General features: G+C 37.4%; 49 protein-coding genes, 1 tRNA gene and 9 pseudogenes (1 of these 59 running past the window's edge). 46 read left to right on the top strand and 13 right to left on the bottom strand.

Features of this window, described 5'->3' with window-relative positions; genetic code table 11:
- From JCM1039_RS08930 to hpt, 9 genes are all read left to right on the top strand, one after another.
- Positions 1–625: the 3' portion of a patatin-like phospholipase family protein gene (locus JCM1039_RS08930; RefSeq protein ID WP_025015495.1), read on the top strand. 224 nt of this gene lie to the left of the window's left edge; 625 of the gene's 849 nt are visible here — the last part of the coding sequence; the start codon falls outside the window, past its left edge; it ends in the stop codon at positions 623–625.
- Positions 626–1,182: 557 nt separating this feature from the next.
- A complete protein-coding gene (locus tag JCM1039_RS08925) occupies positions 1,183–3,063 on the top strand; it encodes a PTS sugar transporter subunit IIBC (protein WP_025015494.1) in 1,881 nt (626 codons plus the stop codon).
- Positions 3,064–3,123: 60 nt separating this feature from the next.
- Positions 3,124–3,933, top strand: coding sequence for a MurR/RpiR family transcriptional regulator (locus JCM1039_RS08920; protein ID WP_025015493.1), 810 nt, complete (start codon positions 3,124–3,126; stop codon positions 3,931–3,933).
- Positions 3,920–4,417: a hypothetical protein gene (locus tag JCM1039_RS08915; RefSeq protein WP_025015492.1), complete on the top strand. Its 498-nt coding sequence runs from the start codon at positions 3,920–3,922 to the stop codon at positions 4,415–4,417. Before JCM1039_RS08920 ends, JCM1039_RS08915 begins: the two co-directional genes overlap by 14 nt.
- A 20-nt stretch (positions 4,418–4,437) precedes the next feature.
- The gene (locus JCM1039_RS08910) at positions 4,438–4,923 is read left to right on the top strand and encodes a PTS sugar transporter subunit IIA (protein ID WP_025015491.1); all 486 of its coding nucleotides are present in this window, start codon (positions 4,438–4,440) and stop codon (positions 4,921–4,923) included.
- Between the two features lie 142 nt (positions 4,924–5,065).
- Entirely contained in the window at positions 5,066–5,326 is a 261-nt protein-coding gene (locus tag JCM1039_RS08905) for a hypothetical protein (RefSeq protein WP_025015490.1), read from the top strand.
- A 37-nt stretch (positions 5,327–5,363) separates the two neighbouring features.
- Entirely contained in the window at positions 5,364–6,020 is a 657-nt protein-coding gene (locus tag JCM1039_RS08900) for a nitroreductase (protein ID WP_025015489.1), read from the top strand.
- A gap of 88 nt (positions 6,021–6,108) precedes the next feature.
- On the top strand, positions 6,109–7,470 hold the full coding sequence (locus JCM1039_RS08895; RefSeq protein WP_025015488.1) for a hemolysin family protein: 1,362 nt from the start codon (positions 6,109–6,111) through the stop codon (positions 7,468–7,470).
- Positions 7,471–7,574: 104 nt separating this feature from the next.
- Complete coding sequence (gene hpt / locus JCM1039_RS08890; protein ID WP_025015487.1) at positions 7,575–8,144, top strand: hypoxanthine phosphoribosyltransferase; 570 nt, start codon at positions 7,575–7,577, stop codon at positions 8,142–8,144.
- A gap of 59 nt (positions 8,145–8,203) precedes the next feature.
- Here hpt and JCM1039_RS11410 read toward each other — a convergent pair whose 3' ends face one another.
- Complete coding sequence (locus tag JCM1039_RS11410) at positions 8,204–9,496, bottom strand: APC family permease (RefSeq protein WP_034533182.1); 1,293 nt, start codon at positions 9,494–9,496, stop codon at positions 8,204–8,206.
- A 116-nt stretch (positions 9,497–9,612) separates the two neighbouring features.
- Here JCM1039_RS11410 and JCM1039_RS08880 point away from each other — a divergent pair, with 116 nt between their 5' ends.
- The 4 genes from JCM1039_RS08880 (at position 9,613) to JCM1039_RS08865 (ending at position 13,011) form a co-directional block, all read left to right on the top strand.
- On the top strand, positions 9,613–10,320 hold the full coding sequence (locus JCM1039_RS08880) for a GH25 family lysozyme (protein WP_025015486.1): 708 nt from the start codon (positions 9,613–9,615) through the stop codon (positions 10,318–10,320).
- A complete protein-coding gene (locus tag JCM1039_RS08875) occupies positions 10,320–11,561 on the top strand; it encodes a DEAD/DEAH box helicase (protein WP_025015485.1) in 1,242 nt (413 codons plus the stop codon). Before JCM1039_RS08880 ends, JCM1039_RS08875 begins: the two co-directional genes overlap by 1 nt.
- A complete protein-coding gene (locus JCM1039_RS08870) occupies positions 11,558–12,886 on the top strand; it encodes a PTS sugar transporter subunit IIC (RefSeq protein WP_025015484.1) in 1,329 nt (442 codons plus the stop codon). The genes JCM1039_RS08875 and JCM1039_RS08870 overlap by 4 nt, the downstream gene beginning before the upstream one ends.
- A gap of 52 nt (positions 12,887–12,938) precedes the next feature.
- Positions 12,939–13,011: transfer RNA gene (locus JCM1039_RS08865), tRNA-Arg, on the top strand.
- 40 nt (positions 13,012–13,051) lie between these two features.
- On the opposite strand, the gene JCM1039_RS12060 is transcribed toward JCM1039_RS08865, so the two are convergent.
- On the bottom strand, positions 13,052–13,240 hold the full coding sequence (locus tag JCM1039_RS12060) for a hypothetical protein (RefSeq protein WP_081775155.1): 189 nt from the start codon (positions 13,238–13,240) through the stop codon (positions 13,052–13,054).
- A 115-nt stretch (positions 13,241–13,355) separates the two neighbouring features.
- Between JCM1039_RS12060 and wecB the strand changes: the two genes are divergently transcribed.
- Complete coding sequence (gene wecB, locus JCM1039_RS08860; protein WP_025015483.1) at positions 13,356–14,498, top strand: non-hydrolyzing UDP-N-acetylglucosamine 2-epimerase; 1,143 nt, start codon at positions 13,356–13,358, stop codon at positions 14,496–14,498.
- Between the two features lie 16 nt (positions 14,499–14,514).
- On the opposite strand, the pseudogene JCM1039_RS11405 reads toward wecB, so the two are convergent.
- A pseudogene (locus tag JCM1039_RS11405) lies at positions 14,515–15,035 on the bottom strand (GtrA family protein).
- Positions 15,028–15,474: a flavodoxin domain-containing protein gene (locus JCM1039_RS08850; RefSeq protein ID WP_025015482.1), complete on the bottom strand. Its 447-nt coding sequence runs from the start codon at positions 15,472–15,474 to the stop codon at positions 15,028–15,030. Before JCM1039_RS08850 ends, JCM1039_RS11405 begins: the two are co-directional and overlap by 8 nt.
- Before the next feature lie 135 nt (positions 15,475–15,609).
- Here JCM1039_RS08850 and map point away from each other — a divergent pair, with 135 nt between their 5' ends.
- The 6 genes from map (at position 15,610) to JCM1039_RS08820 (ending at position 21,981) form a co-directional block, all read left to right on the top strand.
- On the top strand, positions 15,610–16,437 hold the full coding sequence (map, locus tag JCM1039_RS08845) for a type I methionyl aminopeptidase (protein ID WP_025015481.1): 828 nt from the start codon (positions 15,610–15,612) through the stop codon (positions 16,435–16,437).
- A gap of 9 nt (positions 16,438–16,446) precedes the next feature.
- On the top strand, positions 16,447–17,382 hold the full coding sequence (locus JCM1039_RS08840) for a YihY/virulence factor BrkB family protein (RefSeq protein ID WP_025015480.1): 936 nt from the start codon (positions 16,447–16,449) through the stop codon (positions 17,380–17,382).
- Positions 17,383–17,430: 48 nt separating this feature from the next.
- Entirely contained in the window at positions 17,431–18,330 is a 900-nt protein-coding gene (gene galU, locus JCM1039_RS08835; protein WP_025015479.1) for a UTP--glucose-1-phosphate uridylyltransferase GalU, read from the top strand.
- A 115-nt stretch (positions 18,331–18,445) separates the two neighbouring features.
- Positions 18,446–19,606 carry a thiolase family protein gene (locus JCM1039_RS08830; protein WP_025015478.1) on the top strand — a complete coding sequence of 387 codons (1,161 nt, stop codon included), beginning with the start codon at positions 18,446–18,448 and terminating at the stop codon, positions 19,604–19,606.
- Positions 19,606–20,817: a hydroxymethylglutaryl-CoA reductase, degradative gene (locus JCM1039_RS08825; RefSeq protein ID WP_025015477.1), complete on the top strand. Its 1,212-nt coding sequence runs from the start codon at positions 19,606–19,608 to the stop codon at positions 20,815–20,817. Before JCM1039_RS08830 ends, JCM1039_RS08825 begins: the two co-directional genes overlap by 1 nt.
- Positions 20,818–21,981 carry a hydroxymethylglutaryl-CoA synthase gene (locus JCM1039_RS08820; protein ID WP_025015476.1) on the top strand — a complete coding sequence of 388 codons (1,164 nt, stop codon included), beginning with the start codon at positions 20,818–20,820 and terminating at the stop codon, positions 21,979–21,981.
- Between the two features lie 43 nt (positions 21,982–22,024).
- Here the strand turns inward: JCM1039_RS08820 and JCM1039_RS08815 are convergent, their stop codons facing one another.
- Positions 22,025–22,309, bottom strand: a complete 285-nt coding sequence (locus JCM1039_RS08815) for a hypothetical protein (RefSeq protein ID WP_025015475.1) — start codon at positions 22,307–22,309, stop codon at positions 22,025–22,027.
- Positions 22,310–22,390: 81 nt separating this feature from the next.
- Here JCM1039_RS08815 and JCM1039_RS12970 point away from each other — a divergent pair.
- Positions 22,391–23,311, top strand: a pseudogene (locus JCM1039_RS12970) (alpha/beta hydrolase).
- A gap of 437 nt (positions 23,312–23,748) precedes the next feature.
- Here the strand turns inward: JCM1039_RS12970 and rlmD are convergent.
- Positions 23,749–25,128, bottom strand: a complete 1,380-nt coding sequence (gene rlmD, locus JCM1039_RS08805; RefSeq protein WP_025015474.1) for a 23S rRNA (uracil(1939)-C(5))-methyltransferase RlmD — start codon at positions 25,126–25,128, stop codon at positions 23,749–23,751.
- Between the two features lie 126 nt (positions 25,129–25,254).
- On the opposite strand from rlmD, the gene recX reads away from it, so the two are divergent.
- Both recX and JCM1039_RS08795 read left to right on the top strand, forming a co-directional pair.
- A complete protein-coding gene (gene recX, locus JCM1039_RS08800) occupies positions 25,255–26,067 on the top strand; it encodes a recombination regulator RecX (protein ID WP_025015473.1) in 813 nt (270 codons plus the stop codon).
- Positions 26,068–26,079: 12 nt separating this feature from the next.
- On the top strand, positions 26,080–26,562 hold the full coding sequence (locus tag JCM1039_RS08795; protein ID WP_025015472.1) for a hypothetical protein: 483 nt from the start codon (positions 26,080–26,082) through the stop codon (positions 26,560–26,562).
- 2 nt (positions 26,563–26,564) lie between these two features.
- Here JCM1039_RS08795 and JCM1039_RS08790 read toward each other — a convergent pair whose 3' ends face one another.
- Complete coding sequence (locus JCM1039_RS08790) at positions 26,565–27,026, bottom strand: hypothetical protein (RefSeq protein WP_025015471.1); 462 nt, start codon at positions 27,024–27,026, stop codon at positions 26,565–26,567.
- Positions 27,027–27,130: 104 nt separating this feature from the next.
- Between JCM1039_RS08790 and JCM1039_RS11395 the strand changes: the two are divergent.
- Together JCM1039_RS11395 and JCM1039_RS08780 are read left to right on the top strand one after the other, a co-directional pair.
- A pseudogene (locus tag JCM1039_RS11395) lies at positions 27,131–27,998 on the top strand (hemolysin family protein).
- Complete coding sequence (locus JCM1039_RS08780; RefSeq protein ID WP_025015470.1) at positions 27,998–29,569, top strand: peptide chain release factor 3; 1,572 nt, start codon at positions 27,998–28,000, stop codon at positions 29,567–29,569. Before JCM1039_RS11395 ends, JCM1039_RS08780 begins: the two are co-directional and overlap by 1 nt.
- 64 nt (positions 29,570–29,633) lie before the next feature.
- Here the strand turns inward: JCM1039_RS08780 and JCM1039_RS11390 are convergent.
- Positions 29,634–29,914, bottom strand: a pseudogene (locus JCM1039_RS11390) (DUF1827 family protein).
- Positions 29,915–30,082: 168 nt separating this feature from the next.
- Positions 30,083–32,265 (bottom strand): annotated as a pseudogene (locus tag JCM1039_RS11385) (ATP-dependent Clp protease ATP-binding subunit).
- Positions 32,266–32,455: 190 nt separating this feature from the next.
- Here JCM1039_RS11385 and ykzS point away from each other — a divergent pair.
- The 6 genes from ykzS (at position 32,456) to JCM1039_RS08740 (ending at position 37,153) form a co-directional block, all read left to right on the top strand.
- A complete protein-coding gene (gene ykzS, locus JCM1039_RS08765; protein WP_025015469.1) occupies positions 32,456–32,638 on the top strand; it encodes a protein YkzS in 183 nt (60 codons plus the stop codon).
- 113 nt (positions 32,639–32,751) lie between these two features.
- Entirely contained in the window at positions 32,752–33,018 is a 267-nt protein-coding gene (locus JCM1039_RS08760; protein ID WP_005718606.1) for a phosphocarrier protein HPr, read from the top strand.
- On the top strand, positions 33,018–34,751 hold the full coding sequence (gene ptsP / locus JCM1039_RS08755; RefSeq protein WP_025015468.1) for a phosphoenolpyruvate--protein phosphotransferase: 1,734 nt from the start codon (positions 33,018–33,020) through the stop codon (positions 34,749–34,751). The genes JCM1039_RS08760 and ptsP overlap by 1 nt, the downstream gene beginning before the upstream one ends.
- Before the next feature lie 234 nt (positions 34,752–34,985).
- Positions 34,986–35,384, top strand: a complete 399-nt coding sequence (gene spxA, locus JCM1039_RS08750) for a transcriptional regulator SpxA (RefSeq protein WP_013641647.1) — start codon at positions 34,986–34,988, stop codon at positions 35,382–35,384.
- A 94-nt stretch (positions 35,385–35,478) separates the two neighbouring features.
- Positions 35,479–36,216: an adaptor protein MecA gene (locus tag JCM1039_RS08745; RefSeq protein ID WP_025015467.1), complete on the top strand. Its 738-nt coding sequence runs from the start codon at positions 35,479–35,481 to the stop codon at positions 36,214–36,216.
- A gap of 76 nt (positions 36,217–36,292) precedes the next feature.
- Positions 36,293–37,153, top strand: coding sequence for a competence protein CoiA (locus tag JCM1039_RS08740; protein WP_025015466.1), 861 nt, complete (start codon positions 36,293–36,295; stop codon positions 37,151–37,153).
- On the opposite strand, the gene JCM1039_RS08735 is transcribed toward JCM1039_RS08740, so the two are convergent.
- Together JCM1039_RS08735 and JCM1039_RS08730 are read right to left on the bottom strand one after the other, a co-directional pair.
- Entirely contained in the window at positions 37,150–37,767 is a 618-nt protein-coding gene (locus JCM1039_RS08735) for a DsbA family protein (protein ID WP_025015465.1), read from the bottom strand. The two genes, JCM1039_RS08740 and JCM1039_RS08735, sit on opposite strands and share 4 nt — an antisense overlap.
- 86 nt (positions 37,768–37,853) lie before the next feature.
- A complete protein-coding gene (locus JCM1039_RS08730) occupies positions 37,854–38,462 on the bottom strand; it encodes a CYTH domain-containing protein (RefSeq protein ID WP_025015464.1) in 609 nt (202 codons plus the stop codon).
- 73 nt (positions 38,463–38,535) lie between these two features.
- On the opposite strand from JCM1039_RS08730, the pseudogene yjbM reads away from it, so the two are divergent.
- From yjbM to JCM1039_RS12965, 4 genes and pseudogenes are all read left to right on the top strand, one after another.
- Positions 38,536–39,167: pseudogene (gene yjbM, locus JCM1039_RS11380) on the top strand (GTP diphosphokinase).
- Positions 39,164–39,964 (top strand): NAD kinase, encoded by an 801-nt coding sequence (locus JCM1039_RS08720; protein ID WP_025015463.1) that lies wholly within the window; start codon positions 39,164–39,166, stop codon positions 39,962–39,964. The pseudogene yjbM and the gene JCM1039_RS08720 overlap by 4 nt, the downstream one beginning before the upstream one ends.
- On the top strand, positions 39,957–40,862 hold the full coding sequence (locus JCM1039_RS08715) for an RluA family pseudouridine synthase (RefSeq protein ID WP_025015462.1): 906 nt from the start codon (positions 39,957–39,959) through the stop codon (positions 40,860–40,862). Before JCM1039_RS08720 ends, JCM1039_RS08715 begins: the two co-directional genes overlap by 8 nt.
- 104 nt (positions 40,863–40,966) lie before the next feature.
- A pseudogene (locus tag JCM1039_RS12965) lies at positions 40,967–42,740 on the top strand (oleate hydratase).
- A 37-nt stretch (positions 42,741–42,777) separates the two neighbouring features.
- Here JCM1039_RS12965 and JCM1039_RS08705 read toward each other — a convergent pair.
- On the bottom strand, positions 42,778–43,470 hold the full coding sequence (locus tag JCM1039_RS08705; RefSeq protein WP_025015461.1) for a TVP38/TMEM64 family protein: 693 nt from the start codon (positions 43,468–43,470) through the stop codon (positions 42,778–42,780).
- A 92-nt stretch (positions 43,471–43,562) separates the two neighbouring features.
- The gene (locus JCM1039_RS08700; RefSeq protein ID WP_025015460.1) at positions 43,563–44,591 is read right to left on the bottom strand and encodes a lactonase family protein; all 1,029 of its coding nucleotides are present in this window, start codon (positions 44,589–44,591) and stop codon (positions 43,563–43,565) included.
- A gap of 150 nt (positions 44,592–44,741) precedes the next feature.
- Here JCM1039_RS08700 and JCM1039_RS08695 point away from each other — a divergent pair, with 150 nt between their 5' ends.
- The 11 genes and pseudogenes from JCM1039_RS08695 (at position 44,742) to pgsA (ending at position 57,582) form a co-directional block, all read left to right on the top strand.
- On the top strand, positions 44,742–47,498 hold the full coding sequence (locus tag JCM1039_RS08695; protein WP_025015459.1) for a cation-translocating P-type ATPase: 2,757 nt from the start codon (positions 44,742–44,744) through the stop codon (positions 47,496–47,498).
- Between the two features lie 80 nt (positions 47,499–47,578).
- A complete protein-coding gene (locus JCM1039_RS08690) occupies positions 47,579–47,959 on the top strand; it encodes a PTS glucitol/sorbitol transporter subunit IIA (protein ID WP_013437460.1) in 381 nt (126 codons plus the stop codon).
- A 16-nt stretch (positions 47,960–47,975) separates the two neighbouring features.
- Positions 47,976–49,178, top strand: a complete 1,203-nt coding sequence (locus JCM1039_RS08685) for an AI-2E family transporter (protein WP_025015458.1) — start codon at positions 47,976–47,978, stop codon at positions 49,176–49,178.
- A 51-nt stretch (positions 49,179–49,229) separates the two neighbouring features.
- Complete coding sequence (locus tag JCM1039_RS08680; protein ID WP_025015457.1) at positions 49,230–49,790, top strand: tRNA (cytidine(34)-2'-O)-methyltransferase; 561 nt, start codon at positions 49,230–49,232, stop codon at positions 49,788–49,790.
- Positions 49,790–50,179: a DUF1149 family protein gene (locus tag JCM1039_RS08675; RefSeq protein ID WP_025015456.1), complete on the top strand. Its 390-nt coding sequence runs from the start codon at positions 49,790–49,792 to the stop codon at positions 50,177–50,179. Before JCM1039_RS08680 ends, JCM1039_RS08675 begins: the two co-directional genes overlap by 1 nt.
- 20 nt (positions 50,180–50,199) lie before the next feature.
- Positions 50,200–52,634: pseudogene (locus JCM1039_RS11370) on the top strand (FtsK/SpoIIIE family DNA translocase).
- Positions 52,621–53,835, top strand: a complete 1,215-nt coding sequence (locus tag JCM1039_RS08665) for a M16 family metallopeptidase (RefSeq protein WP_025015455.1) — start codon at positions 52,621–52,623, stop codon at positions 53,833–53,835. The pseudogene JCM1039_RS11370 and the gene JCM1039_RS08665 overlap by 14 nt, the downstream one beginning before the upstream one ends.
- On the top strand, positions 53,832–55,082 hold the full coding sequence (locus tag JCM1039_RS08660; protein ID WP_025015454.1) for a M16 family metallopeptidase: 1,251 nt from the start codon (positions 53,832–53,834) through the stop codon (positions 55,080–55,082). The genes JCM1039_RS08665 and JCM1039_RS08660 overlap by 4 nt, the downstream gene beginning before the upstream one ends.
- A gap of 6 nt (positions 55,083–55,088) precedes the next feature.
- Positions 55,089–55,816 (top strand): annotated as a pseudogene (gene ymfI, locus JCM1039_RS11365) (elongation factor P 5-aminopentanone reductase).
- Between the two features lie 67 nt (positions 55,817–55,883).
- Entirely contained in the window at positions 55,884–56,999 is a 1,116-nt protein-coding gene (locus JCM1039_RS08650; protein WP_025015453.1) for a helix-turn-helix domain-containing protein, read from the top strand.
- Between the two features lie 22 nt (positions 57,000–57,021).
- Complete coding sequence (pgsA, locus tag JCM1039_RS08645) at positions 57,022–57,582, top strand: CDP-diacylglycerol--glycerol-3-phosphate 3-phosphatidyltransferase (protein WP_025015452.1); 561 nt, start codon at positions 57,022–57,024, stop codon at positions 57,580–57,582.
- The last annotated feature ends 89 nt before the right edge of the window (positions 57,583–57,671 follow it).

Below are 57,671 nucleotides of genomic sequence, written 5' to 3'. Positions count from 1 at the left end.
TAGATCAGGAAATTTATATGCGGAAAATTTTTGCTTCCATATTATTCCTGAAAAGCTAGATGTTTTTGATAAGAAAACGTTTATGGCAAATCCGATGGAGTTTTGGTGCGTGGCTACTGATGCGGCAACGGGTGAGCCTGTTTATCATAAGTTGAGGGATGCTGGCTACGTTGATTTGGAATGGATTAGAGCATCGTCTTCAATTCCATTTTTTGCCCATCCTGTCGCAATTAAAGGTCATTACTATTTTGATGGCGGTGTTTCAGACTCAGTTCCATATGATTTTTTGGTGAAAAATAATTTTGATAAAAAGGTTGTCATTACAACGCAACCTAAGGAATATCGCAAGAAGCAGAGCAAGCTGTTTCCAATTGAAAAAGTTATTTTGCGTGAATATCCTGCTGTTTTGAAGAAATTGGCGACTAGAGCAGAGGACTATAATGCCGTTCTAGACGAGATACAGCGAGATGAGGATAATGGTGAAACTTTTGTAATTAGACCGCCATATCCGCTTAATATCGGCACTGTCGAGTCTGATAAAGATGAGATCAAGTGTGTGTATGAAGTTGGGTGTGAAGAAGGAAAAAAGATTTTGCCAGGATTGGTGGAATATTTGAAAGATTAATATTTTGAATGAAATTATAAGTAAAAAACGAGTGTGAAAGTGATTCGCACTCGTTTCTTTTGTTTCAGAAAAGCCGAAATATTTTGCATTTATTTTTATGTATATTTATAGCTTATGTGCATAGCATATTTCTTAACAGAGAAAATTCGTATGTAAAGCAATTTGTTAAACATAGGCTATTAAAGGGTTAAATGGCTCTGAAAAAATCGGTCTAGATAGATCAAAGCACTGAAAAATATTTCAGCAAATGAAATAATCCGGTAATACCATGAAACACTAAGTCAGCATTTGTAAAAACGCTTACATAAGGAAGAAACTATGGTATAAATAAAATGTAAGCTAGCTACGAGAGATAGAGCAAGATCTAAATTTGATATCACTTAGGTTTCTATCTCGATCGATTTATTCGAGGAGTAATACTTATGAGCTATTTCATAAGTAGATGTTAGTTGTTTTCGAGCACCTTCCAACTAACTGGATTTAATGAAATAAGATATAGGTGTAAGCGCAAGAATCAGTTAATTTATTTAATTTCTTTCTTTGAGAGGTAAATTATTATGATGCAAAAGATTCAGCGGTTTGGGGCCGCTATGTTCGTCCCAGTTATGCTGTTCTCGTTTGCGGGTATTGTCGTAGCTTTAGGTAGTTTGTTCAATAACCCGACTCTGTTTGGTTCAATTGCCAATCCGGGAACTACATGGAACTCAGTTTGGGACACAATTTCAGCTGGTGGTTGGACAGTCTTCAACCAAGAAGGTATTTTGTTTACTGTAGGTTTGCCAATCGGTTTAGCCAACAAGGCTAGAGGTAGAGCAGCCATGGAAGCAGTTATCGCTTACTTGACTTACAACTACTTCATCGGTGCAATGCTTACCCACTGGGGTGCAGCATTTGGTATTCCTAACTTTGACAAGATTCAAATTGTTGCTAACGCTACTAACCACGGTTTAACTAACATTGCTGGTATCAAGACTCTTGACACTAGTATCTTAGGTGCCTTGGTTGTTGCTTTGATCGTTGTATGGCTACACAACAAGTACTTTGACAAGAAGTTGCCAGACTGGCTTGGTACTTTCCAAGGTTCAACTTATGTCTACGCTTTAGCATTCTTCGTAATGATTCCCTTAGCACTCATTACCTGCTGGGGCTGGCCAAAAGTTCAAATGGGTATCACCAGCATGCAACACTTCATCGTAGATAGTGGATTTATCGGTGTTTGGATTTACCAATTCTTGAACCGTGTATTGATTCCTACTGGTCTTCACCACTTGGTATACATTCCATTCCAATTCGGTCCAGCCGTTGTTGCCGGCGGTTTGCAACCATACTGGTTGAAACACCTTGCTGAATACGCTGCAAGTACTAAACCACTTTCACAAATTGCTTCAGTTGAAGGATTCCAACTTTACGGTAACGAAAAGGTATTCTTAGTACCATTTATCTGTCTTGCCTTCTACGCAACTGCTAAGAAGAACAAGAAGAAGCAAACTTCAGCTTTGCTTATCCCAGCTGCTTTGACCTCAGTATTAGCTGGTATTACTGAACCTATTGACTTTACTTACTTGTTCGCAGCTCCTGTACTTTGGGTAATTTACTCAGTATTGTCAGCTACTATGAACACTGTAATGTGGGCCTTGGGTTTAAGAGGTTTCATGTCAGACGGTGCCATTGGTATCGCATCAATGAACTGGTTGCCACTTTGGGAACACCACTGGCAAACATATGTAATGCAATTTATCGTTGGTATTATCTTCGGTATCGTTACTTACTTCGTATTCAAGATCATGATTGAAAAGTTCAACTACATCACTCCAGGTCGTGAAGCTGATGACGAAGACGTTAAACTTATCAACAAGAAAGAATACAAGCAAAAGATGGCTGCTAAGGCAGCAGGTAAGGATGCAAACGATCCTTACATCGCAAGAGCTACTGCATACCTTGACTTATTAGGTGGTGCTTCAAACATTACTGAATTGTCATCATGTGCTACTAGATTACGTGTATCTGTTGCTGATCCAAGCAAGGTTGCTCCAGACTCACAATTTAAGGCTAACAAGGCTGTTAACGTTGTTCACCACGGTAAAGCATTACAAGTTATTGTGGGTCTTGACGTTCCTCAAGTTTTGGACGAAATGACTCAATTGATGCAACAAAGCGGCAGTGACGCTAAGGTTTCAACTGAACAAGATAATCCATACATTGAGAGAGCTACAGGTATCGTTGACCTTCTTGGTGGTGGCGAAAACATTAAGGATGTAATTGCTTGCTCAACTAGAGTAAGAACTCACGTCTTTGACACTAAGAAAGTTGCTCCAGATTCTGAATTCAAGAAGATCGCAGATTCATACGAAGTTCAACACAAGGACAATAACGAAATTGACATTGTTGTTGGATTGGATGCCGATCAAGTTGTTGATCAGATGAAACAATTATTATAACTGTAAGCGCTTGTGGTATTATTAATATATAAATTATATATTGATAAGGACACAGCAATTATGGCAAATTTAAGATCAATGGTCTATGACAGTAATACTAAACTGAATGACTCTGAAAAACAGATCATTCAGTACGTATTAAATAATCCAAAAGACTGTAGCAAATTAAGTCTAGCCAAGTTAGCTAAAAAGCTATATGTATCCGAATCAGCGATATTTCGTTTATGTAAAAAGCTTGGCTTGAGTGGTTACAGTGAACTGAAATTTGATTTGGTGGAACTCGCCGAGTCGAATCAAAAGCCAGTCAAAATTGAAAACAATTTTGCAAAAGAGCTTAGCAAGGTAAATGTAGATGTATTAAAGTATTTCAAACAACGAGACTTTAATAGTTTGTACCGTGATTTAGATAATGCTAATACTATCTACATTTATTCTACTGGTTGGCAGCAGGAATTAATTGCACAATATCTAGCTCATGAACTGTTTGTAGTGGGCAAGAATGCGACGGTCATGCCGTCTGCTCTTGATGAGTTAAAAGCAGCAAGCCGTTTTGCTAAAAAAGGCGACGTCTTATTCATCATCTCTTTCACGGGTGATAATGCCACGATTAATGAAGAGATTACTAAGTTGGAATTAGTGAATGATAAGTTTAAATATGTTTCCTTCACTAATATGATGCAAAACAAATTAGCTTCACTTGTTCAGCACAATATTTACTTTCCAGCAATCGCTTTTACTGACGACGCTGATTTTAAGAGTGGCAAGGTTGCTTTTACTCCTGCTTACTATCTGATTGACTTGCTTATTAGTGAATATGTAGCTTGGCAACAAAACCAAGGAGAGGATGTTGAGATTAATGTGGGCAATTAGCAAGCAAAAAGTGGAAAACTTTTTCGGCCGAATGACACAGAGCATGCATTTGGATGCCAAGAAAATTATTAGCTGGTATTCATACATACTTTTCATTGCTCCATTATTATTCTGGGCATTGATAGCGATGCGCAGTGGAGCTTCGAGAGAACCGATTCAGTCGATTATTATGAAGCAGCCGGCCGTCGCAATTGGTACAATCATTGCGATTGTAGACTTTGTGTTAGGTTACTACTTACTGTTAAATAAAAAGAAGTTCATGGTTAACCGCCAGACTTATCGCTTCTTTATGGTAAGTCAGTTAATTGGACAAATTGTTGTCGGCAACTTGCTTTGTGCAATTTTAGCTGTCTTGGGAATGTACAAGGCAACTGCTTTGAAGAAGACGCAAGATAATGTAAATCCTGTAATTATAGCTATTTCAATTGTATCAGCTGTATTACTTGCATGCTGTCTTGTGTTGATATTGTTACTTGAATTTTAGAAATCCAGAGGTTATAAATTATGTTTAATTTCTTTAAGAAAAAGAATAAAGGTTTGGAAGTAGACGCAGTAGTTGACGGTACAGTAATGCCAATTACTGATGTAGATGATGACGTCTTTTCAACAAAGATGTTGGGTGATGGTTTTGCTATTAAGCCAACTGATACTCACATTTATGCACCAGTTGCCGGTACTATTTCTACGCTTTTCCCAACCAAACACGCCATTGGTATTAAGACTGACAAAGGATTAGAAATTTTGATTCACTTGGGTCTTGATACTGTTGAATTAAAAGGTGCTCCGTTTACAGTAGACGTTAAACAAGGCGATAAGGTAGAGAAGGGCCAACCTTTAGCAACCATGGATTTCAAGCAAATTACAGATAAGGGCTATGATGATAGCTGTATCGTTGTTTACACCAACATGGATATGGTTAAATCAGTTACTCCTGTTGAAAAGGGTACAGTTGAACATTCCCAAAAAGTACAAACTGTTGAATTTAATTAGTCACTTCCCCCCTCTCTTATATAGAACTTTTTATAGGGCTAATTAAAAAGATAGTTGAAAAGCTTAGCTTCTTAATGGAAGCTGAGCTTTTTTTTGGTATTTTTTGTTAAGATATATATAGTAAGAAAGCGAGGGCTAGTAGATGAAAAAATATCGTCCAAATACTAAGGCAATTATTGTAGGAATAATATTTATGCTGGCAGGAATTACTTGTTGGGTTATTAAAGCTTCATTTATTCCTAATGGTGCTGTATTCTTATTTCCAATAGGATTGCTATTAATTTGTATTGGCGGATTGACGATGACTATTACTGCTTTTATTGCAATGCGTAAAAATGACGTGGCAATGAGTGCTTTTTTGAAAAAGCAAGAGCAAGAGAGAAAAGAAGCAGAGAAAAAGTAAAATTGTCGAGTATGTTTTTAAAAGGAATTGGTGGAAAATGAATTTTAAAGAAGTTTTTCAAAATGAACATGTAACACGGAAATTTACCAACAGAAAAGTTCCAGAAAAAGCAATTGCTGAAATCATTGAACAAGCACAGCAATCTCCATCATTGCTTAATTCTCAACCTTGGCGAGCATATGTCTTGATGGGGGATGCTTTAGCTAAGTTTAAGAAAGCTTCAGCTGAAAATGTTGATAATAAAGTTAAACCAAATGAAGACTTTGCTTCAATGCTTTCACTTGACTGGGATACTTTCCCAAGCAGCAACATGGCAACTATGGGTGCTTCACAAAGTTTCTTCTTTAGAAATAAGTTGAACTTGTTTACTGAAGCTAATAAGAATATGTTTAATGCTCCAGCAATCATCTTTTTGACTATTCCAAGAAATTCACCAGCCTGGTCAGTATTTGACTTGGGAATTTTTGCACAAAGCATTATGCTCTTGGCTGTTAACCGTGGTTTAGGCATTATGCCAGCTCACTCAATGGTGTCATATCCTGATTTGGTAAGAAAATATACGGGTATTCCAGAAGATGAATATGTAGGAATGGCAATTGCTGTAGGTTACATTGATCGAAATGCAGAAATCAATGATCCTGTCTTCATTCCAAAGAGAGTACCATTCAGTAAAATTTATAAGGTAACTAAGTAGTTGTGACTTGTGTAAAACTGAACTATTTTAAGCAATAAATGGTAAAATAGGTTTTAGTAAATAATTTGTAAAAAAAGGTGATAATGCTTTGAGTCCAGCTCAAATAGTAACTAATTTAGTTGCAACTTTATTGATTTTTATTGTTGCTTCTTTCTTTGTTGCCGCAGAGTTTGCTTTGGTACAAACTAGACCTAGTCAGCTTGAAGATATGCTGGCCCAAGGTCAAGGCAATAAGAAGAAATTGCAACGTGCACTTCATATGACGCACAATTTAAATGAATATCTGTCAACCACCCAGGTTGGTACTACTCTTGTTGGTGTAGTATTGGGTTGGTTCTCTGCAGACACGTTTGCGGTAATTTTGGAAGATCTATTCCATTTAGCTCCAATGAGTGAATCACTCATTAAATCAGTTAGTGCCATTTTAGGTGTGATTTTGTTAACCTACTTGGAAGTTGTATTAACAGAAGTCGTACCTAAGAATATTGCCATTGATAAACCTGTAGGTATGATGATGTTGATCGTAACGCCACTTCATATCTTCCACACAATCGTTTATCCATTTGTATGGCTACTTAATACTAGTTCCAATGGTATTTTGAAGTTGATGGGCTTTCAACCGGCTGACGAAGAAAATGAAGTATATTCACAATCTGAAATCATCAAGTTGTCACGTAACGCTGTGCATGGTGGTTCTCTTGATAAAGAAGACCTTACCTACATGGAGCGTGCCTTTGAATTAAATGACAAGATCGCTAAAGACATCATGACTGATAGAACGAGATTGTCAGTACTTGATTCAACCGATACGATTGCTTATGCCTTGAAAAAGTACCTAAAAGAAGGTTACAGCCGTTTTCCAGTTGTACGCGATAATGATAAGGATGACGTTGTAGGTTACGTCTATGCTTATGATATCGTCCAACAGAGCCAAATTGATGCCAAGGTTCCTGTAACAAGAATCATTAGAACTATCATTACTGTGCCTGAATCAATGCCTATTCAAGATATCTTGCACTTAATGATTTCTAAGCACACACCAATTGTTTTGGTGGTTGATGAATACGGTGGTACCAGTGGTATCGTAACGGATAAGGATATTTACGAAGAGCTCTTCGGTTCTGTTAAAGACGAAATTGATGATGTTTCTGATGACTACATCATCAAGGATAAAGAGGGCAACGTTCATGTTTCCGGTAAAACTACTTTGTATGACTTTGAGCGTTACTTCCACACTGATTTGAAGGCCTTCCAAGATAGCGACATCATTACTATTGGTGGTTACATGATGGAACATTATCCTAACTTGAAGAAGGGCGAATCAGTTGAACTTGAAGGCTACAAGTTCATGCTTGATAGCATTGAGCAAGGATTCATGCGTTGGTTTATTGTTGAGCCAATTAAGAAGAATAATAAAGCTGATTCCGATCAATCTAAGGCAGAAAAATAACGAATATTCAGTGAAAGCGTCGATTTTGACGCTTTTTTTGTTTAAAGATGTTATAATTTCAATTATCAGATTAGTTAAATATATAGGATTGAAGGGTAGATTAAATGGTTAAAGGCGACAATATTAACGATATTATTGATCACAAGTTATTTTCTGAAGAAGATATTCATGAAATGTGCGTACGACTTGGCAAGCAATTAACTGAAGACTATGCTGGCAAGAAGCCATTGGTTGTCGGTGCACTTAAAGGCGCAATTTATTTCTTAACAGACTTAACTAGACAAATGGATGTTGCACACCAATTGGACTTCTTGGATGTGTCTAGCTATGGTGATGGCTTTGAATCAACTGGTAAGATCAAGGTTGTAACTGACTTAGCAGCTGATGTTAAAGATCGTGACGTATTAATTATTGAAGATATTGTTGATACTGGTCTTACTTTAAAGTTCATGAAGGACCTTATTAAGGGCCGTGGCGCTAAGAGCGTAAAGTGTTGTGCAATGCTTAATAAGGAAGCTCGTAGAAATGTTGATGTCGACGTTGACTACTACGGTTCAAAGGTTGGTAACGAATTTGTAGTTGGTTACGGTTTGGACTTTTTGAACATGTACCGTAATCTTCCTTACGTTGGTGTATTGAAGCCTGAAGTTATCCAAAAATACGTTAACAAGTAGTAATAAAAAAGAGTATAAGAAAACTATCGCAGATTTGCGATAGTTTTTTAGTTGTTATTCTATTTTTGTTTGTAGTAATAAATTGGTAAACCAATTAAAGTTAAGCCAATACCAATGAGTGATAATACGAACTGATTAATGATCGTTGATACAACGATAAAGATACCACCTAATATTGAAATTATTGGAATGATTGGATACCACGGCACTTTAAATGGACGAGTGAGCTCTGGTTCACGCTTGCGCAAGATAATCACAGCAATTGAGAGCATGGTGTTGAAGGTCCACATGACGAAAACTAACATGTCAGTTAAGACTGTGAAGTTGCCTAAAAGAATCATGATAATGGCAATTGCATCTACGATTAAAGCACCAAAGACTGGCACACCAGTGTGAATGTTGGCTTTACCAATCTTTTCGGAGAATGGCAATAAATTATCTTGAGCCAAGATGTAAGGGGTTCTCATACCTGTGAGCATGAAGGCATTAACAGCACCATAAACCGAAATCAAGATGCCGACTGTGACAAGTTTCCCACCGAACTGACCAAATAGTTTCATAGATGCTTGAAAGGCAGCGTCATTGTTGTTGACCAGTTGATTAATTGGTAAAACCGTTAAGAAAGTATAATTGATTAAAATATAGATCAAGGTAATAGCGGATAAACCAAAAATAATTGCTCTTGAAAGATCACGTTCTGGATTTTTAACTTCATTAGCTAAGTTGGTTACAACAATCCAGCCTTCGAAAGCAAACAAGGCGGAAAGAAGACCTTGACTGATCGCACCTGAAAATGATTTGCCAGCTCCAACTGTTAATGGCAAAAGCGGAGCAGCAATCTTGTTTTGGTTAAACATCCCCCAAATGATAATTAAAATAATAGGAATGATCTTCAAAACGGTGATAACAGATTGCATTTTGCTAGAAAACTTAGTTCCGATTAGGTTGATGCCTAACAAGAATAGTACTAACAGAATCGCCACTACATTAGCATATTTTGCTTGAATGCCAAATAAAGAGACAAACTGTACACCGAAAATCGAACTCAGCGCCCCGATCTGGGCGGGAAAATAAACGATCATCTGCGCCCAGCCAAATAAAAAGCCCCAGACGCGTCCATAAGTATAATCTAAATATTTAATCGCACCATTAATTTTTAAACTCGCTGCAATTTCTGAAATGGTTAAGCCAGAAGCAATCGAAATAATACCGGCTAATACCCAAACAAAGATTGTCGTAGAACTACTGCCTGTTTGCGCAGTAATGATACCGATCTTGAAGAAAACGCCGGCTCCAATTACAGAACCAACCACGGTTGCCAAAGCTTGGCCAAAAGAAATTTGTCTTTTCATATACTTCACCTTCGTCAAAAATATATATCTTAAATATTTTAGCATATCTATGTTACAAGTATTGGTGTGATGAATGGGTTCGGGTAAAATAATAGCAGGGGGGAAAGAAAAGATATATGGGAAGATATCATCATAAATATACTTTGCCAGCAATTATAACTTTACTGTTATTAGCGATTGCATTTCTTTTAATTGGCTTTTTTAATTTTAAAAGACAAACCACTCTTCCGCCGAATTCTAACTCGAGTGCAATTGGGATTCAGCTTAACCAAGATGTTGACTATGTGGATTTGCATAAATTGCAGGCGAACGGTATTTCCTTCGTTTATTTAAAATCAACGCAAGGCAGATCATACTTTGATGAAAATTATCTATCCTATCGTGATCAGATTTTGGGAACCAAGCTTGCTTTTGGCAGTATGATTCTATATAGTAATGAATCGACGCCCTTGCAGCATTACCGCTACTTTTTTGAAAAAGTGGGCGATAACACGGGCAGCCTACCAATCCTGCTTGAGCCAGCCGCAACTAGCCGCAGCAAGCGCTATTTAACGTCGATGGCACGATTTGCCAGCATGCTTGAGCAACGTAAAAAAGAAGTAATTGTTGACGTGGATTATAAGTATCATAAGTATTTCACGCCGCAAACAAAATTTATGTCAGTAGATGGGAAAGCGCCAGATAAATTAAAGTATTCGTTTTGGCGTTATACTATCAACGGACGCGTCAATAACGTCACAGGTCTAGAAAAAGGCGTTACAATGTATGCGTATAACGGAACCGTTGGTCAATATAGACAAAAGTATGGACAGTTAACACAATAATGTATCAAGAAGAAATAAAACAAATATTAATTAAACAACATAAAGATAAGCCAACTTTGATTCAAAAAGAAACTTACGACGCCATTAGAAATGGTGCTTCTTTGGTTGGTTTAGCCAAAACTGGGACTGGTAAGACATTAGCTTATGCACTTCCTAGTTTGGAAAGAGCACAAAAAGGCAATGCCAATAGCATAGTAATTATTGCGCCAACAACAGAGCTTGCAGTGCAGATTCGTCATGCCATTAATCCATTTATACACGCATTAGGATTAAAAGGTGCAAGTTTAGTGGGTGCCGGTAATCGTAAGCGTCAAGAAGACAATCTTAAGAAAAAGCATCCAGAAGTAATTGTCGCTACACCAGGAAGATTTTTTGATTTCTTTTCTAGCGGTAGAATTAAGTTGGGTCAAATCAAGACATTGATTATTGATGAAGCTGACGATATTTTGGAATTTACTAAACTAGAATTATTATCTTCATTAGGACAAAATTTAGGACCTGACAGCCAAGTATTGTTGTTTGGTGCTACAGATTCCGAAATTACTAGGGATGCAGAAGAGATCTTCAACCGTCATTTCCTTTTAGTTGACGTTAGAAATGAACAAAAGTCAGCAACTAAGCATTACTTCTTGCAAGTTGATAATCAACACAAGATTGAATTCTTGCAAAGAATGACTAAGTTGGATCATTTTAAGGGGATTTTGTTCTTCGATTCAAACAAGACAATGATGCGTTTTGCTGGAATATTTGGTCATACTAAAACTAAGTTTGAACTTTTATCTAATGAATTTGGTAAGCAAAAGCGTGAACAAGCTTTGCAAGATTTGGCTTCCGGTAAAACTAAATTACTTTTGGCAACTGATTTAGCTGCGCGTGGTTTGGATATTCCTGATCTTACTTATGTTATTAACTATGAAATTCCAAGTGAGACTAATACGTATTTGCACCGAGCCGGACGTACTGGCCGAATGAATGCGGAAGGTTATGTCGTAACATTAGGCGATGATCATGACTTTAGAGATCTGAAAAAGCTTTTAGCAGATCAAATCAAGTTAGAAAGAGTCTACTTTGCTGGCTACCATTTGACTACTAATAAGCCTAAGGATAAGAAGCAAAAATATGAAGAAAAATCAAAGTCAGTTAATGCTAACGAGGTAGTTAAAAATAAGAAAAAGAAAGGTAAAAAGAAGCGCAATAAAAATAAGGGTTACCACCCACATTACTTGAAGGTGAATAAATGAGTCGGTTAGTGAAGTGGCTAGAAGATTATGTATTGCCGATAGCTAGCAGATTAGGACAGGTAAGATGGCTGGTGGCATTGAGGGATGCCTTTATTTCTCTGATGCCAATTACTATTGCCGGTTCACTGGCAGTATTAATTAAAAGCTTAATTACGGCTGCCAAAGTTCATCTAGGCTGGAATACATTCGCTTTTGCAATGCAGCCGCTAGTTTCAATTAGTGACTTAGTGTGGCGCGGCACTTTCTCACTGTATGCCTGCTTCTTTGCGCTAGCATTAGGTTATCAATTAGCTAAAAACTTTGAAGGTAATCGTTTAGCTGCAGCGATTGTTTCGCTTTCGTCTTTTTCATTGAGTATTGCCAATTATGCCAAGATTAGATTTCATGGTGAGAGTGTAGTAGTCAAAAATGCTTTTGATATCAGTCAGTTTTCAACGACTGGATTATTTACGGCAATTTTATTTGGGTCAATTGGCTTTTTAATTTATTATGCTTGTTATAAAGCTAGATTTATGCTTCATTTGTCCACAAATATGCCTCATGCAGAACAGGCTGCCTTTGATTCACTGATACCAGCAATGGTTGCTGTTTTTAGCGTGGGCGGGATCAATTATCTTTTCCAAGCAGTAACACATGATTATTTTGGCGATTGGCTGTTAACTACTATTCAAATGCCACTAGTAAAATGGGGCCAAGGTTTCGGTACCGTTTTATTAGTTACCTTGCTGGTACAAGTATTTTGGTTCTTTGGAATCAATGGCTTGGGCGTTTTATCCCCAATCCTTGATTCTATTTGGTTGACCGCACAAAATGGCAACATCACAGCTGCAACTAGTGGAAAAGTTCCGCCCTACGTTTGGGTAAGAGGATCATTTAATGTATTTGCCTGGTTTGGTGGTGCCGGTGGTACCTTGATGTTAATCGTCGCAATCTTAGTATTTTCAAAGCGAAGTGATTATCGTACGATTGCCAAGATTGCTTTGGCACCGGGCATCTTTAATATTGGTGAACCAATTTTACTAGGACTTCCTGTAGTGCTTAATCCGGTTTACTTAATTCCATTTTTGTTAACACCTGTTGTAAATGTAGCATTTTCATATTGGGTTAGCGTGATGGGACTAGTTAATCCTGTACAGGTAGCAGTGCCAAGCATTATGCCACCGATTATTGGACCGTTTTTGGCGTGTAATTATGACTGGCGTGCGATAATTTTAAGCATTGTGGATATGTTGATTGCATTCGCTATTTGGAGTCCATTTGTAATTGCGGCAGATAAAATCGCGGATACCAACAATCCTAAGACGTTCTTTACCACACAATTTTAGTAAAAAAGATTAACTAATTACCTAATTTCTGGTAAAGTTAATCTTGTGTTTTGGCCCCGTAGTTCATCTGGATAGAACAATGGTCTCCTAAACCGTAGAGGTGAGTTCGAATCTCACCGGGGTCATAGAAAAAAAGCCATCTGATTTTTTCAGATGACTTTTCGTTTAGCCCATTGGATTGAGCATAATGAAAGTAATTAGTCCCCAAACTAGGAAGACACAAATGAGTGCTGTATAAAGCAGTCTTCTTCTTGTTTTAGGTGGCTTAGATTTGTCTAAACCGAAGACTAAACAGAAACAACCGATGATGATCACAAAAGCGGTTGTAATTAAAACTAATAAACCTGTATTCATAAATAAATATACCCGACTTTCTTTAGTAACATATTAATTAAAGCATATTGTATAAATGGGGTGCAAGATAGTCCTAAATCAGTTATAGTAAGATTAGGTTTTCGGAGGATTTTTTATGCAAAAAATTAAGGTAATGACTGTTTTTGGCACGCGTCCAGAAGCAATTAAAATGGCACCACTTGTTTTGAAATTAAAAAAAGACGACCGCTTCGAAGAGGTGACCGTTGTTAGTGCACAGCACCGTGAAATGCTTGATCAAGTGCTTGAAATTTTTAAGATTAAGCCTGATTATGACTTCAATATCATGCATAAGAATCAGACTTTAGAAGAAATTACTTCTAAGGTAATGATTGATTTGTCTAAGGTAATTAAAGAAGAAAAGCCGGACATTGTTTTGGTTCATGGTGATACGACAACAAGCTTTGCGGCGGCTCTTGCGACATTTTACCAACAAACGATTTTGGGTCACGTGGAAGCAGGGCTGAGAACTTGGAATAAGTATTCGCCATATCCTGAAGAGATGAACCGTCAAATGACTGACGATTTAACTGACTTGTATTTTGCTCCAACTGAATTGTCAAAGAACAACTTGCTTAAAGAAAATCACAAAGCAGATAATATTTTTGTAACTGGTAACACTGCAATCGATGCTTTGAAACAAACTGTCCAAAAGGATTATCATCACGCAGTAATGGATGACATTACGCCAGGCAATAAAGTGATTTTGGTTACCATGCACCGACGTGAAAATCAGGGTGAACCAATGCGCCGCGTCTTCAAAGTGATGCGTCAAGTAATCGATTCACATCCTGATGTGGAAATTATTTATCCAGTACACTTGTCGCCAAGAGTGCAACAAGTAGCTAACGAAGTATTAGGCGGCGATCCGCGCATTCACTTGATTGAACCGCTTGATGTTGTTGACTTCCATAACTTGGCTAAACGCAGTTACTTTATCATGACTGATTCAGGCGGCGTACAAGAAGAAGCGCCTAGTCTTGGTAAGCCAGTGCTTGTATTGCGTGACACAACTGAACGTCCAGAAGGTGTGAAAGCTGGTACTTTGAAGCTGGTTGGGACTGAAGTAGATAAAGTAAGAGAAAGTATGCTTGAACTTCTTGAAAATAAAGAAGCATATGACAAGATGGCTAACGCCAAGAACCCATACGGTGATGGTTATGCTAGTGATCGCATCATGGATGACATTTACTACTACTTCCATAAAGACGAAGTAGCTAAGCCAGCAGATTTTGAATAGAAAAAAGAAGCAGTTTTTACTGCTTCTTTTTTGCTTTTTGTTCTTGAATGCGCCTTTTTGCACGTTCAATCATAGTATGTTCTTGTTTTTGAAAGACAGATCTAGTAGTTAGATAATTGAAAATTCCGACTAAAACTTGGTCAATAATTTTAACCAAGAGGCATTTAAGTGAAGCCAGGACAAACCAACCAACATGATTAAGGTATCGGGAATTAAACTGATTACTCTGTAAGTAAAAAAAACAATTAGCTTGTGCCAGGTACTGTGTTCATGATCTACGTTATTAATAAAAACGGCTTTTTGGTTAAAGTAAAACGAAGCCAAGTTGGAAATGATGAACGCAATGGTGTTGGAAATCACCATTACGTTGTGCCACCAAGAGTGTAGAACCATGAAGACTACAGTATTGATCAGCGCAGCTACAAAGCCAAAAATCGTGTAGACCCATAAATTGCGGTGCCTTTTGATTAGCTTTTGTCCTAATTTGCGAATCTGAGCTTGATCACCAATAGTAACTTCTTTTTTACTTTTAGTCATTTAATTTATCGGCCATTTCTTTTGCAGCTTGATCGATTAAATCGATCGCATCGTCATCAGGTGCATTTTCAATAGTAACAGGCTTAGTAATTTCTGTAGCATGACAAGCATTGAATGCTTTTTCGTAATCGAATACATTCTCACAGAAATGTTCACCATAAGTCTTGTCACCTGATCCCATTACTGCAAAATATTTACCGGTAAGATCAAGCTTCTTTAATTCTTCGTAAAAGTCGGCAATTTCGTCAGTCATTACACCTTCACCGTAAGTATAGGTGATGAAAATACAAAGGTCGCTATCTAAATAATCGCTTGCATCAGTAAAGCCCACATCGCTTGTTTCAACATCAAAGCCATAATCTTGTAGATCTTCTTCTAAAATATCTGCCATGTCTTCATCGTTACCAGTCATGCTGGCGTAGACAATTCTTGCTTTCATGATTTTTCATACCTTTCACTGCGTTATACGACATCTTATTATACATGAAACTAGTCGTTTTTAGCTAAACTTTTAAAAATCTTCATTAAAACGTTATAATAAAAGAGAGTATATTTTTTTAAAGGAGAAATAATTTTGATTACAATTAAATCAATTCGTGAACTTAAAGGGATGCAAGCTTCAGGCCATCTTCTTGCTACAATGTTTGAAGGCTTGCGCGACGTTATCAAGCCAGGTATTTCTACTTGGGACATTGAAGAATGGTGCCAAAAGTATGTTAAATCAAAGGGTGGTCGCTTATCTGAACAAGGTTTTGAAGGCTATAAATACGGCACTTGTATTTCAGTTAACGATGAAATTGCTCACCAAACACCTAGAAAAGATAGAATCTTGAACGAAGGCGATATCGTTAAGGTTGACGTAACTTGCAACTTAAACGGATACGAAACTGACTCATGTACTACTTACCCAGTAGGTAAAATTTCAGACGCTGATAAGAAGTTAATCGAAGTAACTAAGAAGGCTATGTACCTCGGTATTGATCAAGCCGTTTTAGGTAACCGAATTGGTGATATTGGTGCCGCAATTCAACACTGGGTTGAAGATGAAAACCACTATGGTGATGTTCGCGAATTAGTTGGTCATGGTATCCAACCATCTATCCACGAAGATCCAGAAGTTCCACACTGGGGTAAAGCAGGTCACGGTTTACGTCTTCGTGAAGGTATGACTATCACTTGTGAACCAATGGTTGAAGCAGGTGGCGATTGGCATATTGACCAAAGAACTGTTAATGACCCTAACGACGATTGGGTTTACTACGCAACTCCAGATGGTTCAAACGCAGCTCAATTTGAACACACCTTTGCTATTACCAAAGATGGTCCTAAGATTTTGACTTTGCAACGTCCATACGATGGTTTAGAAAAGTACATTCCTCACTTTGACGAAATGGACGATTAGGTTTTATGAATGAAAAATAAGAATCGACTCGATTCCAAGCTGGGCCAATTTTTTCTTATTTTACGTACTATTTTGTCTCAAGGCGAAATTCTGGATAGTTCGATCGTAATTGCCTATTATGTCTTGTTTTCGATCTTTCCGATCATCATTATTATCGGAAACGTTTTGCCGTTATTTCATATTGATACGGCACCGATTGCTAAATATCTTGATTTTGTATTTCCAGACCAGATATCAAAATACATTATGCCGATTGTCAATTCGCTCCTTAAAACAACTTCAACCGGATATATGTCTTTTGGTATTGTGATTGCTATTTGGTCGTTTTCCAATTTAGTTAATGCGATTCGGTTAGGTGAAAATAGACTGTATGGCGTGCGTCAAATTGAACTTCAACTTTCGATAGTTAATTTCATTTGGACCAGAATGATTACGATAGCTTTTACGACCCTAATGATAATTATCTTTACAGGCGCGACTTTAGCATTGGTTTTTGGACAGCAGTTATTGCATTTCCTGACTCCAATTTTTCAGTTGCCTGTAAAAGAGATAGATAAAATTTTTAGTTATCGTTATCCAGTTGTACTTTTGATGATGATCTTGGCTATTTATTACCTTAACTATGTATTACCGAATATTAAGTTGAAAAAAAGGGTAATTTGGCCAGGGGTGATTGTAACGGTTATTGGCTGGCTAGCACTTTCGTTTTTGTTTAGCTTTTATTTGCATAATTTTCCGATTACTTGGGAAAACTACGGTATCATTGGTACCTTTATTATCTTTATGCTGTGGCTGAACATAGCGGCGATTTTATTCCTTTTTGGCGTGGGAGTGAACGCAGCGATCGTGCGCAATCGTGTAGGAGAATTGGAATATTCTGCTGGTAGGGTAGCAAGTTATATTCAAGATAAAAGAAGAAAAACAAAAGTAGCTGAAGACCAATAAATTTGCTATGATAATTGCATAAATATAGAAAGTAGAAAGTGTATTTGTATGAAAGTAAGAAAAGCTGTTATTCCGGCAGCAGGCTTAGGTACTCGATTCTTACCTGCTACTAAAGCTTTACCTAAGGAAATGTTGCCAATTGTTGATAAGCCAACAATTCAATTTATCGTTGAAGAGGCTAAGAAATCTGGTATTGAGGATATTTTGATCGTTATCGGCAAAAACAAGCGCCCTATTGAAGATCACTTTGACTCTAACCCAGAACTTGAACAAGATTTGGCTGAAAAGGGTAAAGACGAGCTTTTGAAATTAACTCAAGGCATTACTAATCTTGGCGTTAATTTGTACTACACTAGACAACCACATCCTGCTGGCTTAGGTGATGCTATTTACCGTGCGCGCAGTTTTGTAGGGGATGAACCATTCGTCGTTATGTTAGGTGACGACTTGATGGATGATAAAACGCCACTTACTAAGCAACTGATTGACCGTTACAATAAGACTCATGCATCAACAATTGCCGTTATGCCAGTACCACACAAAGATGTTTCAAAATATGGTGTAATTGAACCAGAAAATGAAATTATGCCAGGTTTGATCAATGTTAAGTCATTCATTGAAAAGCCAGACATTGATAAGGCACCTAGTGATTATGCAATTATTGGTCGTTATCTTCTTACACCAGAAATTTTTGATATTTTAGCTCATCAAAAACCTGGTCGTGGTGGCGAAATCCAATTGACTGATGCCATCGATACTATGAACAAGACGCAAAGAGTTTTTGCTCATGTATTTAAGGGTGAACGTCACGATGTTGGTAACAAGGAGGGCTACCTTGAAACTTCAATTGAATATGGTTTGAAGCACCCTGAAATTAAGGAACAACTTCGTGCTTATATTCAACGCTTAGGCAAGCAATTTGAAGCTGAAGATAAAGCCAAAAAGTAAATGATCTTTAAAGATTCTGACAGACTACACGAAAGCGTAGTCTTTTTATGTATTCTTAATAATTTTTTGTTATGAACATATTTATCGAATTTTACATGATGGAGAGAATAAATAAGTGAAGGATATATATATTGTTGCAGCCAAAAGAACACCTTTTGGCAAGTATCGTGGCTTTTTTAAGGATACTTCCGCAATTGAGTTGGGGGTAATGGCACTAAAGGGAACTTTAAAAGCAGGAAATATTAATCCGCAAGATGTTCAAGCTCTTTTTATGGGTAATGTTTTAGGTACAGGTCTTGGTGAAAACACGGCCCGTCAAGTTGCTCTTAACTCAGGGATGAAACAAGAATCAGCTGCAGTTACAATCAATGAAGTTTGTGGTTCAAGTTTAAAGGCAGTTCGTTTGGCACAAGGCCAAATGGAAATGGGCGACTTGGACTTGGTAGCTGTTGGCGGAAGCGAAAGTATGACACGTGCACCGTACTTTGTTAAAAAAGAATACAAGGCTGATCCAGCAGATCATCTGACCAGTACGATGATCAATGATGGTTTGATGGACGCCTTTTCTGGTAAACATATGGGAATTACCGCTGAAAATGTAGCAGAGAGATACCACGTTTCTCGCAGAGAAATGGATGAATTCAGCTTACGTTCACATAAGTTAGCAACGGAAGCAACTAAATCTGGCTTTTTAAAAAATGAAATTTTAAAGATCGAACTTAATGGTCAAACTTTAGATCATGATGAACCAATTCGTTCTGATACTAGTCTTGAAGCTTTGAGCAACTTAAAACCAGTTTTCAAAGAAGATGGTCAAGTAACAGCAGGTAATTCATCTCCATTAACTGATGGAGCAAGTATGCTGGTGCTTGCTACTAAAGAAAAGATGGAAGAATTACATTTGACTCCAATTGCTAAATTAGGTGCATTTGCGGAAGCCGGCTTTGATCCAGCTTACATGGGCTACACGCCATACTATGCTGTTAAAAAGTTGTTAGCTAAGACTGGCCGTAAGATTGATGACTACGACATCATTGAATTAAACGAAGCTTTTGCGGCTCAAAGCGTTGCTGTGGCAAGAGATTTACACATTCCAATGGATAAATTGAATGTTATGGGTGGTGCCATTGCGTTAGGCCATCCACTTGGTGCAACAGGTACTCGTTTAGTGGCTTCCGCAATTAGTGGATTGAAAAATAGAGATGGCAAGAGAGCTTTGGTTACTTTGTGTATTGGTGGCGGCCAAGCAATTGCCTATGAAATCGAGAACGCATAATGAGGTTTTATCAATTACAGCCTGAAGAGCGTAGAAGAATCTTACGGGCTGAAGGGATTAAATTAGAAGACATTGATGATCAAGTATTAAAACGTTTAGATGAGTTAAGCGAAAATGTGATTGGTCAATTGCGTTTGCCTTTGGGTGTAGTTCAGAACTTATTGGTTAATGGACAAAAATACATGGTACCAATGGCAACAGAAGAGCCATCTGTGGTGGCCGCTGCCAATCATGGTGCTAGCATTTTTGCTAAAAATGGCGGTGTAAAAGCTGTTAGTCATAGAGATGGAATCTATGGTCAAATTGTTTTAAAGGTTGATGAACAATTTTCTTTAGCTGATTTAGAAGAAAAATTTCCTGAATTGATCGATTTAGCTAATCAAAAGTTTACTAGTTTAGTCGGTCATGGTGGCGGAACTCGTTCTATTTCGGCTAAACAAAACGGTAATTTGGTTTATCTCAAAGTTTTAGTTGATCCGGCTGAAGCGATGGGGGCTAATAAGACTAACTCAATTCTGGAATTTTTGAGTGCCAAGTTAGAACAATTTGATCATGTTGAAGAAAAGCTTTTTGCTATTTTATCTAATTATCCTAGCCAATTAACTAAGACTGAGGTAAAGATTGATCCAATTGCCATTGGTGGTGAAAAAGTTGCTCAGCGTATCGTATTGCTTAGTCAGATTGGCTATGACGATTCATATCGTGCGGTAACTAACAACAAGGGCATTATGAATGGTGTCGATGCAGTTTTAATCGCTACAGGCAATGACTATCGCGCAATCGAAAATGCTACTGCAGTCTTGGCAAATCGGGATGGTCAATATCGTAGTTTATCAAAATGGACAATGGAAGATGATAAATTAGTCGGTGAGTTGACCTTGCCAATGGCGATTGGCGTTGTAGGTGGTTCAATTAAAGCGCGTCGCGATGTCCAGCAAAGCTTTTCAATTTTAGGCAAAAACATTACTAGTCAAACTTTAGGCGAAATTATTACTAGTATTGGTTTAGCAAATAATTTAGCAGCGTTGTTGGCTATTTCGACTGTTGGCATTCAAGCTGGACATATGAAATTGCAAGCGCGCAATGTAGTAGCTGAGCTTGATGCAACTGAAGAAGAGAAAAAGACTGTTTTGAATAAAATGATAGAAGAAAAGAATTATTCAGAAAGTCATGCGAAGGATATTTTGGAGAAATTAAGAGAGGAAAAATAAATGCAAGTAGGTATTGATAAAATCGGACTTTTTACGCCAAATAAATATGTAGATATGGTTGATTTAGCACATGCAAGAAACCAAGATCCTAACAAATTTTTGATTGGTATTGGTCAAAGTGAAATGAGCGTTGCAGATCAAACCCAAGACGCAGTTTCTATGGGAATTAACGCAACAATGCGTTATATTGACCGTATTGATAAGGATAAAGTCGGTTTGCTTGTCTTTGGTACAGAAAGCAGTATCGATCAATCTAAGTCTGCTTCTTTGTTTGTTAAAACTGCACTTAATTTAAAGCCGGAAGTTAGAACTTTTGAAGTTAAAGAAGCTTGCTTTGGTTTAACTGCTGCTTTAATGATTGCACGCGACTTTGTTAGAGTTCACCCTAATCAAACAGCAATTGTTATCAGTAGTGATATTGCTCGTTACGGCGTTGGCACTCCAGGAGAAGTTACCCAAGGTGCCGGCAGTATCAGTATGTTGATCAAGGCTGATCCAAGTATTCTTGCATTGAACGATGGTCACAGCGCCTACAGTGAAGATATCAATGACTTTTGGCGTCCAAACTTCTCACGTGTAGCTATGGTTGAAGGAAAATATTCTACTCAAGTTTACTTAGACTTCTTTACTAAGACTTTTAACGATTACAAGAAGCAAAAGAACCTCAAGACTAGTGATTTTGACGCGATTACTTATCACATGCCATTTACTAAGATGGCTCTTAAGGCAAATAGAATTGCAGTAGAAGGTCAAGATGAAGAAACTACTAAAAAGTTAGAAAGTAGTTTTGAAGCCGCTAAACAATTATCTCGTCGTATTGGTAATGCTTATACTGCTTCTTTATACATTAGTTTGCTTAGCTTGCTCGAAAATGATGACTTGTCAGCAGGTTCATTAGTTGGACTATTTTCATATGGTTCAGGAGCCATGGGTGAATTTTACAGTGGTAATTTGGTTGAAGGCTATGAAAAAGAGATCGATAAAGCCAAAGATATGGCATTACTTGATCGTCGTAAGAAATTGACTATTCCTGAATATGAAGACGTCTTCAATACAGCATTGGAAGATCCAGAAGATGGCAAAGAATTAGTCAGTGATGATAAAAAGGGCACTTGGTACTTTGCTGGTACTAAGAACTATGTACGCCAATATAAAGAAAAGTAATAAATAAGCAAAAAGAACCTAGTTTAGCTAGGTCCTTTTTTGTTTAGAGTAAAATTGCTTTGCGTTCATCTTCAACTATTTGCAGGCCAAAAAGAGGATACTCTTGGTTATTTACTATGGCGATAAGGGGGATGCCACGACCATGCATTTTACCTACTAATTTGACTATCTTTTTCTTAGTCAAAGCTTTTGAGCCTGGATAAAGCAGGCATTTTTCTCCAGCTAAGGTTAATTTGCCCCAAGGCATAGTCTTACCAGCAATTTTTAAATGAAAACTTGTATTGATATTAAGGTCATCAATTAATTGTAATAAGTCTGTTAATCTCATTTTCTCGTGTAATAAAAGTAATAATATTCTTATTACTAATTATAAAATAAAGTACGTTAGTTTAACTAGGAAGTGCTCAGTATGAAGAAAAAGCTATTATTAACATCACTTCTAGCAGCAGGTGCAGGAATATTTGCTGCAGGTGACTACTTCTTTAAAATTGCAATGACGCCTTATAAGAAAGAACCAGATTCTAAAAAGTTGTCAGGCAAAGATTCACTTTACCCTGATAAAGTTTGTTTCAGAGATTTCCCTAAAGAAAAATGGAATCTTGAGACTAAAAACGGCTTAAAACTATTTGCTCAATACTTAAATCATGACTCAGATAAAACCGCTATTCTGTTGCACGGTTCTATGAGTGATAGCGACAGTATGGGCGGTTTTGCCAAAATGTTCTATGACTTTGGCTATAATGTTCTTCTTCCTGATGCACGAGCTCACGGCAGAAGTGCAGGCAAATATATCGGTTATGGCTGGGTAGGAAAAAGAAGACATTCGTAATTGGATTAACCAAGTAATTGCTAAAAATGGAGAAAATAGCAAGACTATTGTGATGGGCCAAAGTATGGGTGGTGCACCACTATGATGGTCAGCGGCATGGAGCTGCCTAGCCAGGTTAAAGCTTTTATTGAAGACTGTGGTTATTCGACCCTTAAAGAAGAAATAAGATATCAAGCTGGCAATTTGGTTAATTTGAATAAATTTGCAAGTATTCCATTGGGTGAGATTATTAGCAGAATCAATAAAGTGAAAAATGGCTTTTTCTTAGAGCAAGCTTCTTCAATTAAGCAATTAAAAAAGAATACTAGATCATTTTTGTTTATTCATAGTGGAAAAGATCATTTTGTTCCAACTGAAATAGTTTATCAAAATTATGCCGTAACTGATGTGCCAAAAGAAATATGGGTTGCGTCTTTAGCAGGTCATGCTTTGTCTTATCCAATGTATAAGAATAAGTATCGTAAGCGAGTTAAGGCATTTTTTGATAAATATAGGCTCTAATTATTGCAAGCGGTTACACAACCGGATATAATGAATGGTGTGGAAGAGGTAGAAATTAAAGTTAACAAAATGTAAAATGAACAATAAGTTTTTATCTCCAGAATTGTATTATTATTGGAAACTTGAAAGATTCTCTATATGTAGAGGTGTCAGCCATAAATCACTTAATTAAACGCTATTTATTAATTGTCAGTGGCTGTTCGCAGAAAACTCCAATTCATTAAAAAGTTACGTTTTATGTAAAGACCCGAACAAGTGAATGTTAATATTGGTTGCGATAGCCATTGTTTAACACAAATCAAACAACTGAAAATCGTGACTATCAATTGATGAGCTACCTCATCCACTTGAAATTGCGGCTGCAAAGAGACAGGATTGTCCGTCAGCTGCTTTTTTTATACGCAAAAAAGCCCAGTCGTTTGACTAGGCTAATTTAATTATTTACGTAATACTAATTTAGCAATGGCTTCACAGCGAGGAGTTTGTGGTAACATATCAACGTTTTGAATCAAACGAACATCATATGCTTCGCTAAGTAAAACTAAGTCTTGAGCTAGAGTTGATGGGTTACATGAAATGTAAACGAAGGTTTCAGGTTTAACGCGTAAGATAGTCTTAATCAAACTCTTAGCTAAACCGGTTCTTGGTGGATCCACAATCAAAGCATCGATTGATACACCGCTGTTTTGCAATTCAGGCAATACCTTTTCAGTAGCACCTTGAATGTAGTCCGCATTCTTAATGTGGTTTAATTCAACATTGTGTTGAGCATCCTTAACGGCTTCAGGAATAGTTTCAATACCAATAACTTGCTTAACGCGATCAGCTGCTAAGATACCCAAAGTACCTACACCACTATAGGCATCGATTAAAGTTTGATCAGGAGCTAAGTCGAGGTATTTCAATGCTTCTGAATAAAGGTTAACAGTTTGAACTGGGTTTAGTTGGAAGAAAGCACGTGGAGATAAGGCGAATTTCTTGCCCAAAATTTCTTCAACAATTTGATTTTTACCCAATAATTTTTCGGTCTTGTTACCCCAAACTTGTGGGTTTTGCCATTCAGTTTCGTTTTGGTAAACACTAACAACATGATCAAGTTTCATGATTTCTTTAGCAAGTGGAATCAAGTTCTTGAGTTTATGACCAATAGTAATCAAAGTAACTTGGATTTCTTTAGTTGCTTCTGATTGACGTACAACGACTGTCTTAATTCCTGGCAAGTGACGACGGTAATTTGCGACTGGAACGTGCAATTTTTCGATTAATTCTTTGATTTCACGTTCTGCTTTTTGTGTGTCTTCACTTTGAGTTGGCATCTTAGGCAAGTCGATTAAACGATGTGAGTTTGGTGCAAAAAGACCTAACTTGGTTTTGCCGTGAACACTTTCAATTTGGTATTGTGCCTTGTTGCGGTAGTGCCATGGATCTGGAGCGGGGATGGTCTTCTTAACCTTATATTTACCATAGCCACGTGGATGATATTTCTTAAGTGATTCAAGCATGTTGTTGCGTTTGAATTCAAGTTGCTTGTCATAGGACAAGTGAGCGAGCTCTAAGCCGCCGATTTCTGGATCAACGCCTTCAGGGAAGTCTACACGATCAGGGCTCTTTTCCTTGATGCGGACCAATTCGCCTTCAATGTAATGAGGGTAGCTTTTAACGATTTTAGCTACGACTACTTCACCTGGCAAAGCACCAGGGATGAAGATGACCTTCTTTTTGTAATAACCGATGCCTTCGCCGTTAATGCCTAAGCGTTTAATGGTAATGATGATATCTTTTTCGCGTTGCTTATTCTTGGAAAATTTTCTGTTCATTATCCTTATTCTTTCTACTAAAAACTAAATTACATTGCTATTAATTGTACTACCTAAAAAAAGTTCTTAGCAAGCATTACAAAAATTTGCTAGCATGTATTTTAGAATATTGCGAGGTGAAAACAGTTGTTGATAACCAAAGTAAGTGCACAACGGCGCCCAGGACGTTATAATATTTTTTTGGATGGCAAGTATGCTTTTTCTGCTAGTGAAAAGACCGTAGCTGAATTTGTTTTGCTAAAGGGAAAAGAATTAGACGATGCTCAAGTTGAAAAAATCCATCAATTTGATGCAGATGCTAAAGCCAGTGATTTAGCCGCTCATTTTTTGAGTTATGAGCCTCGAACCGTGTTTGAAGTCTTACAGTATTTAAAAAAGCACGAGATTTCTGATGAAGCAGCTAATAGTGCTGTTAGTCAATTAAATGAATTGGGCTATCTGGATGACCAACAATATGTGAAACTTTTTATCAAAAATGATCTTCGCGTTGGTTCGGATGGACCTAAGAGTTTGTTGCGCAAATTAACGCAAAAAGGCGTTGATCCAGAAATTAGTCAAGTAGAACTCGGCGAAGTTGACGATGAAGATTGGATTGAAATCGGCCGAAGAGTAGTTAAGTCAATGATGCATCAAGTGGGTAAAATCTCAAAAAGAGAAATCGAACGCAAGATGAGAAGCAAACTGTTAACTCATGGTTTTGATGGTGGTATTAGCAGTGAAGTTATTTCGTCTTTAGATTTAGCAGATAATGAAGATATGCAAATGGAAGCTTTAAAAAAGCAAGGCATTAAGGCATATAAGAGATTTCGTCGTTTTGATGATTCAGGACGCAAACTTAAAATTAAAAAGTATCTATTTAGCCACGGTTTTTCATCAGGAGAAATTGATGCTTTCTTAAATGGCGAAGTAATTGATTTAAGTGAATTAGCAGAATATTAATTAGGAGAAAAAATGAAGAAAACTATCGATGAAAAATTATTTGTAGGTCGTCCTTTTCCAGCTAGCTTAATGAATGCACAAAAGAGCTTTATGGAATCTAACCAACAAATGGAAAATGATGAGACTTTTCAAAAGTTTTTAGCTGATAATAATTTGGAAAATAAGCGTACTGCTTTGATCGTATCCGGTGAAGACAGTTTTATGTACTGGTACGGTGTTTTGGCTAACTCTAAAGATGTTAAAGTGCCAACAGGTCTTATGAAATTTGATTTACCTAAGGCAGAAGTTGAAGAAGAAGAACAAGAAAATCAAAATCTTGTTTTCTTCAATTTGCCTTTGACCAGTACTGTTTCCACTTTTGTTAAGAAAGTAATGGACAATGGTGTTAAGGTTTACCAAAACTTAGGTGATAGTGATACGCCATACATGGTTTGGGATCTTAATATGGACACAAAAAAACTGACCCAAGATTTCTACTTGAAGGCCAGTGAATAAAATTAATGCTGTTGTGGATCGATTGATAAGTTGTCGTATTCTACGTAAGCCCCAAGACAAGTTGAAACGAACATAATCAATAAGACAAAACCGATTGAATTGCCTACGATTTGATCTAGCGTCAAAATTGAACGGACTAGATAGGTTGAGGCAAAACATAGGATAAAGTCTAAAACGATATTGGCGAAAAGGAAGAAATAACGGCGTCTGATACTGAAAAAACGTAAAAGTTGCTTTAACAGATCGTCATTAGTTTGAACGGCTAATAAATCAACTGGACGTTGAATTGTTGCCTTAACAGCAAACATAATGATTGAGCCAACTAAAGCTCCGATTATCGTACGGCAAATTTCTGCTGAGTGCAGTACCAATGCGTTATAGCCAATACCAATAATTGCTAGACTGCAAATATATGGGATAAGCAATAAAAATGTGAAAACAAGCAAGATGTGGCTTTTTTTCATTGTATCCAACCTCCTTAGTCTTATGTGCTATTTTAACATAATGACACTAGCTGTATGCTATAATATCTTTATTTAGATGACTTTTTAAGAAAGAGAGTATACAAATGAGTAGTGATCCTGGAGCGGATAATTTTTTTTGGTCGCTTGAGAAGCAAGTTATCAGGCGATAAAAAAGAAGAAACTAAAGATCATTTAGAAAAAGAAATCGTTAATTTGCATGATAGTCATAAAATTGACGATAAAGAGTTTTCAATGCTTGAAGGTATTCTTGAATTTCAAGGTAAAACGGCCCGTGAAGTAATGGTGCCAAGAATGGATGCATTTATGGTTGATGCAGACGTTAGCCTTCAGGATAATTTGGATGAAATTTTGCGTGAGCCTTATTCACGTGTCCCAGTTTATAAACGAGATAAAGATAAGATCGTTGGTGTCATTCATATTAGAAGCGTTTTACGAATGGCTAAGCGTAAAGGCTTTGAAAATCTTGATTATGAAGACGTAATGACTGAGCCATTATTTGCCCCTGAAACAGCTGAGTTGGGAGATTTGCTGATGGAAATGCAGCAGACACAAAGACAGCTGGCTATTTTGATGGACGAATATGGTGGCGTTACCGGTCTAGCAACTATTGAAGACTTAGTTGAAGAAATCGTCGGCGATATCGATGACGAAGTCGATCACACAGAAGTTTTATATAATCAAATTGCTCCTCATAAATACATCATTTATGGCAAGATGCCGCTTGATGAATTTAATGAGCAATTTGATGCGCATCTTGAAATGGAAGATGTAGATACAGTAGCTGGGTACGTTATCAATACTCTAAAAGTAATTCCAGCAAAAGGGGAAAAATTAACAGTTGATATTGGTGATGGCAAGACGCTTACCACCACAAGAATGAAGGGCTCGAGATTATTGACAGTATTACTGTCAGACGATGGAGTAGAAAAGGAAGAAGATAAAAAGGACTAATGAATAAAGAGTTAGCAGATAAAGTAAATAAAAGAAGAACCTTTGCGATCATTTCACACCCTGACGCAGGTAAGACAACTATTACTGAACAAATGCTGCTTTTTGGTGGGGTAATTCGTAAAGCTGGTACCGTTAAGGCACGTAAGACAGGGAACTATGCAACTAGTGACTGGATGGAAATTGAAAAAAAGCGTGGTATTTCCGTTACTAGTTCTGTTATGCAATTTGAATATAAAGGCAAGCGAATCAACATCTTGGATACGCCAGGTCACCAAGACTTCTCTGAAGACACCTACCGTACTTTGATGGCCGTTGACTCAGCAGTAATGGTAATTGACTCAGCTAAAGGTATCGAACCTCAGACTAAGAAGTTATTCAAAGTTGTTAAGCAACGTGGTATTCCAATTTTTACCTTTATGAACAAGCTTGACCGTGATGGTCGTCCACCACTAGATTTGATTGCTGAACTAGAAGATTTGCTTGGCATCGAAGGTGTGGTAATGAACTGGCCAATTGGTTCAGGACAAACCTTGAAGGGCCTTTACGATATTGCAAATAGGCGTGTTGAACTTTACCGCAAAGATGGCAAGGATCGTTTCTTACCATTAAACGAAGATGGTACTTTACCTGATAGTGAACCACTTAGTCAAGATCCTCAATTTAAGGATACGCTTGATGAAATCGACTTGATTAAGGAAGCTGGTAACAAGTTTGATCATGAAAAGATTGCGATGGGTGATCAAACTCCTGTCTTCTTTGGCTCAGCTTTGACTAACTTTGGTGTGGAAACATTCTTAAACAGCTTTGTTGATTTGGCTCCAGCTCCAGAAAGCCACACTGTTAATGGGGATGAAGAATTAAGCCCAGAAGATCCAGAATTTTCAGGCTTTGTCTTCAAGATTCAAGCTAACATGAACCCACATCACCGTGACCGTATTGCCTTTGTTCGTATCGGTAGTGGTGAATTTAAGAAGGGCTTAGATGTTACTTTAGCTAGAACTGAAAAGCCAATTCGTTTGAACAACGCAACAGAATTCATGTCTAGTGAACGTGTCCAAGTTTCAGATGCGGTGGCTGGTGATATTGTAGGTTTATACGATACTGGTAACTTCCAAATTGGTGACAGTATTTATGCTGGCAAGCGTAAGATTGTTTATCCACCACTTCCAGAATTTACTCCTGAATTGTTCATGCGTGTAACTGCTAAGAACGTAATGAAACAGAAGTCATTCCATAAGGGGATGAACCAATTGGTACAAGAAGGTGCCATTCAGCTTTACCGCAATTATCAAACTGACGAATACATTTTAGGTGCCGTTGGTCAATTGCAATTTGAAGTATTCCAGTTCAGAATGAAGAACGAATATAACTCAGAAGTTGAAATGAACAGTATTGGTCATCGTGTGGCTCGTTGGATTGATCCGGATCAACTTGATCCTAGAATGTCCAACAGCCGTAACTTATTAGTTAAGGACCGTTACGGTAATCCATTGTTCTTGTTTGAAAATGAATTTGCGGAACGTTTCTTCCACGATAAGTATCCAGATGTTAAATTAACTGAAAAATTATAATAAATGCAAAAAAGAGAGCTACATTTGTAGTTCTCCTTTTTTATGTATAAATAAAATTCTGTGGTTATTTGTCAACGTGAATTTCAATTACGTGACGGCTCTTATCAACAGTTAAAGTGTATGAAGAATCGTAATCCTTAAGCAAACGTTTAATAATAAATTCAACTTCATCTTCACGAACGCGGCGATCATGATTTTCAAGTGCAATACCGATCGCTTTTCTGCTTTCAGTATAAATAACGGAAGTATTGCCCAAAGAATATACCTTAACGTAGTAGCATCAGTAGTGTTAAGCTGACTTTGAACCAAATCAGAATAGTTATTGGTTACATCAATTAAATGCATAGATTTCACCTGTCTCTCTTAGCTTTTTCTCTTAATTTCAGTATACCTCAAATCAAGACATATATATTTATTTTTACATTAATTTTATCTAATTAACAAAAAAGGTTCTGAGATATTAATCTCAGAATCTTTTTGCGTATAACTTGAATGAGTGTGTGTTTATTTTTATTATTCTTCGCTAATTACAATCTTGCCATCTTGAACATCAGCCTTTAAGTTCTTAGCGTCAGTGTGGTCAAGTTTGTAGTCAGCAACTTTATCTTCGATTTCTTCTTGAATGGTACGACGAAGTGGACGTGCACCTAAAGCAGGGTCGAAGCCTTCATCAACTAATTTTTCTTTAGCTGCGTCGGTAACATCGATGTGGATGCCTTGGTCCTTAACCATGTTGTTAGTGTTGGCAAGCATCAAGTCAACGATCTTAAGTAAGTCTGGCTTAGTTAATTCGTTGAATTCGATGACGTCGTCCAAACGGTTAAGGAATTCAGGTTTGAAGAATTGGCTCATGTTGTTTCTAGCTGATTCGTTAGATTCATCTTCGTTTTCAGCAGCGAAACCAACACTAGCATTCTTGATACCTTGACCTGCGTTAGAAGTCATGATGATGATTGTATCCTTGAATGAAACTGTTCTACCTTGTGAATCAGTTAAACGACCATCATCTAAGATTTGCAAGAAGAGGTTCAAAACATCTGGGTGAGCCTTTTCAATTTCGTCAAGCAAAATCAAGCTGTATGGGTTATGACGTACTTGTTCAGTCAATTGACCGGCTTCTTCATAGCCGACGTAACCAGGAGCTGAACCAATCAACTTAGATACAGAGTATTGTTCCATGTATTCAGACATGTCGAAACGAATCATGGCATCTTCTGAACCAAACATTTGCTTAGCAAGTTGTTTAGCAAGTTCAGTCTTACCAACACCAGTAGGTCCTACGAATAAGAATGAACCAATTGGACGACCAGACTTGTTGAAACCAATTCTGTTACGACGAATAGCACGAGCAACTTTTTCAACTGCCTTATCTTGGCCGATAACGTGAGCCTTTAAGTCACTAGCCAAGTTTTGCAATTGATTTTCTTCTTGTTTTTGGATATCGCCAACAGGGATGCCAGTCTTTTCTTCAACAATCTTGTTCATGATCCTACTGGTAATAACTGGGGACTTATCAGGGTCAACTTTTTGATCCTTTACCTTTTCGTACTTATCAATTTGATCACGGTAGTAAGCAGCCTTTTCGTAATCTTCATTCTTCAAGGCTTCTTCCTTTAATTGTTCAGCTGCGTTGATTCTTTCTTGCATCTTATCCTTATCAATGTAAGGAATAGTCAAGTTCATTCTTGAACCAGCTTCATCGAGTAAGTCGATGGCCTTGTCAGGTAAGAATCTATCTTGAATGTAACGAGCAGAAAGCTTAGCAGCAGCTTCAATGGCATCATCGGTGTAGTGAACGTGGTGGTAATCTTCGTACCGCTTTTGAATACCCTTTAAGATACGGATAGTTTCGTTAATTGAAGGTTCCTTAACTTCAACAGGTTGGAATCTTCTTGCCAAAGCTGAGTCCTTTTCGATATCACGGTATTCCTTAATAGTAGTAGCACCTACTAATTGAAGTTCACCACGAGCCAAAGCTGGCTTGATGATGTTGCCGGCGTCCATACCGCCTTCAGCATTCCCGGCACCAACAATTTCGTGAATTTCATCAATAAATAGGATGATATCGTCATTTTGTTGTAATTCCTTGATCAATTGTTCCATTCTTTGTTCGAATTGACCACGGATACCAGTACCTTGAACAAGTGATACTACATTTAAGGAAATGATTCGCTTGTTTTGCAATTTAGCTGGAACAGAACCGTCAACAATTTCTTGTGCAAGTCCTTCAACTACAGCAGTTTTACCAACACCAGCTTCACCAATTAAAACTGGGTTGTTCTTAGTTCTTCTGTTTAAAATTTCAATAACACGGGCAATTTCCTTATCACGGCCGATTACAGGATCGATTTTGCCTTTCTTAGCGAGGGCAGTTAAATCAGTACCATATTGGACAAGTAGCTTCTACCGCCTTGACCTCCGTTTCCATTGCCACCACCCATTTGCATTCTTGGGTCATTGTTTCTCATATTATTGTTGCTTGCGGCATTGTTGTTATTTCCGTTTAATGCGTTGAATAAATCATCAAAGTCGTCAAAAAATTCGTTATTATCGTTGTTCATATTTTCTAGATTTCCTTGTTGATTTCTTAATTCTTGATAACAGTGTTGACATAAATTAATCTCACGGCTTTGGCCATTCACCTTTGTAAAAAGATGAATAGAGGCAGGCCGTTCATGACAATTTTGGCAAAGCAAAAATATTACCGCCTTTCATTTAAACTGTACCAAAATTATATTATTAGCACTCGACATAGTCAAGTGCTAAGCACTAAATAAACTTATTTTTTGTAAGAATAGACAAAATATTAATATTTTTGAAAATTTAGTATAAGGAGTAGAATAAAATGTAAAAAAATTATAAAATTTGAAAAGTGTGGTGATATTTTTGGATTATCAAAAAATTTTGGACCAATTGGTTTCAGGCGAAATCAAAGAATATGAGGTCAAACCTGAAGATGCCTTTGAGCTTCAAAAAACTATAAGGAATTATGGCAAGCGGCAGTATATTACTGGTAGGGCTAAAAGAGGCGGTTCTATTGTTTATACCGCGACGAATACTGGTAAGTAAATGATGTAAACTGTTACATTATTGTTGTCTTAACCGTAAAAACATGATAATCTAGTACTCGAATGGGTATTTATTACCAGTTTAATTTTTCAATTTTAAAGGAGATATTCATAATGGAAAAACGCGATTTTCATATTATTGCAGAAACAGGTATTCATGCACGTCCAGCTACTCTTTTAGTACAAGCTGCTTCAAAGTTCGGTTCAGATGTTAACTTGGAATACAACGGCAAGTCAGTAAACTTGAAGTCAATCATGGGCGTTATGTCACTTGGTGTTGGCCAAAACGCAGACGTTACTATCACTGCTGAAGGTGACGACGAAAAGGACGCATTAGACGCAATTGCTGACACTATGAAAAAAGAAGGTTTAGCTGAATAATGACCAAGACTTTAAAGGGAATTGCTGCAAGTGATGGTATTGCCATTGCTCCAGCATATCTTCTTGTAGAGCCTGATCTCTCATTCTCAAAATCTTCAATCAGTGATGTTGATTCAGAAGTATCACGTTACAAGGATGCTATTAAGGAATCAACTACTGAAGTTGAAAAGATTCGTGATACAGCTAAGAAGAGCTTGGGTGAAGAAGAAGCCCAAGTTTTTGAAGCTCACTTAATGATTTTGAATGACCCAGAATTCACTGGTGCTATTGAGAATGAAATTAAGGACTCCAAGATTAATGCAGAAGCTGCTCTTGATGAAACTGCACAAAAGTTCATCTCAATTTTTGAGGGCATGACTGATAATCCTTACATGCAAGAACGTGCAGCCGACGTACGTGACGTTTCAAAGCGTATTATGGCTCACCTTCTTGGCAAGGAATTACCAAACCCAGCTTCAATCGATCATGAAGTTATCGTTGTAGCTCACGACTTAACTCCTAGTGACACTGCTCAACTTAACAAGAAGTACGTTAAAGGCTTTGTTACTGATGTTGGTGGTCGTACTGCTCACTCAGCAATTATGGCTCGTTCACTTGAATTACCAGCCGTAGTTGGTACTGATTCAATTACTAAAGACGTTAAGAACGGCGATATGTTAATTGATGACGGTCTTGATGGTACTGCAATCATTGCTCCAAGCGATGATCAAGTTGCAGACTACAAGAAGAAGGGTGAAGACTTCCTTAAGCAAAAGGCTGAATGGAAGAAGTTGAAAGATGAACCTTCACTTACTGCTGATGGTAAGAAATTTACCATTGCTGCTAATATCGGTACTCCTAATGACATGCCAGGTGTACATGAAAATGGTGCTGAAGCCATTGGTTTGTACAGAACTGAATTCTTGTACATGGATTCTTCAGACTTTCCAACAGAAGATGATCAATTCGAAGCTTACAAGAAAGTTATCGAAGGCATGAACGGCAAGCAAGTCATCATTAGAACTATGGATATCGGTGGTGACAAGCACCTAGATTACTGGGACTTGCCAGAAGAAATGAACCCATTCTTAGGTGTACGTGCTATTCGTCTTTCACTTAAGAACGAAAAGATCTTCCGTACCCAATTAAGAGCTTTGCTTCGTGCTTCAGCATACGGTAAGCTTGGTATTATGTTCCCAATGATTGGTACATTGGCTGAACTTCGTCAAGCTAAGGATATTTTGAATGACGAAAAGCAAAAACTTATTGAAAAAGGCGTTAAGGTCGGCGATGACTTACAAGTTGGTATGATGATTGAAGTTCCTGCAGCTGCCGTTTTGGCTGATCAATTCGCTAAGGAAGTTGACTTCTTCTCAATCGGTACTAACGACTTGATCCAATACACTATGGCTGCTGACCGTGGTAACGACAACGTATCATACTTGTACCAACCATATAACCCATCAGTACTTCGTTTGATTAAGCACACTATTGATGCTGCTCACGAAAACGGTATTTGGTGTGGTATGTGTGGTGAAGCTGCTGGTGACAACACCATGTTCCCAATTCTACTTTCAATGGGACTTGATGAATACTCAATGAGTGCAACTTCAATCTTACGTATCAGAAGCTTAATGAAGAATTTTGATACTAAGGATCTTAAGGAATTAGCTAACGAAGCATGCTTCGTTTCAGAAACTGCTGAAGAAAATGAAAAGTTAGTTAACGACCTAATGAAGAAGATTAACAAGTAATTTTCATATTAATCAAAAAAGGAGACTAATTTGGTCTCTTTTTTTGTGCAATTTTTAATTATTTTAAACAAAACAAACAAATTCTTCACAAATAATTCACGCTTTTTCTTTAGGATAGACTAAGAAGTTAACATAAAAGATAAAATAGACACTTACAAAAAAGAAGTTAGTGTGTTATACTGGTTATAAGTTAAAGAACGTATACAATTGTTTGTTCTGAGGAGCGTGATTTTTATGGTAGATTTATATGTATCTCCTAGTTGTACCTCATGCCGTAAAGCCAGAGCTTGGCTTGAAAAGCACAATATCCCTTTCAAGGAAAGAAATATCTTTTCTGAACCACTAACTAAAAAAGAGCTATTGAGAATCTTGCGCATGACTGAAAATGGTACCGAAGAAATCATTTCTACCCGCTCAAGAGCTTTTCAACAATTGAAAATCAATTTAGATGATTTATCAATTGATCAGTTGCTTGATTTAGTAGAAAAGAATCCTAGCCTTTTGAGAAGACCGATTATCATGGATGATCGTCGACTTCAAGTAGGTTATAACGAAGACGAAATTCGTCGATTCTTGCCGCGCAAGGTGCGTCGCTTGGAATTGGCTGAAGCACAAAAGATCGCAGATTTATAAAAGTTCTAAAAGTGTTAGTGTTAATGCTAGCACTTTTATTTTCGGTAAGAAATACGCTACAATAGAATATAATAATTCATGGAGGTGAGATCCTGTGCAAGTAGATCATATTAATGAAAATACAATTAGGGTTAGAATTGATAAGGAAGAATTAGCTCGTCGTGGCCTTAAGGTCCTTGATCTTTTAGGCGATAAGGATAAGATTCAACAATTCTTTTACTCAATCCTTGCAGAAGTTGATACAGATCATACCTTTACTAAGGGTGTGCCTGTAACTTTCCAAGTAATGCCAAATAATGGCGGCCTTGATTTAATGATTACTAAAGTCCAACCAGAAGACGCAAATAATTTGCGTAAGATGATAGGTGATTCAATGGATGAAGGTAATAATTCAACACAGGCGGACTCCGATTCAAGAAGAAGCTTTTTCGATCTTGATCCAAAAGACGATTTAAATACTGAAGTTGATCCGCTAACGCAAGAACAAAACGAAACTAATACTAATGCAAATAATGAATATTGGAAGTTCCAAAAGCGTCATGCTTATAGATTTACAGAACTAGGCAATTTGATTGAACTAGCAGATAATTTAAGAGTGAGCGATTTGGCTTCAAGTTTGTATTATCAACGCGGTCAATACTATTTGGAATTGGCTTTTCTTGATGAAGATTATGCTGAGTTAAAGCCAGCTGATGCTTGGGCAATCGCTAATGAATATGGCATTAAGATTGACGATGAAGAAATGAATACAATTAAAGAAACTGGCAAATGCTTAATGAGTCAGGATGCTTTTGGTCATATTCGCTATTACTTTCTTAAACAAGCAGAATAATTAAGAATTTTTAAAGAAACAGAGACGGAAGAAAAATCCGTCTCTTTTTTGCGTAATAAGACATGGGTGAAAAAATATGTATGCAGCCATGTTAAATAAAAAATTAGTACTTGCGGTAAGCGAAGCTTATCTTGTTAATTCAAGACAAAAGAGATTAAATCAAGAAATATATCGTTGTCCGCATTGTAATAAAAAAGTGATTTTGATAGTTTCAGAGAAAAAATCCGCCTTTTTTAAACATTTGACCAGTTACACCAATTTAATGGGTGAAAAAGAAGAACATCATCAATCAAAAATGCTGTTTAAGTCGGCCTTAACTGCTGCTGGATTTAATGCGGAAGTGGAAATACCGCTGGCTGAAGGACAACTTAGGGCTGATGTATTAGCAGCTAACAATTTAGCATTCGAGATTCAGTGTGCACCACTTAGCGATGCAGAGTTCAAGCACAGGCATTCTTTATACCACAAGATTGGTATAACTGATATTTGGATTGTAGGACAACGTCATTATTTGAAGCGTAGTTTAAAGCAAACACAGTTGATCTTTTTTAGACAAAATAAAAAATGGGGTAACTATTATTTAGAAGTTAACCCTACTAAGAATTGTTTTTGCCTTAAATATAATGTTTTGCAAGAAGCAGTTACCAGTAAGCTCCGTTATCAGACCAAGCATTTTGCTTTAGACGAAATAGGGATCAAAGAGTTCTGGATTTTTAGGCCTAAATTAAAAACTTATACTAGCAATCCTGTTAATCAAAGAAAGTATATTCAACGTCAAATTAAGCAAAAGAGTAAATTAGGCTTAAAAGTTGCAGAGATGCTGTATCAGCAGCAGTTAAGCATTGATGATTTGCCGAATAGCATATTTGTTAAGTTTCGCAATCCTGGCGATGAAAATATACTAATTAATTACCTACAAAAAAAGCGTCTCAATTAGATGAGACGTAAGTGATTTTGCAAGGGGAGAAAATCAGAAAAGTCTTTTTCACAGCCTGGCATTAGTAAAGTAACTAAGCCTTGTTGGCTTACTGGACCATCCAGTAAAACGCCGTTTTGATCATCATTTTCATCAAATAAAACGATCGTTGGCGTAGACTTAATGTTCCATTGGTTGGCTAGTTTTTGATCATCCTCAATCGATGCCCTTAAGTAATCTCCTTGTTTAATGGTGCTTATTGTTGAAGCTTTTATGTTCAACTTGTCGATGATTTTTTGGAACAATTCTGGTGAATATACTGAAACATCTTTGCTTAGATGTTTTTGCAACTCGTATAAATACCGACGTGCCTTTTTATTGCCATAGCTTAATTTGATAGCATGGTAGTTGCGCAAAGCTTCATAAGTTGCAGTAGAAATACTACTAATATCTGGTAATTTTTGGCCGTCTTTGCGTCTACGAATGATATCATCTTTTACAAGGCAAACATTGGCAATGGGAATGTAATGGTAGCAAACATCAATCCCTAATTCATCAACTGTATTGCGAATTAGTTTTTCTGTATCATAACAGTAAATCCCTATTGGATTGATGAATAGAAAAATCTCAAACATACTCTCGACCTCTTTGTTGGTTTATTCATTGTTACTTTAGCAAGAAAAAAAAAAAGTGACAAAAAATATGCTTTATTTTCTATATGCTATTTTCTGTGAGCGCTTGCGCGAGCAATTTTGTTTTGATTGGTGTTAGCTTTTGTTTGCGTAAAGCTGTAATTATGTTCAAGCTCAGTTTGTACTTGCTTAATTAAAGCCGGATCAGTATTTTCAATTTCTAGTTCAAAATCTTGATAGCCATCAGGATAAGATGTAACATCTAAAGTTAGTTCACAATTTTGTGGCCCATTCATTAAAATGCGACGGGTTTTGCTCCAAGTAAAGAGCTTTAATTGATTCTTTTGATCGGCAAAATGCTTATCAAAGTATTCTCCAATGTTGCCTTGAAAATCAATTTGCTTTTGTGCAACTAACTTTTTTGCTTGGGCATGAGTTAAATTATCGTTGATTTCGATAACTTCATGGAATTTTTTCTGGACAGGATTAAGGTCAGGCACCTTCATTGTTTGTTCTGCATGATCAGCATAGATTCTGATTCTCAAGCTAATGCGATGATCTTTCAACAAATCATCAGGTGTGTCAAAATAATAGTTTTCCTGAACAAAGTCTGCTTTAATGGGAAAGCTATTTACTATTTTTTGATAGACATCTTGTGACAATAATGTCTTTGCTTCGATTTCACGATTTTTACTCATAATTTTTCCTCCAAACCTACAACAACATTATATGTTAAAATTATATTGTTTGCTAAGAAAGGGATGTTTTCTCATGGACATAGATTGGGATACTTTCTTGTGGCCTTATAACGAAGCAGTTCGCGAATTAAAGGTTAAATTTCGTTCCCTTAGACAAGGCTTTTTAACTAGGGAGAACATTCACCAATTGAATTTGTAATTGGTAGAGTAAAAACAGTAGATTCAATTAAAGAAAAAATGACTCGAAGAGTGATCAGTCCTGATGTTATTGAGACTGATATGCAAGATATTGCCGGAATTCGAATTGTTACTCAGTTTGTGGATGATATCTATAAGGTTGTAGATCTGATTCACGCTCGAGATGACATGGAGGTAGTTGAAGAGCGTGATTACATTCAAAATGCTAAGCCTTCAGGTTATCGTTCCTACCACATGGTAATTAATTACACAGTATATCTGCCAGAGGGTCCTAAGACTTTAATTGCAGAAATTCAAATCAGAACTTTAGCAATGAATTTCTGGGCTACTGTTGAACATACTTTGAACTACAAATACAAGGGTGTTTATCCAGACGATATTTCTAAGAGACTAAAGTCTACAGCTGGAGCTGCTTATAAACTAGATGAAGAAATGTCATCAATTAAAGATGAGGTCCAAGAAGCTCAAAAGATTTTTACCAAAAACAAGGGTAAGGAAAAATCATGAAAGTAACAATTGCGCATAATAACTATGATAAGACGCTGAAAACAGTGGCCTATTTGAAAAAATTACTTGAAGAAAAAAACGTCATTTTTGACGCTAAATATCCGGACGTGGTAATTAGTGTTGGAGGAGACGGAACACTGATCAACGCTTTTCATCGTTATGAAAATCAAGTTGATTCTGTGCGCTTTGTTGGTATTCACACGGGGCACTTAGGTTTTTACACCGATTGGCGTAATTATGATGTTGATAAAATGGTTGATGCGCTGTTATTAACCGATGGTGAAGTTGCGAAATATCCATTGCTCGAAATCAAGACGCTGACGGAATCTGGTGAAACGCGTTACCATTTGGCGGTTAATGAATCTGCCGTTAAAAGAGTGTCGCATACTCTGGAAGCTGACGTCTATATTAATGATGAGCTGTTTGAGAATTTCCGTGGCGATGGGCTTTGTGTTTCAACTCCTACAGGTTCAACTGCTTACAGTAAATCATTAGGTGGTGCAGTTATTCATCCTCGCTTAAAAGCATTACAAATGACGGAAATTGCTTCAATCAACAACCGTGTGTTTAGAACTTTGTCTGCTCCAATCGTAATTGCACCTGATCAATGGATTACAATTGTTCCTAATGCAGATCACTTCGTGATGACAGTAGATGGAGCCAGAATTGATGTTAGAAACGCTAAGAAGATAGAATATCGTATTTCGCATCATTCAATTAAATTTGATCGTTTTGGCCACCATCATTTTTGGTCACGTGTACAAGATGCATTTATTGGAGATAGCAAGAATGACTAGTTTATTTAAACTAATTGTGCAAGAAAGAGACCCAAAGAAATTGGGCTCTTTTTTGTTAAAAAAAGGATTTTCACATCAAGCATTAAAACATGCTAGATATAATAATGGCTTGATTTTAGTCAATCATAAAAGAAGATATACCAGTTTTCGGCTGAAAACTAATGATGAAGTGATTTTTGTTACTGGTAAAGAAAAGAAAAATGATTTTTTAAAACCATCTAATAATCCTGTCGAACCAGTTTTGGAAACTAAGAACTATATTATTTTAAACAAGCCGGCTGGTGTTTTATCGATCCCATCACGTTATGAAGATGATGATGCGATTGTTAATCGTTTGATGGGCTATTTTATCAAAGAAGGGAAAAAAGATCTAAAACCGCATGTAATTACTAGACTAGATCGAGATACATCAGGACTGGTACTGGTTGGTAAAAATGCTGTGGCTCATGCGCGTTTTAGCAAGATTGGCAAAGAACGATTTATTAAAAAATACCATGCTATTGTACATGGCAATTTTGAAAATGATGAATTAACCGGTTTAGTCGATGAACCAATTGGCAAAATTGATTCGGGCGTAAAAAGAGGAGTAATTCCATATGGTAAATCTGCTCAAACTGAGTATAAGGTTCTTAAACAGGTGTCGGGAGCTAGCCTAGTCGAATTACGCTTGTTAACAGGTAGAACGCACCAGATTCGTGTTCATATGGCTTATTTAGGACATCCTCTTTACGGGGATCAGTTGTATGGAATAAAGGATTCTTTTTCAAGACAGGCTTTAAATTGCTTTTATTTGAGTTTTCCTGATCCATTCAACAGTGAGAAAAATAAAACAGTCGAAATTCCCGATCCAGCTGATATGCAAAAACTCTGGCAAGGACTAATTAATAAAAAATTCTAAAGCTATTAGGATTTGCTACTAAAATGCTTGCATAAAGAAACCGTTTTCTTTAGAATTATAAGTGTAATATAAAACTATTCGTGTACAGAAAAGAGGACATCTTTATGTATTATTCCAATGGTAATTATGAAGCCTTTGCAGATCCTAAAAAGCCTGCAGGTGTAGATAAAAAATCTGCTTACATTATTGGTAGTGGATTAGCTGGATTATCTGCAGCAGTATTCTTAGTACGTGATGCCCAAATGAAGGGCGAACGTATTCACATCTTAGAAGAACTTCCTGTAGCAGGTGGCTCACTTGATGGTGCAGATCGTCCAAATGCCGGATTTGTTGTCCGTGGTGGACGTGAAATGGAAAACCACTTCGAATGTTTGTGGGATATGTACCGTTCAATTCCAAGTTTGGAAATTCCAGGTGCATCATATCTTGATGAATATTACTGGCTTGATAAAGAAGACCCTAACTCATCAAATTGTCGTTTGATTTACAACCGTGGTGACCGTTTACCAAGTGATGGTCAATATGGTTTAGGCAAATGTGCTAACGAAATTGTTAAATTAATCATGACCCCTGAAAAGGAACTTGAAGGAGAAACTATTGAAGAATTCTTCAGCGATGAATTCTTTAAGACTAACTTCTGGTCATACTGGTCAACCATGTTTGCCTTTGAAAAGTGGCACTCAGTAGCTGAAATGCGTCGTTACGCAATGCGCTTTATTCACCACATTGATGGTTTGCCAGACTTCACTGCTTTGAAGTTCAACAAGTACAACCAATATGAATCAATGGTTAAACCACTTCTTGCTTACCTTAAAGACCATGGTGTAAAATTTGAATATGACTGCCATGTACAAAACGTCGAGGTAGATCACGAAGCAATGAAAAGATTGCCAAGAAGATCATTATGACCCAAAACGGCAAGGAAACTGAAATTCCATTGACTCCAGATGACATTGTCTTCATTACCAATGGTTCAATTACTGAAAGTTCAACTTATGGTAACCAAAATACTCCAGCTCCAATTACTCACGCTAAGGGTAGTTCTTGGAAGTTATGGGAAAACTTGGCCAAACAAGATCCTGAATTTGGTCACCCAGATGTCTTCTGTGAAAATATTCCAGAACGTAGCTGGTTTGTTTCCGCAACTTCAACTTTGGAAAACAAGAAGCTTGCTCCATACTTTGAACGTTTAACTAAACGTAGTTTGTACGATGGCAAGGTTAACACTGGTGTATTATCACTATCGTTGACTCCAACTGGGAACTTAGCTTTACCATTCACCGTCAACCACACTTCAAGAGTCAAAAGCCAAACCAAATTGTTATTTGGATCTACGCACTTTACTCAGACACTGAAGGTAACTACATCAAGAAGAGAGTTGTTGACTGTACTGGTAAGGAAATTGCAGAAGAACTTTTGTACCACTTAGGTGTTCCAGAAAGTCAAATTAGTGAAATGGCTAGTGAAGAAAACATGAACACTGTTCCTGTTTACATGCCATACATCACTAGTTACTTCATGCCTCGTCATGATGGTGACCGTCCAGCTGTTATTCCAGATGGTTCTGTAAACATTGCCTTCATTGGTAACTTTGCTGAATCACCAACCAGAGATACTGTCTTCACCACTGAATACTCAGTAAGAACTGCTATGGAAGCTGTCTACACACTTCTTAACGTTGATCGTGGTGTTCCAGAAGTATTTGACTCAATCTACGACATTCGTCAACTTTTTCGTGCTATGTACTACATGTCAGACAAGAAGAAGTTGGTTGATCAAGACATGCCACTTCCTGAAAAATTAGCTGTGAAGACCGGGATGAAGAAGATCAAGAGAACTTGGGTTGAAGAATTACTCAAGGAAGCTAACTTGATTTAATTTGAAATAAACCATAAATAAAAAGCTTGAGCGATGCTCAAGCTTTTTTGGCGTGCTTTTTAAGACTTTTCATGATTAATAAAATTACTGCGGCAATCAAGGCAATGACGATAAACATGATCACGGCCTTGATGATACGGCTGCTGTCTAAGTGCAGGATGGAGTCGCCACCGTAGGCGTAAATATAAGCAAATGGGGCAACACCAATGACAATTGGAATGATTTGCTTCTTGAATTGGTTTTTGTTAATCATGACATTGACATAACTAACCGTCGCACTCGGGATAAATGGAATCAGATAACCAATCGTTAAAGCAATCATTGGATATTTTTGCATCGTTAGCAATTTATAAATCTTGCTGTGCGAGATGTTTCTCAGATCATATAATTTCCGCAATAGTTCCATCAGAATGATCTGACCTAAGATATCACTGATCCAATTAATAATAAAGCCAAATGCCGGTCCGTACAAAATACCGTTTAATACACAGAAAATACCGTTTGATAAACCCGGGATGGCTACACAAATAGCATTTAAAACAAATAGAAAAGCTAGATCTTCGATTCCGTGACTACGGACCATTTTTACTAGTAATTCTTCATTATTGTGATCAAAGTTAGTTAATAATCTTAATTCGGGTAGGTAGCTTAAGTACAGTTTGTATAAGAGAAGCAAACCTAATATGCTGCCTAAAATAAATAAACTAATACGAATAATTTTTTGTTTCACTTCGTCACCTTCTATACATAGTCTTTAACTTTATTCTACTTTAATTTTTGACAATAAAAAAGCTATGACCTTTTTGCCATAGCTTGAAAAAATTATTTAGTGAATAAAACGCGGGTACCTTCAGGCACTTCGATATCTTTTTGAATAGGTGTTAAAGTTCCAGTACCAGCATTTCTCAAGTAGAGAGTTGCGTTATCAGAATTTTGGTTTGCGGCTACAAGGTATTTTTCACTTTCATCCCAGTTAAAGTCACGTGGGAAGTCACCGAAAGTAGAAACGCGTTGAACTAAGCTTAAAGTATGATCATCGTTTACTTTGAAGACAGCGATTGAATTGTGACCACGGTTAGAAACGTAGATGTATTTGCCATCGTTGCTAATGTAAACGGCAGCAGCACCGTTGTGTTCAGTGAAGTCGTCTGGAATAGTCTTGTAGGTAGCAATATCTTCAAAGTCCCAGGTGTCTTCGCTGAACTTGACTACGTTAATCTTGCTGGAAAGTTCACCAACAACGTAGAAGTAGTTGCCGTCTTTAGAAAAGACAATGTGCCGATCACCAAAACCTGCTTTGTTCTTGTATTGTGCTAGGTGCTTTAATTCGTTGTCTTCAAGACGATAAAAATCAACAGTATCGTTACCCAAATCGCAGCATACTAAGTTGCCAGCAGGAGTTTCGTCGAAGAAGTGTGGGTGAGGACCGTCTGCTTGTTCTGGACGAGGACCTAAGCTTTCTGGCTTGTGAGTTGTGGTAGTGATTAAATCAAGCTTGCCGCTGTCATTATAACGAAATACTGATAAGACTGCGGTGTGGTAGTTAGCAGTGTAAAGCCATTTCTTATCGCGGTTAATGCCTACGTAAGCTGGGGAAGAACCAGGTGTTAAGTAGCGATCAACTTCGTTTGAGCCACTTTTGTTTACTTTAAAGACACTAATACCACCTTTATCGCCGGCATTGTTAATTGCAAAAATTAAATCGCCATCTTTTTGGAAGTAAGTAGGGCCGCCAACACTGACAATATTTTCAGCCTTGCCTAAACGAGCATCGCTATTTTCACCAGTAAAAGGTAATTCGTAAATTCCTTTTGAAGTTTTTTTAGTATATCCGCCGATTAAAACCTTCATATATGTGGCCTCCATTTTAGATATAAAAAATATTAACTAAAACAAGTATACCATGGGAAAAGGGGGGCTGATTATGACTATTTTGCATAAAAAGTGATACAGTTAGACCTATAAGTATAAGCGAATAATTTTTAAGGAGGCGTATGTAGAATGGACAAAAAAAAGATCCGTGAACTATATGCTCAAACTGATATTAAAGACGTTTTTGACAATCTACATTCCTCTGCCGATGGCTTGACGCCAGAAGAAGCTGAAAAGCGACTGAATAAGTATGGCGAAAATACTATTAAAAAGGCCGCTGCAGAATCTGAATGGAAAACATTTTTTAAAAACTTTATTAGTACAATGGCAATTTTGCTTTGGATTTCCGGATTCATTGCAATAGTTTCAGGTACTGTTGAACTAGGAATTGCTATTTGGCTGGTTAATATTATCAATGGTTTGTTTAGTTTCTGGCAGGAACGTGCCGCTAAAAAAGCCACAGATGCACTGAATAATATGTTGCCGACGTACGTTGATGTAATCCGTGGCGGTAAAAAAGTGCAGATTGATAGTAAAAAGCTGGTTCCAGGAGACGTGTTTGTTCTACAAGCAGGTAATTCTATTCCAGCAGATGCCAGAATTATTTCAGCTAGTTCAATGCAAGTTGATCAAAGTGCATTGAATGGTGAATCAGTACCAGAATCTAAGACAACTAAATATGATCCTGGTGAAGGTAGTTATGCAGAAAGTAACCTGGTTTATTCAGGTACTACCGTTGGTGCCGGTACTGCACGGGCAATTGCCTTTGCGACTGGTATGAATACTGAATTTGGTCGAATTGCTAGTTTGACACAGAAGCAAACGACGACGTCCAGTCCATTAACAGCTGAACTTAATCGTTTGACCAAACAAATTTCAATTATTGCGATTACGATTGGTGTCATCTTCTTAATCGCTGCAATTTTCTTTGTTAAATATCCTTTTGCTAAAGCCTTTATCTTTGCATTGGGTATGATCGTTGCCTTTATTCCAGAAGGTTTGCTTCCTACGGTAACTTTGAGTTTGGCTCAAGGTGTAAGACGGATGGCCAAAAAACATGCTTTGGTTAAGGAATTAAATTCCGTAGAAACTTTGGGTGAAACGACAGTTATTTGTTCAGATAAAACTGGTACGTTGACTCAAAATCAAATGACCATTCACTATATTTGGACTCCAAGCAATGAATACCAAGTAACAGGTAACGGCTATGTTAACAATGGTCAAATTGAATTAAACAAAAAGCAACTGTGGTATGAAGAAAATCCAGACTTGCACAAGTTAGTTCAAATTGCTGCCTTGGACAATGATACGTCTGTTGAACCAGCTAAGGATGGCGGTAAGCCTAAGATCTTGGGTACACCAACAGAAGCATCATTGATCATCATGGCTGAAAAGGCTGGTTTTGATAAGCAAAAAGTTTTGGTTAAATACCCACGTTTGCGTGAATTGCCATTTGATTCTGATCGTAAGAGAATGTCAACGATTCACCGTTGGAATGATACACAATACATTATTTTCACTAAGGGGTCATTTAGTGACACGATTAAGCAATGTGATCGTATTCAGGTTGATGGTAAGGTTCATAAAATGACCGATGATGATCGTCTTCGTGCTAAAAAAGCAAATGCCGAATATGCTTCACGTGGCTTGCGTAGTATGGCATTAGCTTATCGTGTAATTGATCGTGATGTAGATATTAACAAGATGCTAATTGATGAGGCAGAAAGTCATTTAATCTTTGTTGGTTTGACTACAATGAGTGACCCACCTCGTCCAGAAATTTACGACGCCGTTAAACGTTGTCACCAAGCTAAAATTAGAATCATCATGGTAACTGGTGACTCTAAGTTGACTGCTAAATCAGTAGCTGTTCAAATTGGTTTAACCTCTGATAAAGCTCGCGTAATTTCAGGTAATGAACTCGAAAAGATGAGTGATGATGAATTACGTAAAGCCTTGAAGGGCGAAGTAATTTTTGCTCGTGTTGCACCTGAACAAAAGTATCGGATCGTTAAGAACTGTCAAGCAAATGGTGAAGTTGTTGCTTCAACTGGTGACGGTGTTAATGATGCCCCGGCTTTAAAACAAGCCGATATTGGTATTGCAATGGGACAAACTGGTACAGATGTTGCTAAGGAAGCAGCTAATATGATTTTGACAGATGATAACTTTGCCTCAATCGTCGCTGCTATTGAAGAAGGACGTGCCGTTTACAGCAACATTCGTAAGTTCTTAACTTACATTTTGACTTCAAACGTTCCGGAAGCTATTCCTTCAGTATTGTTCTTATTCTCAGGTGGTCTTATTCCTTTGCCAATGACGGTTATGCAAATTTTGACCGTTGACTTAGGTACTGATATGTTACCTGCATTGGGATTGGGTGCTGAAGCAGCTGATCCAGATATTATGAATCAGCCACCACGTAAACGTAGTGAGCACTTGTTAAACAAAGGCGTTATGATTAAAGCCTTCTGCTGGTATGGTTTGTTATCTAGTTTAATTTCAAGTGGGGCATACTTCTTTGTTAACTGGCAAAATGGTTGGCCAGCTAAAGGTTTAGATGCAAGTGGTTCAGTTTACATGCGTGCCACTACCATGGTTTTGGGTGCGATTGTCTTTACTCAGATTGCCAACGTTTTGAACTGTCGTACCAATAAGACTTCTATTTTCAAGAAGGGCTTGTTTAGTAACAAGAATATCTGGTACGGTATTGTCTTTGAAATCTGCTTGTTCTTTGTTTTGACAGTAACACCAGGTATTCGTCAATTATTTAACACTACGCCATTATTCGCTTCAGATTGGCTATTCTTGTTCTTATTGCCAATCCCATTAGTACTTCTTGATGAAGCAAGAAAATGGTTAATGTATCATAAGCAAAATAATTAAAATAATCAATGATTTTTAAGCTGCTTAAGTTTTTAAGCAGCTTTTCTTATGCTAAAATTATTTTTAAGGAGATAATTATTATGAAATGGATTTCAACTATTAAGAAAATTGGTAAAAAAGCTGTCGATAGCAAAGATGGCATGGTAATTTTATTCGGTGAGGGTGCTAACAAGGAACTTGAAGATGTTTCAGTTATCCAAAAGTTCGACGAAAGCACCCCAGTTAGTGGCTTTGTCTTCAAGAAAGGCGACACCATTACTGTTGACGGTCAAACTTATGTAGCAAACTATGTAGGTCCAATGGTTGAAAGCAACATGAAGGCCTTGGGGCACGCTACTTTATTCTTCAACCGTCCAGTATCAAAGGCACCTTTAGCTAACGCTGTTTACTTTGATCCAGATGTAGCTCAACCAATGCCTAACTTTAAGGTAGACGATGATATTGTTTACGAGCACATTTAATAATTAGGACAGGTAGATGGATTATACACAAAAACATAAGGGCGAAACAGTATTTAAAAAGTGGTTTTTAAATAATCGTTTTAGTATTGTTTTAGTCAACATCTTATTGTCCTTTTTAATTATCTGGGTTTTCAATAAGATATCATTTGTCTTAAATCCAGCTTGGGTTTTCTTTAGTGCAGTTTTGCCACCATTATTGCTAGCAATTATTCAGTACTATGTTATGAACCCTTTAGTTGACTGGCTGGAGAAGAAATTTAAAGTGCCAAGAGTATTAACAATTGTTTTTTTATTCTTGTTCGTAATCGTTGCCTTAATTTGGATTATCAATATTTTGGTGCCAATCGTTCAAAATCAGATTAATTCTTTGGTTAGAAATTGGCCTCATATTTGGAATGATGCTGTTAGTGCAACGCAGAAGGCTTTAAGAGATCCGCGCTTGCATTCAGTAAAGGGCAGCCTTAACAACATGATTGATAATACGCAGAAGACTTTGTTTAAGTCTGGTCAAAGTACTATTAATGCTACTTTAGGTAATATATCTTCTGCTGTAAGCATCATTACGATGATCGTAATGACTTTGATTACTGCACCGTTTATTTTGTTCTTCATGTTAAAAGACGGTCATCAACTTCGTCCATACATTACAAAATTTGCACCTGAAAAGTGGCAACCTAGTTTTAGCAAATTGCTTTATGACATTAACTATGCGTTAGCTTCGTATATTCGTGGTCAAATTACTATTGCCTTTTGGGTTGGAGTAATGTTTGCGATTGGTTATTCGCTTGTTGGCTTGCCTTATGGTGCGGCCCTGGCGGTCTTAGCTGGATCTTTGAATGTGATTCCATATTTTGGTACTCCAATTGCTTTGGTACCTGTAATCGTAATTGCGATTATGACTTCTGGTTCAATGCTGATTAAGGTTTTAGTTGTGTTTATCATAGAGCAAACAATTGAAACAAGAGTTTTGAGTCCATTGATTATGGGTAGCAAAATGGCGATGCATCCCGTTACTACAATTTTACTTTTGATTGGTGCCAGTTCCGTTTGGGGACTTTGGGGTGTAATCTTTGGAATTCCAATTTATGCAGTCTTGAAGATTATTGTGTCTCGCGTGTACAATTACTATCGAAGAGAATCTGAAATTTTTAGCGAAACGGATGCTGCTTCTTTAACCACGGGGGATGCAGATAAAACAACGAAAGATACTGCTAAATAGTTTTAAAGCGTGGCTTAAAAGCTACGCTTTTTTTAATTAAGGAGCTTTTGAATGACAAATCACGTAGTTTTATATGAACCATTGATGCCAGCCAATACTGGTAACATTGCACGTACCTGTGCTGGTACAAATACTGTTTTAGATTTGATTGAACCATTAGGCTTTCAAATTGATAATAAAAAAATGAAGCGTGCTGGTTTGGACTATTGGGATAAAGTTGAAGTTCATATGCATGATGATTTAAATGCATTTTTGAAGACATTAGGTTCAGACGATGAAATGTATCTTATTTCAAAGTTTTCATCAAAGAATTATTCAGAAGTAGATTACACTGATAAAAACAAGAATTATTACTTTGTCTTTGGTAAGGAAACTACTGGTCTACCTGAAACATTTATGCGTGAATATTATGATCGCAATTTAAGAATTCCAATGTCTGACAATATTCGTTGCTATAACTTGTCTAATTCAGTGGCAATGGTTTTACTTGAAGCATTACGCCAACAAGGTTTTCCAAACATGGAAATAACCCACCACTACGAAAATGATAAGTTAAAGGATGACTATGATCGTCCAGAAAGATATGAACGTAATTTAGGAGAAAATAAATAATGGATTTTGAAAAACAAACACCTGTCACAGTACAATCATTCCACTATGATTTAACTGATGAAAATGCTAAAGCTAAAAGTGAAGTTAACCCAGGAATCAGAAAGTTGGACGTTAGTGGTGATGATGAACACTCAGAAGAAAACGGTAGTTACTACGACGTTGCTGTTTTCTTTGATGTAATTCCTGAGCCAGTTGAATTTGAAGTAAGCGGTGCAATTCACCAAATTGTTCAACTGAAGGACTACCATGGTGATGGTTCCGATATTAGTAATGCTGACTGGCAGTTGCTTAGTAGACCATTAGTTGAATATATTGAAACTTTGACTTACGAAGTTACGCAAGTTACATTTGATAAACCTGTCAACTTGAACTTCAAGGCCAACTTTTAGTCACTAATTAGGGTGAGTACATGCCTGTAAAAAGGAAAAAGAGAAAGACAAAAACAAAAAGAAAATATAATAAAAGCAAGGCTAAAAAGCAGAGCTTAAATTGGAGCATTGTAGGACTGGTACTAATTTTAGTATCAGTTTTGGCGTTTATGAGGTTCGGCATTTTAGGCAAGCAAATTGCTAACGTAATTCGAATGCTTTTTGGCGACTCATATCTATTTGCTAGTGGTCTGTTGGCATTATTTGGTTTGGTAAATTTGATTTATAATCAGCCAATTCATTTGACCGTTAAGCGTTCTGTTGGTTTGAGCCTAACTTTTGTTGGTGTCTTGCTATTACAAAGTAATTTGTATTTTGAGCATGAATTAGTCAATAGTGGCTTTCTGAATTCATTTTGGCATGCAATGTCTGCGGAATTTGGCCGAGCTGGCGTAACAGAGAGCGTTGGTGGCGGCTTTATTGGAGCATTAGGGTATCAGATCTTTTATCCATTGCTTGGACAAATTGGTATCAATGTCTTTGCCGTTTTGCTTTTGCCAATCGGTGTTCTCATGTTCTTTGACGTGAAGTTTAGAACAATTATTGAGAAATTCCAGTCGATCAGCCAACTCTTTATTCAAAGAAATAAAGAAGTGGGGGCAAAGCTAAAGGATAAGTATGGGGATGCCATTGAAAAGAGAAAGCAGGCGCATTTAGCTAAAAAAGAAGATGAGCCCGCCGATCCAGATAAGCCAATCTTTCCTGACGTAGCCGATTTTGATCCTGATGATGACGATGAAAAGGAGAGCACGGAAGATACTACGCCAGCTGTACAAGATGTTGCTCCTGAACCCGAACCAGAGCAAGAACCGCAGATTCAAATTGCCCCTCAACACGGTGAGTCTGAAAAGGATTTGCCTAAATCTCATTCATTTGCCGATGAAGATAAAAAATTAGCGCAAGAATTAGACCAGGTAGATCATGGGGAGCTCAAGACAAACGAACCCGTTAATAGGGCATATAAAATGCCGCCGCTTAGCTTGCTTGATCCAATTAAGTCGACCGACCAAAGTGCTGACCGTGATTTGATCAAGAAAAATACGCAGATCTTGCAATCTACGTTTAAGAGTTTTGGCGTCAAAGTTATCATTAAAAAGGCTATTTTAGGACCAACAATTACGCGGTATGAAGTTCAGCCTGCCGTTGGTGTAAAAGTTAGTCGAATCGTTAACTTGGCAGATGATTTAGCCCTTGCTTTAGCAGCTAAAGATATCAGAATTGAAGCGCCTATTCCGGGCAAACCTTTTATTGGTATCGAAGTTCCTAACCGAGCAACTTCCGTAGTATCCTTTAAAGATGTAATGGAACATCAAGATAAAAAGGCTAAAAAAGTTCCAATGGACGTGCCTTTGGGTAAGGATGTTACAGGAAGCATCATTTCAGCTAATTTAACTAAAATGCCGCACTTGTTGATTGCCGGTTCTACTGGGTCAGGTAAGTCTGTAGCGATTAACACGATTTTAGCCAGCATTTTGATGAAGGCTAGACCAGAAGAGGTTAAGCTGGTTTTAATCGATCCTAAAATGGTAGAATTGTCGGTTTATAATGGCGTACCTCATCTGCTAATTCCAGTCGTAACGGACGCTAAACTGGCTTCTAACGCTTTACGCAAAGTCGTTAAAGAGATGGAGCGCAGATATAAATTATTCGCTGCTGGCGGCGTTAGAAACATGGATGAGTACAACCGCAAAGTTGCTGAAAACAACCAGGATAAAACTAAGCTAGCTATGAAACCATTGCCTTATATTTTGGTCGTGGTTGACGAACTTAGTGATTTGATGATGGTGGGTGGCCACGATGTTGAAGGAGCAATCGTTCGTTTAGGTCAGATGGCCCGTGCTGCCGGGATTCATATGATCTTGGCTACTCAGCGTCCTAGTGTTGATGTTATTACTGGTTTAATTAAGGCCAACGTCCCATCACGTATTTCATTTGCCGTTTCTAGTGGTGTAGATTCAAGAACTATTTTGGATCAAACTGGTGCGGAGAAACTACTGGGTCGTGGTGATATGCTTTATATGCCAATTGGTGCTTCAAAACCTGAACGTGTTCAAGGAGCTTATATTGCTAGTGATGAAGTTGAACGCGTGATTGATTGGGTTAAGAAACAGCAAAAAGTCGATTACGATGAAACAATGATTCCTAAAAAAGGTGAGAGTACATCAAATGATGTAGCAATAATGACGAGCCAGAAGATGAGTTCTATAATCAAGCTGTCGATTTGGTTCGTCGTCAGCAAACTGCCAGTGTATCAATGCTGCAAAGACGCTTTAGAATAGGCTATAACCGTGCGGCTAGAATCGTTGATGAGATGGAAGCCAAAGGAATCGTTGGTCCATCAGAAGGATCAAAGCCGCGCCAAGTATTGGTGCCACCAGTAAAGAATGAAGGTAACTCAAACAATGCTAACAACTAATATTGAAATTAGAAAAAATAAAAAATTTACAACAGCCGTAGTGGGCTGTTTTTTGCGTTTGCCACTTACTAGTCACAATCTTGCCTTTTCTAGTTTGCTTGCACGCTTGCAGATGAACACTTCATTGGCTTATCCAACGATTGCTACTCAGCAACAGAAGTTGGCCCAGCTGTACGATCTGCAATTTGATGTATTACCACAGCTTTTTGGTAAAGAGATCATTCTTACTTATTATGCTAATTTTGTAGAACCAGCTGAAATTCTTGATCCAAATTATACATATGATGAAATAATTGAGACGCTTAGTCAAATCATTAAGTCGCCTTCATATGATCAAAATTTACTTGCTTATGCAAAGCGCCAGCTGGAGGAAGATTATAATGAACTAATGGAACAGCCAGCTAATTATGCCATCGATCGTTTCTTTAAATTATGGTATCGAGATCACCCTGATTATGCGGAAAACTTTATGGGGCCAATTCAAGAAATCAAAGATGCTGGCTTAGACGAAATGAACAATTTTGTTAGCAGCTTGCGCGACGTGCCCATGGCAGTACTAGGCATGGCCCGCGACAATAATCAATTAACCAAATTGGTTAACCAATACTTTAGAGGTGCCGGCATTATCAAACAATTTGAGGTAGACGATTTAACTATTCCGGCAGAAAATAATCCACTTGAAAAGACGGAAGAGCAAGATAATGCTCAAGCACAATTATTAATGGGTTTTGGTTTTAAGCAAAAAATTACGTATCAAGGTCAAATTGCCGGTTTACTATTAAGTCAATATTTAGCTGGTGATCAATCTTCAAAGCTATTTAATCAAATTCGTGAAGAACTAGGCGCAGCTTATGATATAGAAGCAAATAGTTTTGCTAATAACAATTTGTTTTTGATAAATGCTGGACTTGATCCGGCTAAAATCGAAGATGCTAAACGAATCGTATTTAATGAAATGCAACGGATAGCAGATGGAGAGATTGATCAGGGTTTGTTTAAGAAGTCTAAAAAATCGCTTGAGCGTAACACTAAGATTGGCTTAGATGGACAAAACTGGCAGTTAGGACAGGCCCTGCGCAGTGCACTATTTCCTGAGTATACGAATTTTGATCGTGCAGCTGCAATTAAACGAGCAACGTCTCATCAATTAGTCGATTTTGTTAAAAATCTATTCTTTAATGAAAGCTATATTTTAAAATGATCATACCTAAGATAATTAAAAGAGAATATAAATCAGGCTTTAAGGCCGAAGTGATTTTAAAACCGCATTTTTATCAACGTTTTTTTGGCATTATTATTGATTTTGGTAGCAGTGATCCACAAAAAGTTGCCGGTTCAGCCCATTTTTTAGAGCATAAATTATTTGCTAAAAAAGATGGTGACATTTCTCATAAATTTGAAGAAATCGGTGCAGATGTAAATGCCTTTACTTCGTTCAATGAAACAATGTTTTATTGCAGCGGCATTAACCATACGCCTAAAATGATTGATCTGTTGTTTGAACTAGTTGGCCAGCCATATTTCACCAAGCAAAACATAGCTAAGGAAGCACCAATTATTACGCAAGAGCTGGCAATGTATAAAAACGATCCTATTTGGGGCCTCAATAATGCCATTATGACTGAGATGTTTGGTCATTCTAACTTAGGCGTCGAGGTAGTTGGTACAGAAAAATCAATTGCTAGCGTAAATAAAAGTAATTTAACTGATGCTTATAGTAAGAATTATGTCCCAGCAAAAATGCAGTTTATTGCATGTGGCGATTTCTCAGATAACCAAGTTAAGACGATCTTGAGACAAGTTGGAAAATTACAAGAAAAATACTTCCAAGCTGCTAAGGTAGAACTAGATCAAAAAGAAGCACCCGTGGGTGAAATGAAGGACATCGTTTTGCCTGTAAAGGGAAATTCTAGAGCATTCGGAATTGGTATTCGTTTTGAAAACTTTAAGAAAGTATTATCAAGTTTGGATTTGACTCAAATTCTGCTTGAAATAATGTTAGAATCAAAATTAAGTGTGATGGGAACTTGGTTTGAAGAGATGCGAGATAAACAAATATTGACCAATCCGCTTCAAATCTCAGTTAATTACACTAGACAGGGCGATTTTACGACCATTTTTGGTGTAAGCCAACAAGCTGACAAAGCAATTCAAGAAATAAAGCGTGAGTTGACTAAGCCAGTAGCCAAGAATTCTGAAGAATATCATTTTCTTGAGAAGAATTTTGCTTTGCAAAAAGAAGAATGGTTAGCACGTACTGTTAGGACAATGAATGATCTTTCATCTTTGGCAATTGAAATGATTGAAGAAAATCTGGATCATGAAAATTTGGATTTGAATTTGAAGAAGCTACAAGTAATGGGCTTTGACGAATTTAATCAGTTATGCAAACAATTGATGAAAGATAGTACAATTTGTTCAGCTTATTTAGATCCTGATAGGGAGTGATATTGAATGAAGCGAGCAATTGTGTTTGGTGCAACCGGTGGAATCGGGCAAGAGATTTGCCGAGATTTAGCCGCTGAAGGCTGGTCGCTCTACTTGCACTACAATTCACATGAGCAAACGGCATTGGACCTAGGCAAAGAGTTATTTGCTAAATATCCTAGTCAAGATTTTTTACAATTAAATTGGATTTTGCATCAAGTGATGCTGAGCTGGCAGACTTTGTAGAAAAGCTTTTGCCAGTAAATGCAGCTGTCTTTGCTCAAGGAATTACCAAGTACGTTTTTTTAGGCGATGAAACACTTGATAACATTACTAAGTTAATCAATGTAAACCTTACTGTACCGATAAAACTGACTAAGCTGTTAGAACCGCAATTAATGCGGCAAGACTATAGTCGGATAGTTTATCTAGGATCCGTTTATGGCGGCGCAGGCAGCGCGCTTGAGGCTGTTTATAGCGCAACTAAAGGCGGGTTAACGCGTTTTGCCCAGGCATATGCTCGTGAAGTCGCATCTAATAATTTAACGGTTAACGTGATTGCTCCAGGTGCCGTTAAAACTAACATGAATGCCATCTTTTCTGAAGATACGATTCAGGAAGTACAAGATGAGATTCCTATGGGGCGTTGGGCTAAAGCAAATGATATTTCATATTGGGTAACGACTTTGTTAAATAAGCGTAGCGGCTACTTAACAGGGCAAACTATTTATGTAACTGGCGGCTGGCTTTTATAACTAAGACGTTGCAAGTGAATTTTTATGGTATACTCAATTTGTTAAACTTAATTTTGAAGAGGTAAATATGGCAGACATCGGAGATAAATTAAAGAGCGCTAGAGAGGCTAAAGGACTTTCAATTCAAGATATCGAAAAGGCAACTAAGATTCAAAGCAGATATCTTGAAGCAATTGAAAACAATGAATTTGATAAGCTTCCAGGTGATTTTTACGTTAGAGCATTTATTAGACAATATGCTCAAGTTGTTGGCTTAGATGGTAAGGAACTTCTTAGCGACTATCATGAAGATATTCCTGAATCCAAGCCGGATGAATACGTAGAAAACTCGATTGACAATAAGAGTGAAGAAGTACGTGAGACTACTGATAATAAGAAGAATCTGTGGAAGAATTACTTGCCACGGATTGCGATCGGCCTTGGTGTTATTATCGTAATCTTGGTTGTATATGTCTTATATGCACGCTTATCATCTGGTGGTCAACAAAATGAAGCAGATAATAGTGGTGTAACTGTTTCATCACAAAAATCATCATCTTCTTCATCAAAGAAGCCAGCTAAGAAGGTGGCTGTAAGTCAAGTTAGGGTTAAGAAGATCAGTGATAACGAATACCGTGTTACTGGTTTGAAGAATAACCGTCGTTTAGTTGTTCGTGCAGGCTCAACTCAAAATATTTCTGCTAGCGTATCTACTGACGGCAACACTACTTGGCAATCAACTTTAATCGCTAAGCAAAAGCATACTGTGTCTCTCCCATCTAATGTACAACGAGTAGTAATAACTTTAGGTAACGACAATGGTACTTCAATTACCATCGGTGGCAAGAAGATTCCTTATGCACCAAACAATGCATACCGTACCATTACTTTGTTGATTGGTAAGGCTAAGAGAACTTTACACAATTCTAATACCCAAAACGATTCAAACAACACAAACGATAACAATTCTACTAACAACGGTGGTTCAAATACTCAAAGCAGCCAAACTCAAAGTAGAACAACCACTACTAGCAGAACTAAAACTCAAAGTAGCCGTACGCAATCATCAACTACTCAAAGTAGTCAAGCTAATGAACAAAGCAAACAAACACAACAATCATCTGCTACGCAATCATCAACTACTACCCAAGGTAACGCTGGTGGTAACAACGGCGGTGGCGACAACGGAGACAATGGTAATTAAGGCTTAGGAGAAGTAAAGAATAATGAATTTACCTAATAAACTTACTGTATTTAGAATCTTTTTAATTCCAGTATTTATGTTAATTATAATTTTTGGTGGGGATGCACACACGGTAGCTGCAGGTTACACCGTTTACTGGAGTAGAGTAATTGCTGCGATCGTATTCGCAATTGCTTCAGCAACCGACTGGTTTGACGGTCATATTGCTCGTTCACGTAACATGGTTACTAATTTTGGTAAGTTTGCTGATCCATTGGCAGACAAGATGTTAACTATGACTGCATTTATTTACTTAGTTGACTTAAAGCTTGCTCCAGCATGGGTTGTAGCAATTATCGTTTGCCGTGAATTAGCAGTTACTGGTTTGCGCTTAATCTTGGCAGAAAACAAAGGCCAAGTTTTGGCAGCTAAGATGCCAGGTAAGATTAAGACCACTTGCCAAATGCTTTCAATCATTTTCTTGTTGATTGGTAACTTCTGGTACATTGGTACTATCTTAATTTACTTAGCATTGATCTTTACTATTTACTCAGGTTACGACTACTTCCACCAATCATGGGGCGTATTCAAGGGTTCAATGTAATAGATTATTAATAATTGATTAAAAGAAGCAAGTTTTTGCTTCTTTTTTATTTTCTCAGAAAAAAATGAGCCTTTTTTGCGTAATAAAAA

It is taken from the genome of Lactobacillus kitasatonis DSM 16761 = JCM 1039 (genome assembly GCF_000615285.1).
GTDB classification, from domain to species: Bacteria; Bacillota; Bacilli; order Lactobacillales; family Lactobacillaceae; genus Lactobacillus; species Lactobacillus kitasatonis.
Note: the sequence above shows the minus strand (reverse complement) of the source record. Positions and strands in the feature narration are given on the sequence as shown.

Coding starts and splice junctions, on each gene's coding strand:
- spxA (WP_013641647.1), top strand. CDS start 34,986: ATGGTAGATTTATATGTATCTCCTAGTTGTACCTCATGCCGTAAAGCC.
- JCM1039_RS08815 (WP_025015475.1), bottom strand. CDS start 22,309: ATGAGATTAACAGACTTATTACAATTAATTGATGACCTTAATATCAAT.
- JCM1039_RS08740 (WP_025015466.1), top strand. CDS start 36,293: ATGTATGCAGCCATGTTAAATAAAAAATTAGTACTTGCGGTAAGCGAA.
- JCM1039_RS08685 (WP_025015458.1), top strand. CDS start 47,976: ATGGATTATACACAAAAACATAAGGGCGAAACAGTATTTAAAAAGTGG.
- JCM1039_RS08715 (WP_025015462.1), top strand. CDS start 39,957: ATGACTAGTTTATTTAAACTAATTGTGCAAGAAAGAGACCCAAAGAAA.
- JCM1039_RS08875 (WP_025015485.1), top strand. CDS start 10,320: ATGTATCAAGAAGAAATAAAACAAATATTAATTAAACAACATAAAGAT.
- JCM1039_RS08905 (WP_025015490.1), top strand. CDS start 5,066: ATGAAAAAATATCGTCCAAATACTAAGGCAATTATTGTAGGAATAATA.
- wecB (WP_025015483.1), top strand. CDS start 13,356: ATGCAAAAAATTAAGGTAATGACTGTTTTTGGCACGCGTCCAGAAGCA.
- JCM1039_RS08690 (WP_013437460.1), top strand. CDS start 47,579: ATGAAATGGATTTCAACTATTAAGAAAATTGGTAAAAAAGCTGTCGAT.
- JCM1039_RS08850 (WP_025015482.1), bottom strand. CDS start 15,474: ATGAAAGCAAGAATTGTCTACGCCAGCATGACTGGTAACGATGAAGAC.
- JCM1039_RS08680 (WP_025015457.1), top strand. CDS start 49,230: ATGACAAATCACGTAGTTTTATATGAACCATTGATGCCAGCCAATACT.
- JCM1039_RS08840 (WP_025015480.1), top strand. CDS start 16,447: ATGAAAAATAAGAATCGACTCGATTCCAAGCTGGGCCAATTTTTTCTT.
- JCM1039_RS08720 (WP_025015463.1), top strand. CDS start 39,164: ATGAAAGTAACAATTGCGCATAATAACTATGATAAGACGCTGAAAACA.
- JCM1039_RS08660 (WP_025015454.1), top strand. CDS start 53,832: ATGATCATACCTAAGATAATTAAAAGAGAATATAAATCAGGCTTTAAG.
- JCM1039_RS08915 (WP_025015492.1), top strand. CDS start 3,920: ATGTGGGCAATTAGCAAGCAAAAAGTGGAAAACTTTTTCGGCCGAATG.
- JCM1039_RS08665 (WP_025015455.1), top strand. CDS start 52,621: ATGCTAACAACTAATATTGAAATTAGAAAAAATAAAAAATTTACAACA.
- JCM1039_RS08700 (WP_025015460.1), bottom strand. CDS start 44,591: ATGAAGGTTTTAATCGGCGGATATACTAAAAAAACTTCAAAAGGAATT.
- galU (WP_025015479.1), top strand. CDS start 17,431: ATGAAAGTAAGAAAAGCTGTTATTCCGGCAGCAGGCTTAGGTACTCGA.
- ptsP (WP_025015468.1), top strand. CDS start 33,018: ATGACCAAGACTTTAAAGGGAATTGCTGCAAGTGATGGTATTGCCATT.
- JCM1039_RS08675 (WP_025015456.1), top strand. CDS start 49,790: ATGGATTTTGAAAAACAAACACCTGTCACAGTACAATCATTCCACTAT.
- JCM1039_RS08730 (WP_025015464.1), bottom strand. CDS start 38,462: ATGAGTAAAAATCGTGAAATCGAAGCAAAGACATTATTGTCACAAGAT.
- JCM1039_RS08910 (WP_025015491.1), top strand. CDS start 4,438: ATGTTTAATTTCTTTAAGAAAAAGAATAAAGGTTTGGAAGTAGACGCA.
- JCM1039_RS11410 (WP_034533182.1), bottom strand. CDS start 9,496: ATGAAAAGACAAATTTCTTTTGGCCAAGCTTTGGCAACCGTGGTTGGT.
- JCM1039_RS08790 (WP_025015471.1), bottom strand. CDS start 27,026: ATGAAAAAAAGCCACATCTTGCTTGTTTTCACATTTTTATTGCTTATC.
- JCM1039_RS08900 (WP_025015489.1), top strand. CDS start 5,364: ATGAATTTTAAAGAAGTTTTTCAAAATGAACATGTAACACGGAAATTT.
- JCM1039_RS12060 (WP_081775155.1), bottom strand. CDS start 13,240: ATGAATACAGGTTTATTAGTTTTAATTACAACCGCTTTTGTGATCATC.
- JCM1039_RS08650 (WP_025015453.1), top strand. CDS start 55,884: ATGGCAGACATCGGAGATAAATTAAAGAGCGCTAGAGAGGCTAAAGGA.
- JCM1039_RS08880 (WP_025015486.1), top strand. CDS start 9,613: ATGGGAAGATATCATCATAAATATACTTTGCCAGCAATTATAACTTTA.
- hpt (WP_025015487.1), top strand. CDS start 7,575: ATGGTTAAAGGCGACAATATTAACGATATTATTGATCACAAGTTATTT.
- JCM1039_RS08780 (WP_025015470.1), top strand. CDS start 27,998: ATGAATAAAGAGTTAGCAGATAAAGTAAATAAAAGAAGAACCTTTGCG.
- JCM1039_RS08870 (WP_025015484.1), top strand. CDS start 11,558: ATGAGTCGGTTAGTGAAGTGGCTAGAAGATTATGTATTGCCGATAGCT.
- JCM1039_RS08820 (WP_025015476.1), top strand. CDS start 20,818: ATGCAAGTAGGTATTGATAAAATCGGACTTTTTACGCCAAATAAATAT.
- JCM1039_RS08920 (WP_025015493.1), top strand. CDS start 3,124: ATGGCAAATTTAAGATCAATGGTCTATGACAGTAATACTAAACTGAAT.
- pgsA (WP_025015452.1), top strand. CDS start 57,022: ATGAATTTACCTAATAAACTTACTGTATTTAGAATCTTTTTAATTCCA.
- JCM1039_RS08695 (WP_025015459.1), top strand. CDS start 44,742: ATGGACAAAAAAAAGATCCGTGAACTATATGCTCAAACTGATATTAAA.
- JCM1039_RS08735 (WP_025015465.1), bottom strand. CDS start 37,767: ATGTTTGAGATTTTTCTATTCATCAATCCAATAGGGATTTACTGTTAT.
- rlmD (WP_025015474.1), bottom strand. CDS start 25,128: ATGAACAGAAAATTTTCCAAGAATAAGCAACGCGAAAAAGATATCATC.
- JCM1039_RS08925 (WP_025015494.1), top strand. CDS start 1,183: ATGATGCAAAAGATTCAGCGGTTTGGGGCCGCTATGTTCGTCCCAGTT.
- JCM1039_RS08795 (WP_025015472.1), top strand. CDS start 26,080: ATGAAGAAAACTATCGATGAAAAATTATTTGTAGGTCGTCCTTTTCCA.
- JCM1039_RS08825 (WP_025015477.1), top strand. CDS start 19,606: ATGAGGTTTTATCAATTACAGCCTGAAGAGCGTAGAAGAATCTTACGG.
- JCM1039_RS08760 (WP_005718606.1), top strand. CDS start 32,752: ATGGAAAAACGCGATTTTCATATTATTGCAGAAACAGGTATTCATGCA.